The sequence below is a fragment of the Mesorhizobium sp. P2_F7 genome (assembly GCF_056403695.1).
Genome location: NZ_JBFUFA010000019.1, coordinates 1 through 54,870 on the forward strand (window position 1 = coordinate 1; position 54,870 = coordinate 54,870).

At 63.5% G+C, this 54,870-nt stretch carries 59 protein-coding genes and 1 pseudogene (1 of these 60 only partly in view); 22 read left to right on the forward strand and 38 right to left on the reverse strand.

The window, feature by feature from the left end; translation table 11 throughout:
* Window positions 1-719 (reverse strand): annotated as a pseudogene (locus tag AC1DZ8_RS31560) (peptigoglycan-binding protein LysM); the annotation flags it as partial.
* A 125-nt stretch (window positions 720-844) separates the two neighbouring features.
* Here AC1DZ8_RS31560 and AC1DZ8_RS31565 point away from each other — a divergent pair.
* Entirely contained in the window at window positions 845-1,456 is a 612-nt protein-coding gene (locus AC1DZ8_RS31565) for an LOG family protein (protein WP_477311135.1), read from the forward strand.
* Between the two features lie 201 nt (window positions 1,457-1,657).
* Here the strand turns inward: AC1DZ8_RS31565 and AC1DZ8_RS31570 are convergent, their stop codons facing one another.
* Window positions 1,658-2,542 (reverse strand): LysR substrate-binding domain-containing protein, encoded by an 885-nt coding sequence (locus AC1DZ8_RS31570; RefSeq protein WP_477308610.1) that lies wholly within the window; start codon window positions 2,540-2,542, stop codon window positions 1,658-1,660.
* Between the two features lie 111 nt (window positions 2,543-2,653).
* Between AC1DZ8_RS31570 and AC1DZ8_RS31575 the strand changes: the two genes are divergently transcribed.
* The 4 genes from AC1DZ8_RS31575 (at window position 2,654) to AC1DZ8_RS31590 (ending at window position 7,130) form a co-directional block, all read left to right on the forward strand.
* Complete coding sequence (locus AC1DZ8_RS31575; RefSeq protein ID WP_112624347.1) at window positions 2,654-2,944, forward strand: muconolactone Delta-isomerase family protein; 291 nt, start codon at window positions 2,654-2,656, stop codon at window positions 2,942-2,944.
* Between the two features lie 234 nt (window positions 2,945-3,178).
* Complete coding sequence (locus AC1DZ8_RS31580) at window positions 3,179-4,855, forward strand: c-type cytochrome (protein ID WP_477308608.1); 1,677 nt, start codon at window positions 3,179-3,181, stop codon at window positions 4,853-4,855.
* A 40-nt stretch (window positions 4,856-4,895) separates the two neighbouring features.
* A complete protein-coding gene (locus AC1DZ8_RS31585) occupies window positions 4,896-6,002 on the forward strand; it encodes a GNAT family N-acetyltransferase (RefSeq protein ID WP_477308606.1) in 1,107 nt (368 codons plus the stop codon).
* A gap of 129 nt (window positions 6,003-6,131) precedes the next feature.
* Window positions 6,132-7,130, forward strand: a complete 999-nt coding sequence (locus AC1DZ8_RS31590) for a transporter (RefSeq protein WP_477308604.1) — start codon at window positions 6,132-6,134, stop codon at window positions 7,128-7,130.
* A 74-nt stretch (window positions 7,131-7,204) separates the two neighbouring features.
* On the opposite strand, the gene AC1DZ8_RS31595 is transcribed toward AC1DZ8_RS31590, so the two are convergent.
* From AC1DZ8_RS31595 to cysS, 8 genes are all read right to left on the reverse strand, one after another.
* The gene (locus AC1DZ8_RS31595) at window positions 7,205-7,891 is read right to left on the reverse strand and encodes a glutathione S-transferase family protein (protein WP_477308602.1); all 687 of its coding nucleotides are present in this window, start codon (window positions 7,889-7,891) and stop codon (window positions 7,205-7,207) included.
* Window positions 7,892-7,901: 10 nt separating this feature from the next.
* A complete protein-coding gene (gene rarD, locus AC1DZ8_RS31600; protein ID WP_477308600.1) occupies window positions 7,902-8,831 on the reverse strand; it encodes an EamA family transporter RarD in 930 nt (309 codons plus the stop codon).
* 318 nt (window positions 8,832-9,149) lie between these two features.
* Window positions 9,150-10,766 (reverse strand): citramalate synthase, encoded by a 1,617-nt coding sequence (gene cimA / locus AC1DZ8_RS31605; protein WP_477308598.1) that lies wholly within the window; start codon window positions 10,764-10,766, stop codon window positions 9,150-9,152.
* 46 nt (window positions 10,767-10,812) lie between these two features.
* A complete protein-coding gene (gene pip, locus AC1DZ8_RS31610) occupies window positions 10,813-11,772 on the reverse strand; it encodes a prolyl aminopeptidase (RefSeq protein ID WP_477308596.1) in 960 nt (319 codons plus the stop codon).
* Between the two features lie 8 nt (window positions 11,773-11,780).
* The gene (locus tag AC1DZ8_RS31615; RefSeq protein WP_477285889.1) at window positions 11,781-12,257 is read right to left on the reverse strand and encodes a GFA family protein; all 477 of its coding nucleotides are present in this window, start codon (window positions 12,255-12,257) and stop codon (window positions 11,781-11,783) included.
* Entirely contained in the window at window positions 12,254-12,745 is a 492-nt protein-coding gene (locus AC1DZ8_RS31620; RefSeq protein ID WP_477308594.1) for a GFA family protein, read from the reverse strand. The genes AC1DZ8_RS31615 and AC1DZ8_RS31620 overlap by 4 nt, the downstream gene beginning before the upstream one ends.
* Window positions 12,746-12,767: 22 nt before the next feature.
* Window positions 12,768-13,154, reverse strand: a complete 387-nt coding sequence (locus AC1DZ8_RS31625; protein WP_477308592.1) for a VOC family protein — start codon at window positions 13,152-13,154, stop codon at window positions 12,768-12,770.
* Window positions 13,151-14,584: a cysteine--tRNA ligase gene (cysS, locus tag AC1DZ8_RS31630; protein ID WP_477402258.1), complete on the reverse strand. Its 1,434-nt coding sequence runs from the start codon at window positions 14,582-14,584 to the stop codon at window positions 13,151-13,153. The genes AC1DZ8_RS31625 and cysS overlap by 4 nt, the downstream gene beginning before the upstream one ends.
* Before the next feature lie 392 nt (window positions 14,585-14,976).
* Here cysS and AC1DZ8_RS31635 point away from each other — a divergent pair, with 392 nt between their 5' ends.
* On the forward strand, window positions 14,977-15,132 hold the full coding sequence (locus AC1DZ8_RS31635) for a hypothetical protein (protein ID WP_477308588.1): 156 nt from the start codon (window positions 14,977-14,979) through the stop codon (window positions 15,130-15,132).
* 131 nt (window positions 15,133-15,263) lie between these two features.
* On the opposite strand, the gene AC1DZ8_RS31640 is transcribed toward AC1DZ8_RS31635, so the two are convergent.
* Entirely contained in the window at window positions 15,264-16,028 is a 765-nt protein-coding gene (locus AC1DZ8_RS31640) for an SOS response-associated peptidase (RefSeq protein WP_477308586.1), read from the reverse strand.
* A gap of 126 nt (window positions 16,029-16,154) precedes the next feature.
* Between AC1DZ8_RS31640 and AC1DZ8_RS31645 the strand changes: the two genes are divergently transcribed.
* The 4 genes from AC1DZ8_RS31645 (at window position 16,155) to AC1DZ8_RS31660 (ending at window position 18,578) form a co-directional block, all read left to right on the forward strand.
* Window positions 16,155-16,580 (forward strand): NUDIX hydrolase, encoded by a 426-nt coding sequence (locus AC1DZ8_RS31645; RefSeq protein WP_477308584.1) that lies wholly within the window; start codon window positions 16,155-16,157, stop codon window positions 16,578-16,580.
* A gap of 49 nt (window positions 16,581-16,629) precedes the next feature.
* On the forward strand, window positions 16,630-17,001 hold the full coding sequence (locus AC1DZ8_RS31650; RefSeq protein ID WP_477308582.1) for a TIGR02301 family protein: 372 nt from the start codon (window positions 16,630-16,632) through the stop codon (window positions 16,999-17,001).
* A 332-nt stretch (window positions 17,002-17,333) separates the two neighbouring features.
* The gene (locus tag AC1DZ8_RS31655) at window positions 17,334-17,591 is read left to right on the forward strand and encodes a hypothetical protein (RefSeq protein ID WP_023673564.1); all 258 of its coding nucleotides are present in this window, start codon (window positions 17,334-17,336) and stop codon (window positions 17,589-17,591) included.
* Window positions 17,592-17,774: 183 nt separating this feature from the next.
* A complete protein-coding gene (locus AC1DZ8_RS31660) occupies window positions 17,775-18,578 on the forward strand; it encodes a hypothetical protein (protein WP_477308580.1) in 804 nt (267 codons plus the stop codon).
* 10 nt (window positions 18,579-18,588) lie between these two features.
* Here the strand turns inward: AC1DZ8_RS31660 and AC1DZ8_RS31665 are convergent, their stop codons facing one another.
* Together AC1DZ8_RS31665 and AC1DZ8_RS31670 are read right to left on the reverse strand one after the other, a co-directional pair.
* On the reverse strand, window positions 18,589-19,185 hold the full coding sequence (locus AC1DZ8_RS31665) for a hypothetical protein (protein WP_477308578.1): 597 nt from the start codon (window positions 19,183-19,185) through the stop codon (window positions 18,589-18,591).
* A gap of 284 nt (window positions 19,186-19,469) precedes the next feature.
* On the reverse strand, window positions 19,470-20,801 hold the full coding sequence (locus AC1DZ8_RS31670) for a dihydroorotase (protein ID WP_477308576.1): 1,332 nt from the start codon (window positions 20,799-20,801) through the stop codon (window positions 19,470-19,472).
* Between the two features lie 82 nt (window positions 20,802-20,883).
* Here AC1DZ8_RS31670 and ygfZ point away from each other — a divergent pair, with 82 nt between their 5' ends.
* The 3 genes from ygfZ to AC1DZ8_RS31685 all read left to right on the forward strand — a co-directional run bounded on the left by ygfZ (window position 20,884) and on the right by AC1DZ8_RS31685 (window position 24,581).
* Window positions 20,884-21,738, forward strand: a complete 855-nt coding sequence (gene ygfZ, locus AC1DZ8_RS31675) for a CAF17-like 4Fe-4S cluster assembly/insertion protein YgfZ (protein WP_477308574.1) — start codon at window positions 20,884-20,886, stop codon at window positions 21,736-21,738.
* Window positions 21,738-22,376, forward strand: coding sequence for a YfbR-like 5'-deoxynucleotidase (locus AC1DZ8_RS31680; protein ID WP_477308572.1), 639 nt, complete (start codon window positions 21,738-21,740; stop codon window positions 22,374-22,376). The genes ygfZ and AC1DZ8_RS31680 overlap by 1 nt, the downstream gene beginning before the upstream one ends.
* A gap of 66 nt (window positions 22,377-22,442) precedes the next feature.
* Window positions 22,443-24,581 (forward strand): putative bifunctional diguanylate cyclase/phosphodiesterase, encoded by a 2,139-nt coding sequence (locus AC1DZ8_RS31685; protein ID WP_477402262.1) that lies wholly within the window; start codon window positions 22,443-22,445, stop codon window positions 24,579-24,581.
* Here AC1DZ8_RS31685 and AC1DZ8_RS31690 read toward each other — a convergent pair.
* The gene (locus AC1DZ8_RS31690) at window positions 24,550-25,398 is read right to left on the reverse strand and encodes an AraC family transcriptional regulator (protein WP_477308568.1); all 849 of its coding nucleotides are present in this window, start codon (window positions 25,396-25,398) and stop codon (window positions 24,550-24,552) included. The genes AC1DZ8_RS31685 and AC1DZ8_RS31690 overlap by 32 nt on opposite strands.
* A 91-nt stretch (window positions 25,399-25,489) precedes the next feature.
* On the opposite strand from AC1DZ8_RS31690, the gene AC1DZ8_RS31695 reads away from it, so the two are divergent.
* A complete protein-coding gene (locus tag AC1DZ8_RS31695) occupies window positions 25,490-26,665 on the forward strand; it encodes an amidohydrolase (protein WP_477402264.1) in 1,176 nt (391 codons plus the stop codon).
* A 6-nt stretch (window positions 26,666-26,671) separates the two neighbouring features.
* On the opposite strand, the gene AC1DZ8_RS31700 is transcribed toward AC1DZ8_RS31695, so the two are convergent.
* Window positions 26,672-27,589 carry a fatty acid desaturase family protein gene (locus AC1DZ8_RS31700; protein WP_477308564.1) on the reverse strand — a complete coding sequence of 306 codons (918 nt, stop codon included), beginning with the start codon at window positions 27,587-27,589 and terminating at the stop codon, window positions 26,672-26,674.
* Window positions 27,590-27,674: 85 nt separating this feature from the next.
* On the opposite strand from AC1DZ8_RS31700, the gene AC1DZ8_RS31705 reads away from it, so the two are divergent.
* Window positions 27,675-28,574: a LysR substrate-binding domain-containing protein gene (locus AC1DZ8_RS31705; RefSeq protein WP_477308562.1), complete on the forward strand. Its 900-nt coding sequence runs from the start codon at window positions 27,675-27,677 to the stop codon at window positions 28,572-28,574.
* Window positions 28,575-28,616: 42 nt separating this feature from the next.
* Here AC1DZ8_RS31705 and AC1DZ8_RS31710 read toward each other — a convergent pair whose 3' ends face one another.
* From AC1DZ8_RS31710 to AC1DZ8_RS31735, 6 genes are all read right to left on the reverse strand, one after another.
* Entirely contained in the window at window positions 28,617-28,889 is a 273-nt protein-coding gene (locus AC1DZ8_RS31710; protein ID WP_477308560.1) for a DUF3303 domain-containing protein, read from the reverse strand.
* 19 nt (window positions 28,890-28,908) lie between these two features.
* Entirely contained in the window at window positions 28,909-30,372 is a 1,464-nt protein-coding gene (locus AC1DZ8_RS31715) for a RimK family protein (protein WP_477285849.1), read from the reverse strand.
* Window positions 30,373-30,377: 5 nt separating this feature from the next.
* Window positions 30,378-31,475, reverse strand: a complete 1,098-nt coding sequence (locus AC1DZ8_RS31720) for a peptidase C39 family protein (RefSeq protein ID WP_477308558.1) — start codon at window positions 31,473-31,475, stop codon at window positions 30,378-30,380.
* 207 nt (window positions 31,476-31,682) lie between these two features.
* The gene (locus AC1DZ8_RS31725; protein ID WP_477308556.1) at window positions 31,683-32,474 is read right to left on the reverse strand and encodes an anti-sigma factor family protein; all 792 of its coding nucleotides are present in this window, start codon (window positions 32,472-32,474) and stop codon (window positions 31,683-31,685) included.
* On the reverse strand, window positions 32,471-32,989 hold the full coding sequence (locus AC1DZ8_RS31730) for an RNA polymerase sigma factor (RefSeq protein ID WP_112560736.1): 519 nt from the start codon (window positions 32,987-32,989) through the stop codon (window positions 32,471-32,473). Before AC1DZ8_RS31730 ends, AC1DZ8_RS31725 begins: the two co-directional genes overlap by 4 nt.
* A 155-nt stretch (window positions 32,990-33,144) precedes the next feature.
* On the reverse strand, window positions 33,145-35,925 hold the full coding sequence (locus AC1DZ8_RS31735) for a DUF2339 domain-containing protein (protein WP_477308554.1): 2,781 nt from the start codon (window positions 35,923-35,925) through the stop codon (window positions 33,145-33,147).
* Between the two features lie 245 nt (window positions 35,926-36,170).
* Here AC1DZ8_RS31735 and AC1DZ8_RS31740 point away from each other — a divergent pair, with 245 nt between their 5' ends.
* On the forward strand, window positions 36,171-36,635 hold the full coding sequence (locus AC1DZ8_RS31740) for an NUDIX hydrolase (RefSeq protein WP_477308552.1): 465 nt from the start codon (window positions 36,171-36,173) through the stop codon (window positions 36,633-36,635).
* Window positions 36,636-36,661: 26 nt separating this feature from the next.
* Here AC1DZ8_RS31740 and AC1DZ8_RS31745 read toward each other — a convergent pair whose 3' ends face one another.
* The 9 genes from AC1DZ8_RS31745 to AC1DZ8_RS31785 all read right to left on the reverse strand — a co-directional run bounded on the left by AC1DZ8_RS31745 (window position 36,662) and on the right by AC1DZ8_RS31785 (window position 43,135).
* Window positions 36,662-37,180: a PaaI family thioesterase gene (locus AC1DZ8_RS31745; protein ID WP_477308550.1), complete on the reverse strand. Its 519-nt coding sequence runs from the start codon at window positions 37,178-37,180 to the stop codon at window positions 36,662-36,664.
* A 7-nt stretch (window positions 37,181-37,187) separates the two neighbouring features.
* Window positions 37,188-37,964, reverse strand: coding sequence for a DNA repair protein RecO (gene recO / locus AC1DZ8_RS31750; protein ID WP_477308548.1), 777 nt, complete (start codon window positions 37,962-37,964; stop codon window positions 37,188-37,190).
* A 103-nt stretch (window positions 37,965-38,067) separates the two neighbouring features.
* The gene (locus tag AC1DZ8_RS31755; protein ID WP_477308546.1) at window positions 38,068-38,961 is read right to left on the reverse strand and encodes an aminoglycoside phosphotransferase family protein; all 894 of its coding nucleotides are present in this window, start codon (window positions 38,959-38,961) and stop codon (window positions 38,068-38,070) included.
* Between the two features lie 45 nt (window positions 38,962-39,006).
* Window positions 39,007-39,939, reverse strand: a complete 933-nt coding sequence (era, locus tag AC1DZ8_RS31760; RefSeq protein ID WP_477402269.1) for a GTPase Era — start codon at window positions 39,937-39,939, stop codon at window positions 39,007-39,009.
* Window positions 39,936-40,652 (reverse strand): ribonuclease III, encoded by a 717-nt coding sequence (gene rnc / locus AC1DZ8_RS31765; RefSeq protein WP_477308542.1) that lies wholly within the window; start codon window positions 40,650-40,652, stop codon window positions 39,936-39,938. Before rnc ends, era begins: the two co-directional genes overlap by 4 nt.
* Window positions 40,652-41,401: a signal peptidase I gene (gene lepB / locus AC1DZ8_RS31770; RefSeq protein WP_477308540.1), complete on the reverse strand. Its 750-nt coding sequence runs from the start codon at window positions 41,399-41,401 to the stop codon at window positions 40,652-40,654. The genes rnc and lepB overlap by 1 nt, the downstream gene beginning before the upstream one ends.
* A 95-nt stretch (window positions 41,402-41,496) precedes the next feature.
* Window positions 41,497-41,910, reverse strand: coding sequence for a holo-ACP synthase (gene acpS, locus AC1DZ8_RS31775; protein WP_477308538.1), 414 nt, complete (start codon window positions 41,908-41,910; stop codon window positions 41,497-41,499).
* On the reverse strand, window positions 41,907-42,491 hold the full coding sequence (locus AC1DZ8_RS31780; protein WP_477308536.1) for a DUF2062 domain-containing protein: 585 nt from the start codon (window positions 42,489-42,491) through the stop codon (window positions 41,907-41,909). Before AC1DZ8_RS31780 ends, acpS begins: the two co-directional genes overlap by 4 nt.
* A gap of 263 nt (window positions 42,492-42,754) precedes the next feature.
* On the reverse strand, window positions 42,755-43,135 hold the full coding sequence (locus tag AC1DZ8_RS31785; protein ID WP_477402272.1) for a VOC family protein: 381 nt from the start codon (window positions 43,133-43,135) through the stop codon (window positions 42,755-42,757).
* Window positions 43,136-43,295: 160 nt separating this feature from the next.
* On the opposite strand from AC1DZ8_RS31785, the gene AC1DZ8_RS31790 reads away from it, so the two are divergent.
* The gene (locus tag AC1DZ8_RS31790; RefSeq protein WP_477308532.1) at window positions 43,296-43,697 is read left to right on the forward strand and encodes a type II toxin-antitoxin system HicB family antitoxin; all 402 of its coding nucleotides are present in this window, start codon (window positions 43,296-43,298) and stop codon (window positions 43,695-43,697) included.
* Between the two features lie 47 nt (window positions 43,698-43,744).
* Here the strand turns inward: AC1DZ8_RS31790 and pyrE are convergent, their stop codons facing one another.
* The 3 genes from pyrE to rpoZ all read right to left on the reverse strand — a co-directional run bounded on the left by pyrE (window position 43,745) and on the right by rpoZ (window position 47,109).
* A complete protein-coding gene (pyrE, locus tag AC1DZ8_RS31795) occupies window positions 43,745-44,323 on the reverse strand; it encodes an orotate phosphoribosyltransferase (RefSeq protein WP_142867697.1) in 579 nt (192 codons plus the stop codon).
* Window positions 44,324-44,347: 24 nt separating this feature from the next.
* A complete protein-coding gene (locus AC1DZ8_RS31800) occupies window positions 44,348-46,579 on the reverse strand; it encodes a RelA/SpoT family protein (protein WP_477402274.1) in 2,232 nt (743 codons plus the stop codon).
* Window positions 46,580-46,707: 128 nt separating this feature from the next.
* Window positions 46,708-47,109, reverse strand: coding sequence for a DNA-directed RNA polymerase subunit omega (rpoZ, locus tag AC1DZ8_RS31805; RefSeq protein WP_477308528.1), 402 nt, complete (start codon window positions 47,107-47,109; stop codon window positions 46,708-46,710).
* 331 nt (window positions 47,110-47,440) lie between these two features.
* On the opposite strand from rpoZ, the gene AC1DZ8_RS31810 reads away from it, so the two are divergent.
* Both AC1DZ8_RS31810 and AC1DZ8_RS31815 read left to right on the forward strand, forming a co-directional pair.
* A complete protein-coding gene (locus AC1DZ8_RS31810) occupies window positions 47,441-48,022 on the forward strand; it encodes a LabA-like NYN domain-containing protein (RefSeq protein WP_454577027.1) in 582 nt (193 codons plus the stop codon).
* Window positions 48,023-48,034: 12 nt separating this feature from the next.
* Complete coding sequence (locus AC1DZ8_RS31815) at window positions 48,035-48,685, forward strand: uracil-DNA glycosylase (RefSeq protein WP_477308526.1); 651 nt, start codon at window positions 48,035-48,037, stop codon at window positions 48,683-48,685.
* Between the two features lie 7 nt (window positions 48,686-48,692).
* On the opposite strand, the gene AC1DZ8_RS31820 is transcribed toward AC1DZ8_RS31815, so the two are convergent.
* Window positions 48,693-49,706, reverse strand: coding sequence for a zinc-binding alcohol dehydrogenase family protein (locus AC1DZ8_RS31820; protein ID WP_477308524.1), 1,014 nt, complete (start codon window positions 49,704-49,706; stop codon window positions 48,693-48,695).
* Window positions 49,707-49,816: 110 nt separating this feature from the next.
* Here AC1DZ8_RS31820 and AC1DZ8_RS31825 point away from each other — a divergent pair, with 110 nt between their 5' ends.
* Window positions 49,817-50,176 (forward strand): winged helix-turn-helix transcriptional regulator, encoded by a 360-nt coding sequence (locus AC1DZ8_RS31825; RefSeq protein WP_477402277.1) that lies wholly within the window; start codon window positions 49,817-49,819, stop codon window positions 50,174-50,176.
* A gap of 16 nt (window positions 50,177-50,192) precedes the next feature.
* On the opposite strand, the gene AC1DZ8_RS31830 is transcribed toward AC1DZ8_RS31825, so the two are convergent.
* A complete protein-coding gene (locus AC1DZ8_RS31830; RefSeq protein ID WP_142867694.1) occupies window positions 50,193-50,666 on the reverse strand; it encodes an Lrp/AsnC family transcriptional regulator in 474 nt (157 codons plus the stop codon).
* 151 nt (window positions 50,667-50,817) lie between these two features.
* On the opposite strand from AC1DZ8_RS31830, the gene AC1DZ8_RS31835 reads away from it, so the two are divergent.
* Window positions 50,818-51,717 carry a DMT family transporter gene (locus tag AC1DZ8_RS31835; protein ID WP_477308520.1) on the forward strand — a complete coding sequence of 300 codons (900 nt, stop codon included), beginning with the start codon at window positions 50,818-50,820 and terminating at the stop codon, window positions 51,715-51,717.
* Between the two features lies 1 nt (window position 51,718).
* Here AC1DZ8_RS31835 and AC1DZ8_RS31840 read toward each other — a convergent pair whose 3' ends face one another.
* From AC1DZ8_RS31840 to dapA, 3 genes are all read right to left on the reverse strand, one after another.
* On the reverse strand, window positions 51,719-52,447 hold the full coding sequence (locus AC1DZ8_RS31840) for a glycoside hydrolase family 25 protein (RefSeq protein ID WP_477308518.1): 729 nt from the start codon (window positions 52,445-52,447) through the stop codon (window positions 51,719-51,721).
* An 83-nt stretch (window positions 52,448-52,530) separates the two neighbouring features.
* Complete coding sequence (smpB, locus tag AC1DZ8_RS31845; protein ID WP_025583626.1) at window positions 52,531-53,010, reverse strand: SsrA-binding protein SmpB; 480 nt, start codon at window positions 53,008-53,010, stop codon at window positions 52,531-52,533.
* Window positions 53,011-53,035: 25 nt separating this feature from the next.
* Window positions 53,036-53,917: a 4-hydroxy-tetrahydrodipicolinate synthase gene (dapA, locus tag AC1DZ8_RS31850; protein ID WP_025583624.1), complete on the reverse strand. Its 882-nt coding sequence runs from the start codon at window positions 53,915-53,917 to the stop codon at window positions 53,036-53,038.
* 247 nt (window positions 53,918-54,164) lie between these two features.
* Here dapA and AC1DZ8_RS31855 point away from each other — a divergent pair, with 247 nt between their 5' ends.
* Window positions 54,165-54,870: the start of a lytic transglycosylase domain-containing protein gene (locus AC1DZ8_RS31855; protein WP_477308515.1), read on the forward strand. Its footprint extends 1,343 nt past the window's final position; 706 of the gene's 2,049 nt are visible here — the first part of the coding sequence; the start codon lies at window positions 54,165-54,167; its stop codon lies beyond the right edge, outside the window.

Here is a 54,870-nt window from a genome sequence, read left to right on the forward strand (position 1 = left end):
GCGGCAGGAGCCGCGGCCTGATCGCCGGTGGCCGGCGCCGCAGGCTTGGTCTCGGGCGCCGGAACGGTCAGCAGTTCAGCCGGCTTGCCCGGCTCCTCGACCATCGCCAGCACCTGGCCGGCGGCATCCTTGGGAACCGAAACGACGGCGGTCTGCACCGAAGGCGTAACGACATCGCCAGTCGTCGAGCGCAGCGCAATTGTATAGTCGCCGGGCTTCAGCGGATCGTCGAGAACGATGACAAAGGCACCGTCCGGACCGGCGACCGTCGAGCCGAGCACTGTCGAGCCGTTGAGGATCTCGACCTTGGCATTGGGCGCGGCATTGCCGGCAACGACGATCGAGCCGTTGCTTTCGACGCGCACAACATCGAAGCTCGGCACAACCGGGCCGGCCGCGGCCGGTGCTGGAGTTGCCGGGGCAGCAGCGGGCGCGGCAGGTGTTGCCGGAGCGGCTGCTTCTGTAGCGGGAGCCGTCGCGTCGGCGGGCGCCGGTGCCGGCACAGCCTTGGCATCGGTGGGTGCAGCAGGCGCTGGCGGCAGCCTTCCCTCGGTCCCCGAATCGGCTGGCTTGTCAGCCGGCGGTGTCAGCGACGCAATCTCCGCCGGCGGCGTGGGATTGAGATACGGGTCGAGTGCGCCCGATATATAAGCGGTTCCGATGACCGCGACGGTGCCACCCGCCGCGAACAGAAACGCCTTCAATGGATTAACAGCCATATTTCCCCTGCCCCTTAGCCACCTAACGCCGGTCTAGCGTGTTTTGCCGGAACCGACAAGAAAAAGCCCGGGCTTGTCAGCCTCTGGGGCTTGACCCCGCATTCAGACCCAATCACCAATCACGCATGAACACGATTCGATCCGTCTGCGTCTACTGCGGCTCGTCTCCGGGCCGCGATGAAATCTACGCCAAGGCCGGACACCTGCTTGGCCGCTCGCTCGCCAAATCCGGCCTGCGGCTGGTCTATGGCGGCGGCACCAAAGGCATTATGGGCGCCGTCGCCGAAGGCGCGCTCAAGGCCGGCGGCAAGGTGACGGGCATCATTCCGCGCTTCCTTATCAACAAGGAGGCGACCGAAACCGCGCTTGACCGGCTCGACGAGTTGCTGATCACCGACAACATGCACGAGCGCAAGCACAAGATGTTCGAAAAATCCGACGCCTTTGTGGCGCTGCCGGGCGGCATCGGCACGGTCGAGGAGATCGTCGAGGTCATGACCTGGGGCCAGCTCGGCCATCACCGCAAGCCGATCGTCTTCGCCAACGTCAAAGGGTTCTGGAATCCGATGCTGGCGCTGCTCGACCATATGGGAAACGAAGGCTTCATTCATACCGCGCAGCGGGTCAAGCCGCTGGTGGTCGAAGACCCCGAGGCAATCGTCGCCGCGATCATGGTGGCGGGCTCGTCGGTCGATGCGCCGACCGAGGGTGTGCAGTCGGTGATTGATAAGATGTGAGGGCAGTAAGGGAGTAGGGGAGTAGGGCAGTAAGGCAGTAAGGCAGTAAGGCAGTATGTTTAAGCGCGCTCGAGCCTCTACCTACTGCCCTACTGCCCTACTGCCCTACTGCCCTACTGCCCTACTGCCCTACTGCCCTACTGCCCTACTGCCCTACTGCCCTACTGCCCTACTGCCCTACTGCCCTACTGCCCTACTGCCTTACTGCCCTACTGCCCCCCTCAACTCCGCAACCACCGCCCGCTTGTCCTGCCGCCGCCACGCCAGATGGATCGAGACGGTGCGTTTGAACCACGGCAGGTCGCGGAACACGATCCCTGACGGTGCCGCACTCCGGAGACTTGCCTGCACCGTCGCCAGGCCGAGCCCGGCGCTGACCAGGCCGAGCGATGTCAGGGGATCCGCCGTCTCGTAGGCGATGTCGGGCATGAAACCGGCCTCGATGCAGGCGGCGAGGAACTGGCCGCGGTTGGAGTCGGCGGGCTGGCGCACCACGGTGATCCAGGTGCGGCCGTCGAGATGATGCGGGCGGATGTCGGCAACGGCGGTAAGCGCATCGCCCTCGGGTATCGCCAAAACCAGCGGCTCCCGCCGGACCAGCGTCGAGGCAATTTCAGGATAGTTGGCCGGCGGCGGCGAATAGACCAAGCCGAGATCGAGCGTACGTTGGCGCAGCCCCTCGAGCTGGGCGGCCGAGCGCAGGCTCATCAGGCTAAGATGCAGCCGCGGCCGGTCGCTGCGGAATTGCCGCAGCATCCTGCCGACCAGCCCGGCATGCACCGCGCCCTCGACGTATCCTATGGCAAGGCGGCCAGCGGTGCCGGCTGCAAGGTCACGGCCGAGCGCCTCCAGTCGACCGGCGCCCGCTAGAAGTGCCCTCGCCTCGGCAAGAAAGGCCTGCCCCTCGGCATTGAGATGAACCCGCTGCTTCGCCCGTTCGAACAGGGTGACGCCAAGCTGCGCCTCGAGTTGCATGATCTGGCGGCTGAGCGGCGACTGCGAGATATGCAGGAGTTCGGCGGCACGGCCGACAGTGCCTGCATCGGCCACAGTGACGAAATAGCGGAGCTGGCGCAGGTCGAACATTCTCTCTCCAAGGATTTAAGTCCTATTGGGTCTCAACTTTAGCCTACTCAGTCTTGGACAGTCTGGCCAGCGGCAGCAATAATTTGGGCATCGCAACCACAGGAGACCGCCATGCAGTTCTTTGCCCTTCTCACCCGCAACACCGAAAAGTTCAGCGACGCCGACTTCGCGCCCCTTTTGCCCGGCGAGGCCGAACAGCGCCGTACGCTCTATGCCGAGGGTGCGGTGCGCCAGGTGTGGAACCGCGGCGACATTCCGGGCAGCGGCATGATGTTCGAAGCCGGCAGCGACGCCGACGTGCGCGGCCATCTCGCCACTCTGCCGCTGGTCAAGGCCGGCATGATGGACATTGCCGCAGTGGTGCCGCTCGCACCCTACCCCGGGTTTGGGCCGAAGCGCTGATCCAACGACGCAGCCGGCGGCAATCCGTGCCGCCGGCTGCGTGCCCGACGCCAAATGGATCGCAAGAATCAGACATTCGCATCCACTCATCGATCTGACCGACACTGCATCGTTGTGCGCTCTTCTGCGGCTATTAACCTCGATGCTCCAGCGCCTGTTAAGGAATGACGGGCAATAATGCTTCCGGGATATTGTACGCGTCTGGCGTGCGATGCGACTTCGAGCGGTTGATCTTTGCGACGCACTCGTTTCCTGCTGATTGCTGCAGCACTGCTTGCCGTTACGGCTGGAGCCGTCGTGGTGGCGCTGCCCGCGCTCACCTCGTTTGCCGCGACATCCGATCGCTATGAAGCGCTTGTGCCGTCACTGAAGAGCGAGACGGACCGCGGCGTTGCCTACTTTGCCTTCGGAGATTTCTCGGCACTGACGTCGGACACGCTGAAAGTGTCGGCGTCGCCCTGGAAGCTGGCGACGGCGGCGCTGGCGCTCAAATCCGTCGACGGCAAGCTCGATCGTCTCGGCGAGGTGGACCTCGCAGCGCTCTATCGTCAGTTCGGCTTCCACACCCCCAAAACCATCGGCAACTGGCCGTCGGATTTGCCGTCGCCGAGCTTCGAGACGCCGCTTGGGCAGAATGTCGGCTTTGGGGGGCGTGCCTTGCCGCCGATCGGCGCGACGATCGGCAATGTCGGCTGTCCGGCCTGCCACTCCAGCGTCATGTACGATGCCTCCGGCAATCCCGACACCGGCCGGGTCTGGCTCGGCGCGCCGAACAGCTCGATCAACCTGGAGGCCTATACGCAGGCGCTCTACACCGCATTCAGCGCCTTCGGAAACAAGCCGGACCTGCTGATGAATGCCGTGCAGCGTCTTTATCCCGAGACGCAGTGGCGTGAGCGGATGACGCTGCGCTATTTCGTCGTTCCGCAGCTGGCCAAGACCCTTGCCGAACGCCAGGCTTCGATCGGCCGGCTGCTGCCGTTTCGCGCGTCGCTGGCCGGCGCCACCAATGGGCTGGATTCGCTCAGGAGCCGGCTTGGCTTGATCCCTGAAGGCAAGCTCGTGCCCGAGAGCGTTTTCAATTCGGTGCCCGATCTCGGCTCGCGGCTGTGGCGCAGCAAATTCCTCAATTGCGGCAACTACGCCATCCCCGGCGTCGACCATAACAGGACAATCCACGCCGAGGACATCACGCCTGAACATCGTCGGGAACTGGCGGCGATCATTTCCTATTTCACCGTTCCCAGCATGGGCGTCACCCCCGAAGTTGCGGAGACCTCGATCGGCCACGCTTTCGACATTACCGGCTGGATGAGCCAGTACACACCGCAGCCATTTCCCGGCCGCATCGACAGATCGCTGCTGCCGCGCGGCCAGGCTGTCTTTGCCCAGCACTGCGCCTCGTGTCACGGCGCCTACGGCCAGGACATTGAGCGCCCGCATCTGATCAGCTTCCCGAACTGGGAAGGCGAGATCGGCACCGATCCGCAACGGCACAAACTCTTGGGCAAAGCGGTCGCCGATGCGGTGAACGGGTCGCTCTATGGCCGCTACATCGACGCCCGCACCGTGACCACCTACACGGCGCCGCCGCTGACCGGGCTGTGGTCCAGCGCGCCCTATTTCCACAATGGCAGCGTGCCGACGCTCTGGCACCTGATGCACCCGGGCCAGCGGCCCAAGCGCTTCAGCGTCGGCGGCCACCGGCTCGATCTCGACAAGGTTGGCATCGCCGGCGTCGAAGACGGCACAGGCGGCTGGTCTCAGCCCGCAGACTACACGCCCTGGTCCATTCCCGCCGAGATCGACACGACGGCGTTCGGCCTCGGCAATGGCGGCCATGAGACCGAGTTCGCGCCGCTTGGGGAAGACGACAAGGCGGCGCTGCTCGAATATTTGAAGCTGCTGTGAGGCGCGCGATGCGCGCATACCGGCCAGGGAGACAAATGCCATGCCGGTGACACTCAAGGAGCGCGATTTCGAATCCTTCTTCGCAGCCCCGTTCGAGGCCTATGGCGCGAACTCGCTCTATGTCTCGCCGATGAAGGGCGACCTGAAGCGGTTCCTGTCAGCGGCTGAAAATCCGCTGTTCAGCACGGACGACGAAATCACCTATTTCACTGCGTTTCGCGACCGACACCCGATCGGCCGGATCACCGCGCATGTGCATGGCGCGTCCAACACCCAGTATGGCTGGAACCGCTGCTATTTCGGCTATTTCGACTGCGCCGACGACGCAGAGGCCGCCGGGCTTCTGCTCAAGGCGGCCGAGGATTGGGGACGGCGGCGCGGCCACGCCGAGATCATGGGCAATTTCAACCTGACGGCCATGCAGCAGATCGGCGTCCAGACCAGCGCCTTCGACAAGGCGCCTTATACCGACCTGATCTACAGCCCGCCGCACATCGCGCGGCTGCTGGAGGAAAACGGCTATCGCCCGGAATTTCCGATGACGACATTCGAACTCGATCTCAAGACGGCCGCACCGCCGGAGATCGGCCCGAAGCAGCAAGCGATCCTCGACAATCCCGACTTCGCCTTTGCGCCACTGACGCGCGCCCTGGTGCCGCAGCGCATGGAGGATGCGCGGGTGATCCTCAACGCCTCCTTCGCCCAAAACCCGATGTTCGTGCCGGTCAGCCACGAAGAGTTCCATTTCCAGGCGCGCGACATGAAATGGGTGATGGACCCGCGCATTTCGGCCGTGCTCAATTATCGCGGCGAGCCGGCCGCCTGCATCATCTGCATCCCGGACCTCAACCCGTTCCTGCGCAAGACGCGGTCGAGGATCGGGCTGACGACGCCCTGGCATTTCCTGATGCACAAATTCACCTGCAAACGCGCCGTGCTGATCTTTTCCGGCGTCAGGCCCGATCTGCAGGGCCAGGGCGTCAACCCGGTGGTGCTGCGCCGCGTCGTGCTGGCGCTCAAGGCCGCCGGCTATGAGACGCTGGGAAACACCTGGATAGGCGACAGCAACAAGGCCAGCATCGCCCAGAAGCAGAAGTCCAATGCCAGGCCGCTGCATCGCCTGCATCTGTTCCGCAAGGCTTTGTAGCGTCGCTGATCGACAGACTGTGATCGGCTGTCAAGAAACTGTCACACGAAACCCGGCGCGCCCATGTTAGGAATAGCTGCCGGCATCCGCGCGCGGCGTGGTCGAAATCTGTATCTGGCGAGGCGAGCCGTGAACATCGCTCTCAACGCGGAAGGCACTCCCCTGTCGCCTTACCTGCCCGACGAGCACGGGCTGTTCTTCATCTACCATTTCACCGCTGACGGCCTGCGCACCAAGGACGCGGCTGAGGCGCAATGGACGTGGCGCAGCTACCAGCTGTCCGACCTGCGCGCCCGACGCGAGATCGCCGCCGACCAGGCTTTGCCTGCGCCGGTTCGCGAAGCCTTCCTCGGCGCCAGCCAGGGCTGCCATATCGATCTTGAAGACGATTGGCTCTATGGCGACCTGCCGGACCTGCGCCACGATTATTCGGCGGAGGCACGCGGGCTCGGCCATTTCCGCTTCGCCCTCAACGAAAAAATGCTGATCGGCGCGCGCAAGCAGCCGCTGGAATCGGTCGATCTCGTGCGCAAGGCGGTGGAGAGCGGTTCGCGCAAATTCCGCTCACCGGCCGACTTGATCGAGGCGGTCATGGGCCAGTCGCTCGACGGCATGGCGGCCGAGCTCCATGGCCTTGGCGATACGCTGGACGGCATCGAGGACCGTATCGTGCGCGATGCCTGGCACAGCGAGCGGCAGTCCCTGGTCGAGGCGCGCCGTCAGCTCGTGGTGATCCATCGGCAGATGGCAACGCTGACCAACCTGTTCCGCCATCTCGACCATTCACACCGCAACGAACTGCCTGACCCGATCAACGACATGGCGACAAGGCTGTCGCACCGCGCGCACACGCTCTACCACGACGGCGAACAGCTGCAGGCGCGCACAAGGCTGCTGCAGGACGAATTGATGGCCAAGCTGACGATGCAGTCGAACCAGCTGCTCTATGTGTTGTCGGTGATGACGGCGGTGCTGTTGCCGATGACCATCATCTCGGGCCTGTTCGGCATGAATGTCGGCGGCCTGCCGCTGGTCAACACGCCGATGGGTTTCTGGGTGGTGACGGCAGTTTCGGTGGTGATCGCGGCGGCGACCTATCTGTTCGTCAGGCGGCTCGGGCGGATGTAGCCGCCCGGCCAATCTCTTTGCTTTCACGCAATTCCGGACGGAAAACCGCTACACACTTTTCCTGGAATTGCTCATCACGCCGTGGCGCGAAGATCCTCGATGACGGTGCCGGCGGCAGCGACTTCCGCCTCATGGTCCGGTTCCCGCCAGGTTTCGGCAAGGCCCGCCGCATACCACTCCTGCATCGCCGGCAGGCCAAGCAATTGCGCGGGATAGGCGGCGGCCGCACCCTCGAAAGTGAGCCCATAGGACTGGACGCGGAATGCCACCGGGGCAAAGAAGGCGTCGACGGCGGTGAAATGGCCGCCGGCCAGAAACGGTCCGCCGAAGCGGGCAAGGCCATCGTTCCAGAGATCGCCCAAACGGAACAGATCCTGCCTGAGCGCAGCCGACATCGGCAACGGTTCTACGCTGATACCGCAATTCATCGGGCACGCGCCGCGCAAGGCGGTGAAGCCCGAATGCATTTCGGCGGCGGCCGAACGCGCCCAGGACCGTGCCCTGGCTTCGGCCGGCCACAAACCATGATGGCGCTCCGCCAGATATTCGGCGATGGCAAGCGAATCCCAGACAGCCCAGCCGTCATCGACCAGGCAAGGCACGCGGCCGCTCGGCGAAAACGACCGGAAGAGATCGAAGCTGGGCCCGGTCGGGAACGGCGTCAATCGCTCCTCGAACGGAATGTCGAGAGCGCGCATCAGCACCCATGGCCGCAACGACCATGACGAATAGTTCTTGTTGGCAATGTGCAGCACGTACATGGACGTCTTCCTATTTCGCGGCCGAAACCGCCGGGCGGACTTCACGGCCACGGAACATCGACCAGGAATACATCGCCAGCGCCGTCCAGATCAGCGCGAAGGCAATCGCTTGCGTGGTGCCGAAGGGCTCGTCGAAAATCAGCACGGCGATCAGGAAGACCATGGTCGGCGCGATATATTGCATGATGCCGATGGTGGAGAGGCGCAGAAGCTTTGCGCCGAAGGCGAACAGAAGCAGCGGCACCGCGGTGACCGGTCCACAGCCGATGAGCAGTGCCGTGTCGGTGGCGTTGCTGGAGATGAAATGGTCCTGGCCGTTGGCGATCAGGAAAATGATGTAGCCAAGTGCGGGCACCGACAGCAGAAGCACTTCGAGCAAAAAACCCTGGCTCGGGCCGATCGGCAGCGTCTTGCGGAAGAAGCCGTAGGCGGCGAAGGAAAAGGCCAGCGCCAAGGACACCCAGGGCAGTTTGCCGGCATCGACCGTCAGCACGGCAACGGCAATCGCCGCCAGCACTACCGCCGCGATCTGCAGCCGGTCGAGTTTGTCGCCGAGCACCAACGCCCCGACAACGATGACGACCAGCGGGTTGATGTAGTAGCCGAGCGCGGTCTCGACGGTGCGGTCGACCGAGATCGCCCAGACATAGATGGCCCAGTTGATTGAAATCAGCGTCGCCGTCAGCGCCGCCATGCCGATGCTGCGCGGCGAGCGGATCGCCGCCTTGAAATCGGCAGTCCGGCCGGCCCAGACCAGCACGCAAGCGGCGATCGGCACCGACCAGACGATGCGGTGGGCGATCACCTCGATCAGCGGCAGATGCCCGACCGCCTTCATGTAAAAGGGCAGCAGCCCCCACAACAGATAGGCGCCGAGCGCCAACAGGAAGCCGCTGCGGGCTTTGGCGTCGGCATCGGACTGGGTTGTTTCGCTGACCATGGGCCAAGGCTATGGCCCAGCGCGGTGCTCAAAACCATACCAAATTGCTGATGGATCAATGGATTTTTTCTGATGGGTGGAGGGTGAGGCGCAAGTTCCTCGCCCCACGAAGTGGGGAGAGGTGGCCCGGCGAAGCCGGGACGGAGAGGGGCAGCGCGGCGGCTGCGAGTTGATGCTAAGGTTGATGACAAGGGCCGTTTCCGCGCCCTGCCCTCGTCGGATTTTGGCTTCGCGGAGGTCGTCCCCCTCTCCGTCCCGGCTTCGCCGGGCCACCTCTCCCCCGCTTCCGCGGGGGCGAGGAACCCAAGTCCTGTAAGCCTACTCCGCTGCCACCAGCCCCGCCATCTCGCGGTTCTTCATCAGCTTGTAGACGATCGAATCCATCAGCGCCTGGAAGGAGGCGTCGATGATGTTTTCCGATACGCCGACCGTCCACCAGCGGGCGCCGGTGCCGTCATGCGACTCGATCAGCACACGGGTGATCGCCTCGGTGCCGCCATTGAGGATACGCACCTTGAAGTCGGCCAGCTCCATGTCGGCGATCTCGCCCTGGAACTTGCCTAGATCCTTGCGCAGCGCAATGTCGAGCGCGTTGACCGGGCCGTGGCCTTCGGCCACCGACATTTTCTCCTCGCCATCGACCATCACCTTGACGATGGCTTCCGATACCGTCTTCAGCTGGCCGTTGGCGTCGAAGCGGCGCTCGACCATGCAGCGGAACGAGGTGACGTTGAAGAACTCCGGCAGGCCATGCAGCATCTTGCGCGCCAAGAGCTCGAAGGAGGCATCGGCGCCCTCATAGGCGTAACCCTCGGCCTCGCGTTCCTTGACCACGGAGATCAGCGCATCGAGCCGACGATCGTCCTTCGGCACATCGATGCCGCGCCGCTTCAACTCGGCGAGGAAATTGGCCTTGCCGCCTTGGTCGGAGACCATGACACGGCGGCGGTTGCCGACCAATTCCGGCGGCACATGCTCGTAGGTCGCCGGCTCCTTGGCGAGTGCCGAGGCATGGATGCCGGCCTTGGTGGCGAAGGCGGAAGCGCCGACATAAGGCGCCTGCGCTTCCGGCGCGCGGTTCAAGAGTTCGTCGAAGGCGCGGGAAAGCCGCGATATGCCGGTCAGCGCCTCTGCCGAAATCCCCGTCTCAAAACGGTCGGCGAAGGCCGGCTTCAGCGCCAGTGTCGGCACAATCGAGACCAGATTGGCGTTGCCGCAGCGCTCGCCGATGCCGTTCAGCGTGCCCTGGATCTGGCGCACACCGGCCTCGACGGCGGCGAGCGAATTGGCCACTGCCTGGCCGGTATCGTCATGAGCATGGATGCCGAGATGATCGCCCGGAATGCCCGATGCGATGACTTTGCCGACGATGGTGCGCACTTCCGAGGGCTGCGTGCCGCCATTGGTGTCGCACAGCACCACCCAACGCGCCCCGGCATCGTAGGCCGTCCTGGCGCAGGCCAGTGCGTAGTCAGGATTGGCCTTGAAGCCGTCGAAGAAATGCTCGCAATCGACCATCGCCTCCTTGCCGGCGGTGGTCGCCGCTTCGACGGAAGCCTTGATGGACTCGAGGTTCTCCTCATTGGTGCAGCCGAGCGCGACGCGGACATGATAGTCCCAGCTCTTGGCGACAAAGCAGATGGCGTCGGACCTCGACTGCACCAGCGACGCCAGGCCTGGGTCGTTGGACGCCGACACCCCTGCCCGCTTGGTCATGCCGAAGGCGACGAACTTTGCCTTCGCCGTGCGCTTCTGCTGGAAGAAGGCGGTGTCGGTCGGATTGGCGCCGGGATAGCCGCCTTCGACATAGTCCATGCCGAACTCGTCGAGCAGTTTTGCAATCGCGATCTTGTCCTCGACGGAAAAGTCGATGCCCGGCGTCTGCTGGCCGTCGCGCAATGTGGTGTCGAAGAGATAGAGGCGTTGCTTTGTCATGGCTGCGCGGGTGCCTGCGCACCCTCCTCTGGCCCGAAGGCCGATGTCATTTCTTTCCCGCGAACTTGTCCGTTGCCCTGATCAGCTGATCGAGAATCCCCGGCTCCGAAAAGGAATGGCCGGCGCCTTCGATGAGGTGGAAATCCGCCTTCGGCCAGGCCTTGTGCAGCGCCCAGGCGTAGCGCGCCGGGCACGGCATGTCATAGCGGCCGTGGACGATGGTGCCAGGAATATCCGCAAGCTTATGCGCATCGCGCAGCAATTGCCCTTCCTCCAGCCAGCCGGCATGGACGAAATAGTGGTTCTCGATCCGGGCAAAGGCGATGGCGAAATCGTCCTCGCCGAACTTGTCGCTGGTTTCCGGCTCCGGCAGCAGCGTGATCGTCTCGCCTTCCCACAGGCTCCAGGCAAGGGCGGCTTCCATCTGCGCCTTGCGGTCGGAGCCGACCAGCCGCTTGCGGTAGGCGGCCATCATGTCGCCGCGCTCGGCTTGCGGGATCGGTGCCTGGAAACGCTCCCACTTCTCGGGGAACATTTCGGAGACGCCGAATTGATAGTACCATTCGAGTTCGGCACGGGTCAGCGTGTAGATACCGCGCACGACAAGCTCGCTGGCGCGGTTCGGATGCGTCTCGGCATAGGCGAGCGCCAAGGTCGAGCCCCAGGAGCCGCCGAACACCAGCCATTTGTCGAAGCCGCACATCTCGCGCAGGCGCTCGATATCGGCGACAAGATGCCAGGTGGTGTTGGCCTCGAGCGAAGCGTTGGGTGTCGATTTCCCGCAGCCGCGCTGGTCAAACAGGATGACGTCGTAAAGTTTCGGGTCGAACAGCCGCCGATGCTTTGGCGAGAAGCCGCCGCCGGGACCACCATGCAGGAATACGGCCGGCTTGGCGCCCTTGGTGCCGGAACGTTCCCAATAGATCTGGTGACCGTCGCCGACATCGAGCATGCCGGATGCGAAGGGTTCGATCTCGGGATAGAGGGGGCGAAGTTCACTGCTCATTTCATTGCTCATATCTGCAGGCCGTGTGCCGGCCAGTCCGTGGTTTCGTGGTCGGGATGCTGGAAAGAGATGATCTGCTCCTGGCGGGTGTAGAAGTCAGGATCCTGGTGGATGGGCTGGTCGAAGATGGTCTCGACCCAGGGCAGCCGTACCGCGTAGTTGACCTGGATCTGCGGCGCCAGATCGGAGCGGTCGTCGAAGGCGCCGATGGCGATCTCCAGCGCGCCGGGCTGGCGGTAGGTCAGCGGCGTGCCGCAGCGCGCGCAAAAGCCGCGATCGATGTTGACCGACGACTGGAAGTAAGTCGGCTCCTCACGCACCCATTCGACGCCATCCCTGGGCACCGTCACCAGCGCGCCGAAGAAAGAGCCGAACTGCTTCTGGCACATGCGGCAATGGCAGATCGACGGGCGGCCGAGCTTGCCCTTGATGCGGAAGCGCACGGCGCCGCACTGGCAGCCGCCGGTTCTGATATCATCGGTCATGATTTTTCCTCTGGCGGCCACTCTTCGGTGTCGTGGTCGGGATGCTGGTAGGAGACGAGTTCGGCGAGATAGGGAGCCGACGACATGTCGGCCATCGTGTCCTCGCCCGGCAATTGCGGAAGGGCGTCGACATAGGGCAGCTTTGCCTCGGTGCCCCACTGGGCTACCGGCACGATTTCTGCCGGATTATCGAACGCGCCGATGGCGAGGCCGACGCCGTCAGGCGCGCTAAAGGTCAGCGGCGTCCCGCAATTGGCGCAAAAGCCGCGATCGACATGGCTGGACGAGGCGAAATATTTCGGTTCGCCGCGCGTCCAGTCGAGCTTGGCGCCACGCACCGAAACCAGCGGCGCGTAGAACGAACCAAACGCCTTCTGGCACATGCGGCAATGGCAGATCGAAGCGTCGCCCAATGTACCTTCGACGCGGAAGCGCACCGCGCCGCATTGGCAGCCGCCGATGTAGATGGGCCGGTTATCGAGGCTCATCGCGTCTCACTCCGTTTCATGTTCATTCCGGGGCATGGCAGACGGCCTCGACATTGTTGCCGTCGGGATCGAAGACAAAGGCGCCGTAATAGTTCGGGTGATAGTGCGGGCGCAGGCCCGGCCCGCCATTGTCCTTGCCGCCGGCGGCAAGGGCGGCGGCATGAAAGGCATCGACCTCGGCGCGGCTGCGCGCGGTAAAGGCGACATGCTGATGGGTCCGTGGTTCATCGGTGCCGGCCTGCAGCCAGAACACCGGCCGGTCGCGGCCATAACCGCCGACCTTGGCGCCACCGGTGTATTCCAGCGGCACCATGTAGATCAGCGAAGCGCCAAGCGGCGCCATCGCCTGATCATAAAAGGCCTTCGAAGCGTCGAAATCGGCGACGTTGATGCCAAGATGGTCGATCATCTTTTCACCTCCCAGGTGGTGATTCTTTCGCCTGTCGCCGGATCCTTGCCGTCCTTCAGCTGCACGCCTTGCGCCAGCAGTTCGTCGCGCACGCGATCAGCCTCGGCCCAGTTCTTCGCGGCGATCAGTTCCAGGCGCCTGGCAATGGTTTTGGCGACCGCGGCCTCGTCCACGTCAGCCGCGCCGGTATCGAAGCCGAGGAACAGCAGCGATGCCTTCAGCGAGGTTGCGGCTTCGTTGCCTTCCGCTGCCTCGCCGGCAAGCTGCGTCAGTTGCTGGAAGGCGGCGTAGGTGGCGAGGTCGTCCGACAGCGCCGCCACGATTTCGGCCGGCACTTGCCCTGCGGCCGGCGCGAGATCGGCTGCGCGTTTCCATTTGCGAAGCGTGTTCTCAGCCTCTTCCAGCTTGCGCACGGAAAAGTCGATCGGCTCGCGGTAATGCGTCATCAGCATCGCCAGCCGCAGCACCTCGCCAGGCCATTTGCGGCCGCCGAAGGTCTCGGTCTCCAGCAACTCGGCAATGGCGTAGAAATTGCCGAGGCTCTTCGACATTTTCTGGCCTTCGACCTGCAGGAAGCCGTTGTGCATCCAGACATTGGCCATGACGTCGGTGCCGTGGGCGCAGCGCGACTGCGCGATCTCGTTTTCATGATGCGGGAAGATCAAATCGAGGCCGCCGCCATGGATGTCGAAGACGTCGCCGAGATAGGCGGCCGACATGGCCGAGCATTCGATGTGCCAGCCCGGACGGCCCCTGCCCCAGGGGCTCTCCCAGCCGGGCTCCTCCGGTGACGACAGTTTCCACAAAACGAAGTCGCCGGGGTTCTTCTTGTGCGCGTCGACGGCAACGCGGGCGCCTGCCTGCTGCTCGTCGAGATTGCGCTTCGACAGCTCGCCATAATCCGGCATCGAGGCGGTGTCGAACAAGACCTCGCCGGCCGCGACATAGGCATGGCCACGCTCGATCAGGCGCTCGATGAGGGTGATCATGTCGGCCTTGCCGTCGGCGCGGCGCGCAACGAACTCGGTGGCGCGCGGCTCAACCGTCGGCGGCAAGCAGCCGAGTGCCGCGACATCCCTATGGTACTGGTCGGCGGTCTTTTCGGTGACGCGGCGGATCGCCTCGTTGAGCGTCAGTTTTCCCGACGCAATCTCGGCGCCGAAGTCGCGCAGCGCGCGGGCGTTAATCTTGTCGTCGACATCTGTGATGTTACGCACATACGTGACACCGGCCTCGCCGTAGAGATGACGCAGCAAACGGAACAGCACGTCGAAGACGATCGCCGGCCGCGCATTGCCGATATGGGCAAAGTCGTAGACGGTCGGGCCGCAGACATACATGCGCACATTCCGCGGATCGATCGGGACGAACACGTCCTTCGTCCGCGTTAGCGTGTTGTAGAGGCTGAGACCCTTCGATGCGTCAGACATGCGTGCCCTTCCGGTCCGTTAAATTCTGGGTGGAGCCGTCCCTCGTGCCAAGGCACAAATCGGGCTCCAGCCTGCTGGCCGGGGCGTTTGTCCACTCTGGGGAAAGATGAGGCGAAAACGTCCGGACCAGCGCGAGGCTAGCCAATAATGCAAATGCCACAAATGGCGAAAAACGTTTTCATGGGCGGCTTTATCGCCTTGGCCGGTGTTGCCGTCAAGTCGCAACTTCCGGCAAAAGCGTCGCTGGATCACAGGTCATCGGCCAGTGAAACATTTTATTAAACATGTCGGCACAGTCATGAAACATTCGCCGGCTAGTCCACCACAGGTCACGATTCGGTCAGATTCGGCCGGCAAACGCAGACACGGAAATGTTACCAGGGAAGAGATCGATGTCACGAACCAAGCAGGAATCGAGCCGCGCCAAGCAACCGGCGCTCGCCAACCACTACCGCGCGATCGGCCCGGCCGCCATCGTCGCAGCCCTTCTGCATACCGCCAAGAAGAAGAAGCCGGCGCAGAAAATCACTTCGCCCCGCGCTGCCTGATTGGGCTGCCGGCCGCCGACAAGGCGCGTGCCGGCATGGAAGGCTGAGGCGCCCAAGCGCGCCTGAAAAAACAACAGCCCTTCCTAATTTGAGCAGGTTCTTCCCGAAGACTGGCTGCTCGGGATCGTGCTCTAGAACAACGTCATCTGACTGTCGTCCGCGCCGGGCTTCTGGCGCCTGACCTTCTCGGGCTCAGGCCCGACGACGCCCCTGTCCTGTATCTCTGGCCCGGTGTTGGCGACCTTGTTGACGAGGTCGGAGACCGGAATTGCCTCGAAGAAATCGGGCTGTGCGGGCCTGAGCAGATCGGCCACGTCGCGCGGCTCGAGCGTGCGGCAGTCCAGCCAGCGAGCGAAATCCTCCGGCGCGATCACCACCGGCATGCGGTCATGGATATGGGCGATGCCGGCATTGGCGTTGACGGTAAGGATAGCGCCAGTATCCATCTCCGAACCACCTGGCTCGGCATAGGTCTCGATCAGCCCGGCAAAGGCGACAAGCCCGCCATGCCTCGGCCTTATCCAGTAGGGCTGGCCCTTCTTGCCGCTGCCGGATTGCTGCCACTCATAGAAGCCGGAGGCCGGAACCAGCGCACGACGATGGCGCATGGCGGCTTTGAACGAGGCCTTTTCAGCAGCACCTTCCGAACGCGCATTGATGAGCAGCGGAAATTCCCTGGTGTCCTTGACCCAGGTGGGGATCAGACCCCAGCGCACCAGCATCGCCTGCCGATCCGGAAAATTCGAGCCCGGCATGCGCGGCGGTCCGGACAGCGCCATCAGCACCGGCTGCGTCGGCGCGATGTTGTAGCGAGCCGGAAAACCCTCCAACTCCGCCAGGCCGAGCAAGGCAGCGGTCTCGTCCGGCGTAGCCGTCAGGGCAAAGCGTCCGCACATAAAGCAAGCTCGATGAAATGATCCGATCGCGAAAGTGGCGATGGAACCGGTCTTGCGCAACCGCTAAAGCTCAATACCGTCAGGTGGTCCACAAGGGTCTGGCCTCGCACGGGCGAATCGAGATCGATGAACGAGCAGCGCAAGACACTTCCCGCAGTCTCCGTTGCCGTCGTGCGCGGCAGGACGGTGTTGTTGGTCAAGAGGGCGCGGCCGCCGTCGCAAGGGGTCTATGCCTTTCCCGGTGGCAAGGTCGAGCCCGGCGAAACGCTTGTGCAAGCAGCGGTGCGCGAATTGCTGGAGGAGACCGGGTTGCGGGCGATAGACTATCGTCCGCTTCGGGACATCCACATCGACGGCAGCGGCGAGAATCACCCGGTCGACTATCTCCTCACGGTGTTTGGCGCTGTCTATGCCGGCGGCGAGGCGACAGCCAGCGACGACGCCGAGACCGCCGCCTTCTATACGCTGGACGAAATGACCGACATGCCGCTCGCGGGCGACGTGTTTGAGGTCGCTGAGGAGCTTCTGGGCTCAAGCGGTCCCGGCATCTGAACCCAGAGAATCGCCTTGCAGGCGACAAATTGTTTCGCCAGATAGACTTATGAACCGCGCCGCGCTCTTCCTCGCCGCATGCCTCGCCGCCAGCACCGCCGTGCAGCCGGCGCTGGCCGCCGAGTCGCCGTTCGAACCCGGGCTGATGCGCCTGGCCGAAGTGCTGGGATCGCTGCATTTCCTGCGCAATCTGTGCGGCGAAAAGGGCGACCAGTGGCGCACCGAGATGGAAAAGCTGATCGATTCGGAAAATCCCGATCCCGAGCGGCGCGCCCGCTTCATCGCCAGCTTCAATCGCGGCTACCGTTCCTTCGGCGGCACCTACACGCAGTGCACGCCGTCGGCGACCGAAGCCATCAGCCGCTACATGAAGGAAGGCGAGACGCTGACGCGCGATATCGCCTCGCGCTACGGCAACTGACCGACGCCAGACCGCGTTATAGCCAACACCTTTTCGGGCACTCCGCCTTGTATCCACGGCACGTTGGTGCAATCTTGGTGTTGCACTTTCGCAACAGTGTTAACGAAACGTTAGCGCGCGGATGTGGAATTAACTCAAACTGAAGGTTTTCATCCCGCTCACCGGTCTAATCGGCTAAGTTTGAACCGGACCGAACGCAGGCGATGAAGTTTGTCAAAGACGATCAACAAAATGTCGTATTTACAAATACTTACTTAGCCTGCGTGGAGATAGGGACAGCCCAAGCCGGATTCGACCTGTCGGACCGCCGCTTGAAAAGGGTGGACATCGCAATGGAACATGGCGTCAACGACATCGACGCGCTGGTCAGGGAAGAAAAGCGCCTGACCGCGGTGGAAAGCCATAGCGAGGCCTGGGCGGAAGGTCTGTCGGCCGGCATCGAGCCGGAAATCATCGCCGAGGCAGCACTTGAAACGGCGTTCGGCGAGATGCTGCGCGCCAATGGCGAGACCTCGGCCCTTGCCCTGCTCGATCGCATGCGTGAGAAGGTGATCGCCGGCGCTTTCGAGCCGGAGCGGTTCCGGCACTAGAGCAATTCCAGGAAAAGTGCGAAACGGTTTTCCGTCCGGAATTGCGTCGACGCAACGAGTTGGAGCGGCGCGCGTCCCTTGGACGCATAGCAGAGCCAGGCGCCATTGTTCTTTGACGAGGACGCGCCGTTTGGGCATCATGCCAGCAACCTGAAGGGGTGCAGGCGCAAGGAGAGGCAAGCGGTGAATTTTTCGATGTCAGGCCAGCCTCGCGGACTGGTCCTCAGCATCTGGCTTGCCGCTTCCTGCGCCGCGGTTCCGCTGGTACTTGTCCTGACAAGCAGCCCTGCCTACGCGCTGAGCGAGATCAAGCGCGAGGAGCTTCCGGCCCCTGCTGCGCCGCCAGCCAATGGTGAGACGACGCCATCCGAAAATTCCGTGCCGATGCCCGATCTGCCCGGCACGACGCCGCCGGCGGCCAGCCAGCCGGAATCGCCCACAGAGCCTGAACAGAGCGAACCGGAAGGGCCAACCGACGATGGCGGCGTGGCCAACCCGCGCGCCGATCCCGAAGCGCCGATACCCGAAGTCGTCTACGACCTCGCCAAATTGCCCGAGCCGGTCAGGCGCATGCACGCCCTGATGGTCGAAGCCTGCGTCAGCGGCGACATCGAGAAGCTGCGGCCACTGATCGGCACGGGCGACACCATGACCCAATTGTCGCTGGGCGAGATCGAGGGCGACCCGATCGCCTTCCTCAAGGGGCTTTCAGGCGACAAGGAAGGCCAGGAAATCCTCGCCATCATGGAAGAGGTGCTCAATGCCGGCTATGTCCATGTCGACGTCGGCACGCCGCAGGAGCTCTATGTCTGGCCGTATTTCTTCGCTTTGCCGCTGGATAAGCTCGACGCCAAACAGCGGGTCGAGCTGTTCAAGATCGTCACTGCCGGCGACTATGACGACATGAAGCAGTTCGGCGCCTACATCTTCTACCGTGTCGGCATCACGCCCGCCGGGCAATGGACGTTTTTCGTCGCCGGGGATTGAACCGGGGCCTCTACTGCCGCGTCCCATTGCTTCCGCACTGCACCGTGGCAGCATTGTCCATTGCCTTGTCGGCATAGAAGTAGAAATTCATGAAATCGTCGGTTATGCCCATGGCTTCTGCGCTCTCAATGCATTCCTGCACGGCTTCTCCAGAGCCTTTAGAGGCGACCAGGCACGCTCCTACTTTCTTTCCCCCAGGCTGCCCAACCTCTGGTGACGACAAGCGATGCATCAAACGATCATCGCTTCCACGACTGCTGCGGCCAAAAATCTTCATTTGAAGCATCAAAGTTATTTTTGCTCGATCCATATCGTACTTATTCAAATTTGCTAGGACGATTGTCTCGTTCTCTATATACTCTTCAAGTATTTCTGTCGGATTTACCTCGCCGGTCGCCACTCTATGCCAAATTAAACGAAACGCTTCATCGCACTTACCTGTCGCCACCATGTTTTTGAACGCCATTTCGTCGAAATCCGAATAGTTCGCTTCGAGATTTCGTGCCAGACTTTGCGCTCCGAGACCACCACAGCCGAGCACTAGGGCCAATGTGGAGACATGCAAGACTTTCAAAAACGCATTTTTGTCGCTCATCGAACGCATCATCCGTCATCTCCATCTCCGGATCGAGCAGGAACTCCAGTACCCAACCGGTCGCCGTGGAAAGAGGAGGCCGGCAGTCAAAAGAATGCTATGATCGAGTTTCTTGGCCAGATTTTGAGTAAGCAATTTTTCGCGCGCCATAAGGCGCTTTTGATCGACGAAACGTCAATTGCGCCCACATAGCGCGAACGCCTCTTCAGCCGGAATTGGGCGCGCCGCGTCACGGTTCCACGCAGCACCCGGAGTTGCGGCATCCGGAGTTCCGGAAATTCGGCAGGCGGAAATAGCTACCTCGCCAGCGCCTCTGAGAACTCCACCGCTTTGCCCTGTCCCAGTGTGACGATCTCGCCCTCCCACATGATGCGGCTGCCGCGTACGACGGTGCCGACCGGCCAGCCGGTCACTTGCTTGCCGTCATAAGGTGTCCAGCCGGCCTTGGAGCCGGCCTGCGCGTTGGTGATGGTCTCGCGGCGCTTCATGTCGACAATGGTTAAATCGGCGTCATAGCCTGCGGCGATGCGACCTTTTCTCGCCATGCCGAAAATGCGCTGCGGGCCGTGGCTGGAGAGGTCGACAAAACGCTGCAGGGTCAGCCGGCCTGAATTGACGTGGTCGAGCATGATCGGCACCAGCGTCTGCACCCCGGTCATCCCCGACGGCGAGGCCGGATAGGGTTTCGCCTTCTCGGCCAGCGTGTGCGGGGCGTGGTCGGAGCCGAGCACGTCGACGATGCCTTGCGCAATGCCGTGCCAGACGCCGTCGCGATGGCGCGCGGCCCGCACCGGCGGGTTCATCTGGATCAGCGTGCCGAGCCGGGCATAGTCGTCGGCTGCGAGCGTCAGATGGTGCGGTGTCGCCTCGCAGGTGGCGACATCCTTGTGCTGTTCGAGGAATACGATCTCTTCCGCGGTGGAGATGTGCAGGACATGGATGCGGGCGCGGGTGTTTCGCGCGATGCGCACCAGCCGCTCGGTACAGCGCAAGGCAGCGATCTCGTCGCGCCAGACCGGGTGCGATGACGGATCGCCCTCGACACGCAGACCGAGGCGCTCACGCAGCCGGAACTCGTCCTCGGAGTGAAAGGCGGCGCGGCGGCGGGTGTTTCTCAGGATCGAAGCGACGCCCTCGTCGTCCTCGACCAGCAGGTCGCCGGTGGACGAGCCCATGAACACTTTTATGCCGGCCGCACCGGGGAGCCGCTCAAGTTCGCCGACATCTCCGGCGTTCTCGCGGGTGCCGCCAACCCAGAAGGCGAAGTCGCAGTGCATGCGGCCGGTGGCGCGCCGTACCTTGTCGGCAAGGGCCGCCTCGCTGGTGGTCAGCGGGTTGGTGTTGGGCATTTCGAAGACGGCGGTGACGCCACCCAGAACGGCGGCACGTGACCCTGTCTCCAGATCTTCCTTGTGCTCCAGCCCCGGCTCGCGGAAATGCACCTGGCTGTCGACAACGCCTGGCAGGATGTGAAGGCCGCGACAGTCGATCGTTTCGCCGGCCGAAGCCTGGCGGAGATCGCCTATCGCGGCGATGCGACCGTCCTTGACGCCGACATCGCGTGCGCCCTCGCCGTCATGGTTGACCACCGTGCCGCTTGTCAGGATGAGATCGTAGGTGGTTGCCATGGGCGTTCGGTCTCTTGCGGGGGGAGTGTCGTCGGCTTACGTAATGACCGTCTGTTTTGCAAGATCAGGTTCTTTGCCGCCCATGCCCTTTGCCCTTCTCGACAACCGCGCCCTCATTTCCGTGTCAGGCCCGGATGCCGAGCATTTTTTGCAGAATATCCTTACCACCGACCTCGACACGCTGGCCGCCGGCGAGGCAAAGCCCGGCGCACTGCTTTCGCCGCAGGGCAAGATCCTGTTCGATTTTCTGATCTCGCGCAACGGCGAAAGCCGCTTCCAGCTGGAATGCCGGGCCGACGTCGCAGACGATTTCCTGCGCCGGCTGATGCTTTACAAGCTGCGCGCCAAGGCCGAGATTGCCAAGCAGGATCAATCGCTTGTGACGGTTGCATGGGGACCTGATTCAACCGCCTCACAAACTGATTCAACTTTGGATACACGCTTCGGCCAGGTGAGTGTCAACCGCAGCTATGGCATTGCGCCCGAAGGCGGCGATCCGGCTGCGTGGCACACCCTGCGCATCGCCAACGGCATTGCCGAAAGCGGTTCCGATTATCAGCTCGGCGACGCTTTCCCACATGACGTGCTGCTCGACGAGACCGGCGGCGTCGGCTTCAAGAAGGGCTGCTATGTCGGCCAGGAGGTGGTCTCGCGCATGCAACATCGCGGCACGGCCAGGCGGCGCGTGCTGATCGTCTCGGCCGACCATGCCTTGCCCGCGCCGGGCACGGAGCTGACAGTTGCGGGGCGGCCGGTCGGCACGCTCGGCTCCAGCGAAGGCACGAGCGGTCTCGCCATTGCCCGCATCGACCGGGTCAAGGCGGCGCTCGATGCCGGGCAGCCGATCCTGGCGGGTGACGTCGCTGTTTCGCTCGCTATTCCCTCCTGGGCAAAGTTCAGCTTTCCCAGGGAAGCCGTCGGCGCGGAGGACGCCTGATGGCTGCCGACCGGGTCGGGGCGCCGCCGCGCGCCTGGCAGCGCATGCTGTCGGGCCGCCGGCTCGATCTGCTCGACCCCTCGCCGCTCGATATCGAGATTTCCGACATCGCCCACGGGCTTGCCCGCGTCGCCCGCTGGAACGGCCAGACGCGCGGCGATCACGCCTTTTCGGTTGCCCAGCATTCGCTGCTGGTCGAGGCGCTTTTTGGCGAATTGCAGCCGGACGCGTCTGCCAATGCGCGGCTGGCGGCGCTGCTGCACGACGCGCCGGAATATGTCATCGGCGACATGATCTCGCCGTTCAAATCGGTGATGGGCGGCTCCTACAAGGACTGCGAAACGCGCCTGCAGCGCGCCATCCACCAGCGCTTTTCGCTGCCGCCGGAGCTCGGCGCCGGTTTGCGCAAGGAGATCAAGCGCGCCGACCAGATCGCTGCCTACTATGAGGCGACGCTGCTTGCCGGCTTTTCGACCGCGGAGGCAACCGAGTTCTTCGGCCGGCCGCGCGGCTTCAATGCGGACCGTTTCGATTTCACGCCGCGCTCGGTGACCTCGGCGCAGGCTGCCTTCCTCAAGCGTTATGCGACGCTCGAAAAGCAGCGCCAGGCAACGGTTGCTGTGCATTCGGCGCAGTGAACATACGCTAAATTAACCAGCGGTAACCACAGTACCGGGTTCGATCACGGCCAGCAGGTACGCCTCATGTCCGTTGCGCACGTCAAGGGTGGTTCGCCCGTCCGCAGACGGGGAGCCGGAGGCGTCGCCGCGCCACGGCAGATCGCGGACGAATTGCGCCACCAGAATGAGCGCTTTTCGGCGGCCGTCGAGAACATGTCGCATGGGCTGTGCATGTTCGATGCCGACGAGCGGATGATCATCTGCAACGGCAACTATCTCAGCATCTTCTCCCTCGATGCGAAGATCGTGCGGCCCGGCATCCCGTTCCTGGACATTCTCCAACACAGCGTCGACATCGGCGTCGCCTCGCAGAGCGCCGCAGACCTCTATGCCATCCGCAAGCCCTATATCGAGCGCGCGCAAGCCTCGACCTATGAGGAAGTCCTGTCGGACGGCCGTATCATCTCCATCACGCACCGGCCGCTGGCCTTGGGCGGCTGGGTGTCGATCTATGAGGACATCACCGAGCAAAGACGGGCCGAGCAGGAACTTAAGGAGCAGCACCGTCGCTTCGATGCGGCCTTGGCCAACATGTCGCAAGGCCTGCTGATGTATGACGCCGACGGCACGCTGATCGTGCGCAACCAGCGCTTCTTCGACCTCTACAACGTCACGCCCAGCGACTTCCCGCTCGGCATGAGCCATCGCGCCCTGCTCGAACAGATGGTGCGCCTGCGCATCTATCCGTCGATCGACATAGACGGCGAGATCTCCAAGACCAGGGCCAGCCTGCAGGCCGGCGAAACGCGTTCGACAAACCGTAGCCTTGCCGACGGCCGGACGCTGCTGATTGCGCGCCGGCCGCTTGCCGGCGGCGGTTGGGTGGCGACCTTCGAAGACATCACCGAGCGCCGGCGCGCCGAAGAGCGCATGAGCCACCTTGCCCACTACGACACGTTGACCGACCTGCCCAACCGGTCGATGTTCCGCGAACGGCTCGACCAGGCGCTTGGCGAAATCCCTGCTACTCCGCTGGCGATCTTCTCGCTCGACCTCGATCGCTTCAAGGCCGTCAACGACACCTGGGGACACCCGGCCGGCGACTGGCTGCTGAAATGCGTGGCCGAACGGCTGCGGCACAGCCTGCGCAGCGACACCGATGTGGTTGCCCGCCTCGGCGGCGACGAGTTCGCCATCCTGCAATTCAATCCCAAAGGTGCCACCGATGCGGAACAACTGGCAAAGCGTATCGTCGCTGTCGTCAGCCAGCCGTTTCGCGACAAGGGCCGCGACATGCATGTCGGCATCAGCCTTGGCATCGCGCTGTATCCCGGTGACGGCAAGGACGCCGACACGCTGTTGAAGAATGCCGACATGGCGCTCTACAGGGGCAAGAGCGAGGGCCGCAACGTCTACCGCTTTTTCGAACCCGGCATGGATGCCCTGGTGCGGGAGCGCCGGGCGCTCGAAACCGATCTCGAGACGGCGCTGAAGCGGCAGGAATTCGTCCTGGACTTCCAGCCGATCACCAACATCGCGTCGGGCGAAATCGTCGGCGCCGAAGCATTGATGCGGTGGAATTCGCCGACACGCGGCCTGGTGGCGCCCGACGATTTCATCGCCGCCGCCGAAGACAGCGGACTGATCGTTCCGCTGGGCGAATGGGCGCTGAAACAAGCCTGCAGCGTGGCCGCCGGCTGGCCGCCCGAAATGCGCATCGCCGTCAACGTCTCGGCCGTGCAGATCAGAAGCGCCGACTTTGCCCGCAGCGTGATTTCGGCGCTGGCCGTTTCCGGCGTGCCGGCCAGGCGGCTTGAGCTGGAGATCACCGAAACCGTGCTGATGGATGAGAGCAAGACGGTGCTGAAGACGCTGAGGCAGCTGCGCGAACTTGGCGTCCGCATTGCCCTCGACGATTTCGGCACCGGCTATTCGTCGCTTGGCTATCTCAGGCGGTTCCCCGTCGACAAGATCAAGATCGACCGCTCCTTCATCCATGACATCGACAACCGGGATACGGCGGCGATCGTGCGCACGATCATMGGGCTTGGCGCCGAACTTGGCATCACCGTCACCGCCGAAGGCGTCGAGACCGAAGCGCAGCTCGAAATATTKCGCAAGGCTGGCTGCGTCGAGGCGCAGGGCTTTCTGATCGGAGTGCCGTCAAAGGCGGCCGACATGGCTCGGCTGCTCAAGTCGAGGGCAGCGTCCCGGCCCGCCTGAACATCCCCGGCGACATCCCATGCGCCGCGCGGAAGGTGCGTGACAGATGGCTCTGGTCTGAGAAGCCGGCCGCAAAAGCTGCATCGGCGAGATCCGAACCGCTCTGGATCAAGACATTGGCGCGGCGCAGCCGGCGGTCGCGGATGAAGGCGGCGGGGGTAAGACCCAGCACCTTCCTGAAATCCCGGATAACCTGAAAGCGTGTCACGCCTGCGGCTTCGGCCAGCCGCCGCAAATCGAGGTCCGAACTCAGATGGTCTTCGATGACCTGTTCATAGACCCGGAGCCGGCTTTTCGATCCGAAGCTTTCGACCGCCTCGCGCCGCCGGCCGCCCCAATCGCCATGGCGCAGGATGAGCTTGCGCAAGGCGATCAGCATGGATGTCTCGGCACTCGTCGCATCGCCTGATGTCGAGGCCTTGTGTGCGGCGGCCACCGCCTGGACGAGATCGGCATCATCGACGATCGATTGCGAAAACAGTGGCGCGCGATCCTGCCCGAGTTCTCCCGCGATCGCGCCCATGAGTGTGGTCGAGGGATAGAAGGTGCGATAGGCCCAGCCCTGCTCGGCACCAGCTTCGCCGTCGTGCCACACCTCGGGATTGACGAGGAGGACCGTGCCCGCCGGCGCGACAACGGTCTCGTTGCCGATGCGGACACGCTCGCAGCCTTGCGTGATCAGGGCGACGACATAGGTCGGGTGCGTGTGCAACTGGTAGCGATGCCGCGTGAAACGCGCCTTCAGCATGCCAAGATCGCGAAAGCGCGGATGACGCCAGAACTGCGTTGTCTCCTGCGGCTCTTGAATTCCCGACACGGTCAATCCTGTTCAAGACGCTGCCGGCGCAAACCCTTTAGGTGCTGGCATCGACAAGGCCGAATTTACGACGGCCGGCAAGGAGAGCGCAATGCTGCACAACGACCCCGTCGCCGCCCTCACCCCGCAGGTGGTGGAATGGCGGCACCACATCCATGCCAATCCCGAGCTCGGCTTCGGCGAGTACGAGACCGCGCGCTTTGTTGCCGACAGACTGCGCGCCTTCGGGCTGGACGAAATCCATGAAGGCATAGGCGGCACCGGCGTTGTCGGCGTCCTCAGGGGACGGCCGGGGACACGCGCCATCGGGCTCAGGGCCGAACTCGATGCCTTGCCTGTGCTGGAGAAGGCCGGACTGCCCTACGCCTCGAAAAGGGACGGTGTGATGCATGCCTGCGGCCATGACGGCCACACTACCATGCTGCTCGGGGCCGCCAGCCTGCTCGCCGACAGCAGAGCCTTCGACGGCACCGTCTATTTCATCTTCCAGCCGGCGGAGGAGAATGAAGGCGGCAGCATGCGGATGATCGAGGACGGGCTTTTCGAGCGCTTCCCGGTGGAAGCCGTCTACGCCGTCCACAACTGGCCAGGGCTGCCGCTTGGAATGATCGCGGCCCGCGCCGGTGCGATGATGGCGGCCGTCGACACTTTCGAACTGAGTTTCGAGGGAACCGGCGCGCATGCCGCCATGCCGCAGCTTGGCGACGACCCCATCCTTGCAGCCGGCGCCTTCGTTCAGGCCGTGCAGCGCATCGTCAGCCGCTCGGTCGACCCGCAGACGGCGCTGGTCGTCTCGATCACGCAGATCCATGGCGGCAATGTCGGCAACATCGTGCCGGGCAAGGTTTGGCTGCAAGGCACCTGCCGCTTCTTCGAGTCCGCTTTGTCGGATCATTGCGAAAGACTGATCGGCGACATAGCGCAAGGGGTTGCGTCGGCGCATGCCCTGACCGCCAAGCTCGTCTACAAGAAGGGTTACCCACCGCTGGTGAATACACCAGCCGCGACAGCCCAAGCCGTCCAGGCGGCCACCGCTGTCGTCGGGAGCGAGCAGGTCGAGACCGCATTCAACCCGAGCCTCGGCTGCGAGGATTTCGCCTACATGGTCCGCGAGGCCGGCGGCTGCTATGCGTGGATCGGCACCGGCGCGGTCGGACCGGGCGAAGGGCTGCATGGCGATCGCTATGTCTTCAACGACGCCATCGTTCCCACCGTGCTTCGCTATTTCGTCACCCTCGTCGAGCAGACGCTGGCGAATAAAGGCTGAACGCCCTCAGCGCAGGGTCTCGATGTATTTTTCGTGAAAGCTGACATAGCCGGGCTCGACCACTTTGAGATGCCGCTCGATCAGTTGGTGGAATGCCGGCAACTGATGGAACGGCACGCCGGGATAGGCGTGGTGCTCGGCGTGGTAAGGCATGTTCCAGGCCACCTTGCGCACCAGCCAGTTGGTCAGCGTGGTGCGGGTGTTTTCCAGCATGTTGGCGACGAGCGGGCAGCGGCCATGTTCGGCCAGCAGATAGAGCCTGAGGAATGGTTGGCCGAGCAGTGCCGGCACGATCCAGACATAGAGCAGCACACTTGCCTTGAACCAGAGGGCGAGCGCCGCCACCACGACATAGAAGGCGATCATGGCGCGGGCCTCGGCCTTCACCTTGGGTAGGCCCTTTGGCGGCACGTAGGTGTCTCGGCAGCCGCCCGTCGCATTGGTGTAGAGCGTCTGCAAATGCCCCCGCCACACCGGCAGGCCGGAGACGTGGACGATGTATTGCCGCATCGTCTCCGGTTTCGGAAAGGCGAGTTCGGGATCGTTCTCAGGATCCTGGGTGAAGCGATGATGGGCGAAATGGAAATAGCGGAACCAGTCGGCCGGCAGCGCGATCGCCAGGCTGCAGAAGCGGGCGACAGCATCGTTGAGCCACTGCGTCTCGAAGGCCGTCCTGTGCACCGTCTCATGCAGCAGCGTGAACAGGAAGACGATGAGGATGCCTTGCGGCAGCATCAGCGCCGGCCAGTACGGCACTTTGGCCGCGATCAGCGCGCCGAGAAGGAAGATCCCGCCAAGATGGACGGTGAGCTGGGCCAGTCCCGGCCCGTCCGATTTGCCGGTCAGCCGGCTGCGCTCTTCATTGGTCAGCGAGGCGATGACGTCGCGATGGTCTCTGGGTTCGGTCTGGGCGGATATGTTCATGGCCCCACGCTACTCCAACAAGAAACCTTTCTAAAAACGAGGATTTCTGCAAAATAGATAAGCTCAACTTATCCATTGGATTATCATGGCATCGCTTCCGTCCCTGAGAGGACTTCAGGCATTCGAGGCGGCGGCGCGCTCGGGCAGCTTTGCCGCGGCGGCGGAAGAACTGTCGATCTCGGCGGCAGCCGTCAGCCAGCTCATCCGCACAGTCGAGGAGCAGATGGGCCGCAAGCTGTTCCATCGCGTCAACCGCCGCGTGGTGCTGACCGAAGCCGGCGTCGAGATGCTGCCGAGGCTGACCTTGGCCTTCCAGGAGATCGGGAGCATCGCGCGCGGCAGCGATGCCTTTCGCCCCCGCCTTGTCATATCGGTGCCGCCGTCGATGGCGATGGGCTGGCTTTCGGAGCGGCTCGCCGGCTTTGTCGCCAGCCACGGCGCCGTCGACATCTCACTGCGCGGCGATGACGACCCGGTGCCGTTCGACCGTGAACTGATCGACATCAGGCTGTCCTTCGGTCCGCACTATCGCGAGCACCCGACCGAGGACATCGTCAGGGACGCCGTCTACCCCGTCTGCGCACCTGGACTTGCCGCCGGATCGGAAAACCTCGCCGGCCTGCCGCTGATCCACACCGACTGGGGACCGACCGGCGCGTCGTTTCCATCGTGGCGCAACTGGTTCGAGGCGGCCGGCATCGAGCCCGGCAGGGCCGTCCAGCGCGGCCTGTCGGCGAACTCGTCGCGGGCAGCGCTCGACCTTGCCATTTCAGGGTTGGGCGTGACGCTTGCACAAGGCATCTATTGCGCCAAGGCGCTGGAAGACGGCCGGCTGGTCCGGCCGAACGCTTTATCGATCGGGCTGCGCCAGCCCTATTGCCTGACGGTGCCGGAGCGCAGCGCAAGGCGCGACGTGGTGGCGGCGTTTCGCGCCTGGCTGATCGAGGAGTGCGTGCGCACGGTCAAATCGCCGGCGCTTCAATGATGGTTTGCCCTCGCTCAGAAATCGGCGGCGAATGCTCCGCGCTCAGAGATGGCTGGCCAATGCGGCGACCATGTCCTTGTTCGTCGCCACGGGGATGATCTCGAACTCCACCAGGTCAGCCCATTCGATGACCCAGCGCTGCAGCAGCGTGACGTCGTCGGCCTCGACCAGAAGGAAGCAGCGGCTCATATCCGCGGCGATCCAGGAGTGGTGCACGATAAGCTCGTCCGGCTTCAGGCGGCCGCGCTCGCCGAAGCGGCGATAGATTTCCTTGCGGTCGCAGCCGGTGAAATCCTCGATGACGATGAACTGCATACGTCCCCCTCGCCTTGAACTACCGCCCGGGGCGGTCGAGCCGCTCCAGGAACCATTGCGTCAGCCGCACCCAGACCTCGTCCTTTTCGCCGGAATCCTCCCAGCCATGGTCGAGATTGGGGTTGTCGTTGACCTCGATGACGAAGACGCCATCCTTGGTTTCCTTGAGGTCGACGCCATAAAGCCCGTCGCCGATGCAGCGAGCCGCCTTCACCGCCGTCTCGACGACATGCGGCGGCGTCTCTTTCAGCGTGAAGGTCTTGATGCCGCCCTGGTCGGGCTTGCCGCTGGCCTTGTGGTTGACGATCTGCCAGTGCTTCTTGGCCATCAGATAGTGCACGGCAAACAGCGGCTGGCCGCCGAGCACACCGACGCGCCAGTCATATTCGGTCGGGATGAATTTCTGCGCGATCAGAAGATCGGAATCCTCCAGCCACTCGGTGGCGAGTGTCTTCAGCTCCTCGAAGTTGCCGCATTTCTTGACGCCGCGCGAAAACGATGAATCCGGGATCTTCAGCACCAACGGGAAGCCCAGCGTCTGCGCCGCCAGTTCAAGGTCCGAGGTGCCGGCAATCATCACTGTCGGCGGCACCGGCACCTTGTTGTAGGCCATCAGCTCGTTGAGATAGACCTTGTTGGTGCAGCGGATCATCGACAGCGGGTCGTCGATGACAGGCATGCCTTCCTGCTGGGCACGGCGGGCGAAGCGGTAGGTATGGTTGGAGATCGAAGTGGTCTCGCGAATGAACAGCGCGTCGTAGTTGGCGAGCTTGGCCAAGTCCTTCCTGGTGATCGGCTCGATTTCGACGCCCATCTTTTCGGCGATCTTGGCCCAGTAGCGCAGCGAGGAAATCTCCGACGGCGGCAGTTCCTCATGCGGATCGACCAGCGTGGCGAAGGTGTAGCGCGCCGGCGTGCGGCCCTTGGTGTCACGCCATTCGCGGTTGGTGTAGGTCTCCAGCGCCTGCACGAAGAAGGCTTCTTCCTCCTCGGTCATCCTGGCCAGCGGCAGGAAACCGATCTTGCGGATCGAGGCCCATTCGGCACTGTCCTTGATGTGGACCTCAAGCGCCGGGGCGCGGAACCAGTCGAACAACAGCTTGGCGAAACGGTCCCATATCTTCGACGGGCCGATGCCGAAGAAGATGCAGACTTTTTGCGGAAAGACGCCGCCGAGATCCTTGCGGCATTTGTTGAGCGCCAGTTCCAGTTCCGGCAGCGCGTGCTCGTAGAGCTTGCGCTCCGACAGGTCGATCATCGTCTCGACCGTCGGGATGACCTTGTGGCCGCGCGACCCGGCGAGCAGGGAGGCATAGTAGCCGCGGCTCTGGTAGGCGTAATTGTTCGACAGGTTGATGACCTTCGGCTGCTGGCCGCGAAACAGCGCCGGATGCGCAAGATAATCACGGTTGGTGATGATCTTGTGCGGCGTCGCGGCCTGGTCGAGATCGTTTTGCCGGCCGGTGAGGATGACCCAGGTCATTGTTATCAGCGTTTCCCAAGAGTGATGGCAGCACGCAGTCCGTCGCGGCCGAATTGCGCCATGTTCATGAAGATGCCGTGGGGGACGGGAATGTTGGCGGCATCGAGGATGGTCTCCTGTCTTTCGTCCTCGACCCAGGGATCGTGGATGAGGATATGATCGCCGTCATCGCCGATGGCCAGCACCCAATGCGGCACCTTCTTGCCGAACATCAGGAAGCCGCTGATCAGCACCAGCACCAGTTTTCCCTGAGCCAGGGCGCCACGGATGTCGTCGATGGCGAATGGACGGTAATTCACCGGGATGCCGTATTGTTCCGCGCGGCGGCGAAAGTCGACCTGGGCGAGTTCCATCACCCGGCGCTTGTCCTCGCTGCGCACCGACTGCAGGAACAGCGCGCCATAGAAGGACACGAAGATTTCCGCGGCCAGCCCGTTTTCGTGGCCGGCCACCGCAAGGCCGAACGGCTCGCAGCCGCCCGGGCCGGACATCATGAAAACCGTCGTCGCCTCGCGCCAGAGGCGGATTTCCATGACCGGATCGGGCACGAAGGCGGAATCGTAATTGGCCATCGCCATCATCAGGCAGCACGGGCCGCAGGTGAATTCGCAGGTCTGCTGATAGAACGGCACTTTGGTGGCGACCGGAATGTCGCCGCGCAAGGTCTTTTCGTAGCGCAGCGCGGTTGCGCCATCCTCGTAATAGCCGGGTTCGCGGCCGATCTTGCGGTAGCCGCTCTGCTCATAGATGCCGATGGCGCGAAGGTTGTCCTCGCGCACTTCGAGGCGCAGCATCATGCGGTCGTGCTCGAAGGCGGCCTCTTCAGCCGCTGCAAGCAGCATGCGACCAACGCCGCGGCCGCCGAAAAATGGGCCGGTGGCAAGCGAATAGAGCCGGGCGACGCCGCTGCCCTTGCGAAACAGCACCACGGCGTAGCCGGCGACACGGCCGTCGCTTTCGGCGACCAGCATCTCGGCGGTCTCGCGTTCGATCAACAGGCGGAAGGAGCGCCGGGAAATGCGGTCACTGGAAAAAACCGCCTTCTCGATGGCGGCGAGGTCATCGACGTCGGACGCGCGGGCCTTGCGAATCTCGGCAGGCATGCGGGTTCAGAAAACCTCGATTGGGTGGAGGAAAAGGCCCCGGTCAAAAACGTCGCAAACATCAGCCGAAACGCCGATATCAGCCAAGCGCTATCGCACCTTGAATAGGGCCGAATTGTGACAGGTTGCGCCGCGGGCGGCGGGCGGTGGCGGCGGCACAGCGAAGTGTGGCGCCACCCCGGTGCATGACCCGAAAACGGAATGCGCTCAACTGGCGAGACCCGCCAGAAGCTGACCGTAGGCGCGTTTCGCGACCGCAGCCAGCTGCTCACGCGGCAGCGAGCCGACGACGGCGCAGGCATAGCCCTTGTCCAGCCAGTAGACCGCCTCGGGGCCGTCGGCGTCGGCCATGTAGGTGCCCTTGGACTTGGCTGCCGAATCGGCGGTCACGAACAGGGAGATGCGCTGGCCCTTGGCGTCCTCGTAAAGTAGCATGGCGGCCTTGCCCTGGCCGGCGGGCAGCAACCGGCCGCCAACCAGCTGGAAGCCCTCCGCCATCAGGTCCGGCGCCACGAGTTTCAGGCCGACGCGGTTGGACAGCCAGGTCTGCAAATGATCCTTGTCGCTGGCCGGCACTTCCACCGCATGGCGTTGTTCGGCGGCATAGATGACATGGGCGGCGATCGCCTCTTCGGCCAGTTGGTCTTCGGCGCCGTCTTGCCTGCCAAGACCGTCGATGCCGGCAAAATAGCCGCCAAGACCGCCAACGACGAGCACTGCGGCGGCCGCGGCTGCAAGCCACCAGCGCGAGTGCCGCGCCGCCACTTTGGTCGCGCCTTCGCCGAGTACGATCTGCTTGAACAGCGCCGGCACCGGCTCGTCAAGCACGCTAGCAAAGGCGGCGCGCAGTGCGGCGCGGTCGGCGGTGTAGCGCGCGCTTTTCGCCTTCATTTCGGGATTGGCGTCGATCCAGGCCTCATAGGCGGCGCGCTCGTCGCCCGGCAGCTCGCCGTCGAGCGCCATGTGGATATCGCGTTCGGAAAAATCGCGGCGGGTCATTTCTCGACGATCCTTATCGAGCGGCGGCGCGCCGTGTCGTCGAGCAGGCTGCGCAGCTCCTCTCGCCCGCGCGCTATGCGCGACATCAGCGTGCCGGCGGGCACGCCGAGAATGTTGGCGGCCTCGGCATAGGAAAATCCTTCGATGGCGACCATGACGAGAGCGGCGCGGCGGTCGGGGCTGATCGCCTGCAAAGCGTCGATGATCTCGCGTGAGGCGGCATTCTCCGCCTGCTCGGCGGGCACTGCCTGCGCCTCGTTTGCGTCGAGCGGCAGGATCGCCGCCTCACCGCGCCGGTTCACCTTGCGCATCTGATCGATGAACAAATGATGCATGATCGTAAACAGCCACCTCCGGGGGCTTTCTCCTGTCTGCCAGCTCTCGAGCCGCAAGAGCGCCCGTTCGAGGCAATCCTGGACGAGATCGTCGGCGGAATCGCGGTCGCGCAGAAGCGAGCGTGCGTAGCGGCGCAGGCGCGGTATTTCACCAAGGATTGCTGCCTTCTTTTCGTCCATGACCGCTGGTTCTGAGGTCGCCCTTGTTTAACCCGATTGAACGCGCCTTCCCGGCGCGGCGCAAGCGGCCAGCGCGAAGCGGTCCGCCGCCCCGGTCACCCAAGCAATGAGATAACGACACCGGTAGCCAATTTATTCCTGGCTAAATGGAAATCTTATTGTTCTTGCTTGTCTTTATCCACTTCCCTCGCCGCCCGCGTCAGCAGCCGCTGGTAGAACAGGCCGATGCCGATCAGCACCGCACCCAGGCCGATGAAGGACAGCGCCCTGAGCACGCCTTCCAGCTCCGACATGTCGAACAGGAAGACTTTCACCACGGCAATCGCGATCAGGGCCGCCGAGGCAATGCGCAGCACCTGCGATTTCAGCCAGACGCCGGCGGTGAGCAGGACGACGCCGATAACAAGCCAGAGCGCCGAATAGGTGTAGGTCTCGAGCTGGCCGAGACCGCTCCACAGGCCGATGAACTCGCCCTTGAACACGCGCCTGACCGACAGTGTGGCATAGGCGAAGACAAGCAGTGCCGCGACCACCGCCAGCATCTGCGCATACCATGGCGGCCGCTTATACCTGGCATAGAGCGCCAGCCCGCCAGCGGCGATGGCCGGCAGGAGGTAGGCCAGGAACAAGAGGTTGAACACCGGGATCTGGCCGGTCGACTCGTCGGTGAACAGCGGGTTCAGCACCAGGAAATGCTGGAGGACGATGAAAGCGACCGAGACCACGCCGGCGGCCATCGAACCATAGCGCAGCACCGAGCTTGGCGAACGCATGTCGATGGCGACCAGTATGGCACCGGCGCCGATGGCGATCAGCGTGTAGATCGCCTGTTCGGCGAGCGTCACGGGGCCGGTGTCGATGACGCCGCCATGCATGGCGTGGCGCACCAGCATGGCGACGGTGAGCAGCGCGAAAAGGGCTGCACCCGCCTCCATGGCCTGGCGTGGCCGGCCACTGCCAATTGGTAGTGCGGGGGTGGTGCGGGCGAGTTGCCAGGCGGCGAAGCCGAAGGCCAGCGCCGGCACGCCGTAGCCCGGCAGCAGCCAGTTGAACACCGGCGTCGTCGACAGGAATTCGGCGCCGACGATGGTCGGGTCGAAGGCGACGCGGCCAAGCACCGCGATAACCGCGCCGACCGAAATCCAGCCGAGCACAGGATAGGAACGCCAGCGCGTCGCCAGCGCCGGCACGATGGCGGCAACGCCGGCGAGAATGGTCGTCCAGCCGGAACCGAAAGCCATATGCAGCATCAGGAGGCCGGCCAGAGCCGAGCCGCAAAGCGCGAAGGAGACGGCAATGTCGCCCTTGAGCGGCGGCTGTTCGGTGCGCGCGATCCACTCGCCGCCGCTAGCGAAGACGACGACCAGAAGGGCAGCGACCGCGGCATAGGCAAGGTCGCGGTCGAGATTGCCATAGGAGAGCCACAGCGTCGAAAGGATGACCAGCGGTGCGGCGACGCCCCATGCCGCCCAGCATGCCGCGCGAACCCGCGCGGTGGCGGCGAAGCGGCGTGCGGCCCAGAAGCCGGCGCCGATGAAGACCAGGCCAAGGCCAAGGCCGATGTGCAGCGTCCAGGGGTTTCCGGCCGCCACCGGCATGCCGTCAAAGCCTATGTTTCCCTGGGATATGTCCGAGCCGATGGTGGCGGGCGGAATGATGCCGAGATAGATCATTACGCTCACCACCCCGGCGGCATGAAGCAGCGGCAAAGCGCGCGGCCGGTAGAGTGCGGTGGCGACAAGGGCAACGAGGACGGCTGCGCCCGGCAAGGCGCCGCCGGCGGCGACCAGTGTCGTGTCGACGGACAGGCCGAGCGCCGAAAACGCGACGAAAACGCCAGGCACGATCGAAGGCCAGTCGAAGCCGTTGCTTGCGGTTTCCGTTTCGCCGCCACGACTGCCCAGCCAGACAAAGGCAAGCACGGCCAGCGTGACCGCGTCGATGAACAGGATGACGGGAAGGTCGGTGCCGGGCGCAGCCATCATGTAGGCGATGGTCCAGGCGCCGGTGCCGAAGAAGGCTGCCGCGATCAGGAATTTCCAGTCGCGAATGCGGGCGATCACCGCGGTGGCGGCAAGCACGATGGCGAGATAGACGAACAGCGCCCATGGGTTGGGCGCCTGCGATGACACAAGGGCGGGCGTCGCCATGGAGCCGACGAGGCCGATGCCGGCCAGGGCCTGGCCATGGACGAGAGCGGCGACGATGGTCGCCACGCCGATGGCGCCGAGCACGGTGAAGGCGAAGGCCGGACCGACGAATCCGTAAACGGCATGGGCGGCATAGACCGTGCCGAACAGGATGAAGGCGCCTGCGGCCGTCAGGATCGCCGGGATATAGGCGCCGGCCACCCCTTCCACCGGAACCTTGAAGCCGGTGCGGCGGATGAACTCGCCGCCACCGATCAGCACCAGACCGAGCAATGCCGCCAGGGCCAGCCGCACTTCGGGGCCGAAAATGCCGGCCTCGATGGTGTAGCGGATCAGGAACAGTCCGCCCAAGGCCAGTGCGATGCCGCCGACCCAGACTGCCCAGCGTGTGCCGAGCGCGGTTTCGACCTCGGACTGGCGGGCGGCTTTCGCTGCGGCGGCCGGCGCGGACCCGGTCAACGCCGCCTTGGCCGCTGCTGACAGTTCCGGCACGGGCTCGCTGGCGGCCGCTTCGGGCGCCGCGGCCGGTGCCTGCGCTGCTTCGGCTACTGTTGGCGAAGCTATGTCGGCCACTGCTGCGGGGACCTGAGCGGCATCCGCCGGCAGGCTGTCAGTTGCGACTGCCTCAACCGCCTTGGCCACGGGCGCGGCAACATTCACACCGGACAGAACCAGGCTGCGCAGCGCGCCGAGTTCGCGCTCGATCAGGCCGATGCGGCCCTGCTGACGCAAGACGATGACGAAAAGCACGACAACGACGACAGCGCCAATCAGGCTCTCAAACATGGCGGTTCCCCCAAACCAGGCCAGTTTTCACTGACAATTGCGGCGGCCACACGGCCAGCCCGGACAGCCAATCAAGTCATGCCACCGCAACGGTGACCGGAGATAAATCATCGAGCATGTTTCGCCGGCAAATTCCAGCGGTCTACAGTCGTTATCCTCACCCATCGTCCCGGATGGTCAGGGATGGCGCCACCGCTACTTGCCAGGAAGCCATGCTATCCTCAGATGAGCTACGAGGAAATCCAATGCCGAAGAGAAGCGCGGGACTGCTGATCCACCGGACAAAGGCCGGCATTCTCGAGTTTCTGCTCGTCCATCCCGGCGGTCCGTTCTGGGCAAGGAAGGATGAAGGCGCGTGGTCTATCCCCAAGGGTCTCGTCGAAGAGAACGAGGATGAGCTGGCGGCAGCCCGGCGCGAGGCCGGAGAGGAGCTCGGCATTGCCATAGAAGGCGATTTCGAGCCTGTCGGCAGCTATCGGCAAGCCGGCGGCAAGATCGTCATCGCCTGGAGTGTCGAAGCCGACCTCGACGCCGATGCCGTCAAAAGCAACATGTTCAGCATGGAGTGGCCGCCACGGTCGGGCGCGATGAAGGAATTTCCCGAAGTCGACAGAGCCCGCTGGTTTTCATTGCCTGAAGCCAGCCTCAAGATCCTCAACGGCCAGCGCGCCATCCTCGATGATTTCATGGCGCGGCGCAAAACCGGCTGAGCGCTACGTCGTCCGGATGACGAGCCTCAGCGCGCCGCCGAGTTGGCGGCTGGAAAGATCGAGCATGTCTCGGTGCCAAAGGCGAGCAATTTGCCCTGCGCATCCTTCAGCGTCGCTTCGGACACCGCCAGCGTGCGGCCCTTGTGGACGGTCTTGCCCTCGCAGACCACTTCGCCGGTCTTCGGCGTGATCGGCCGCGTGAAATTCACCTTGAACTCGGCCGTCGTGTAGGCCTCGCCCTTGTCGAGCAGCGTCTGCACCGCGCATGCCAGTGCCGAGTCCAGCAGCGTTGCCGCCCAGCCGCCATGCACGCCGCCCAACGGATTGAGATGGCGCTCGCTCGGCACGCCGCGAAACACCGCGCGCCCCTCCGACACTTCGGTCAGGGTAAAATTCAGCTGGAAGGAGATCGGCGGGGCCGGATATTTGCCATCGACGATACGCTGCAAAAGGTCGATGCCGCTGTATTCGAGGAGATCGCCAAGCGGAATGGTGCCAAGGCCAAGCGGCGACACCCGGCCGGGGTAGAGTTCGACTTCGCTCATATGATTCTCACGTCGTGATTTCTGGGAGGGCGCCTGCCGTTGCGGCGGCCTTGCCGCCCGAATGATGTTTGCGCAGGGCAGCGAGGAAACCGGCACGGGCGTCGGGCTGTTCGATGCCGCGCGGCTCGTAGACATGGCGGGTGAAGAAGAAGCCGGTCAGCCGGTAGGCTTCCTCGAGTGCCGCCTGGTCGGCGCGCAGGCCGGAGCCGCGCTGCAGGAAGGCCGGCAGCGCCAGCATCTTGTCGCGCCACGGCGCGCCGGCCTGGCGCGACACGGCGCGGCCGGATTTAGGCGAGACATAGGCCAGATCCTGCCGGACGCCGGTCGCCGCGCACTGGCTGAGATCGAGGCCGAAGCCGAGTTCGTCGAGGATGAGGAGCTCGAAGCGCGCCACCAGTTCACCGGCGGCATCCGCATCGTCGAGATGGGCGATCATCACGGCCAGCGTCTCGTAGAGGCCGCCATGGGCGTCGCGCTCCGGCAGGAGCCTCAGATGCGCGGCCATGGTCTGCAGGCCGTAGACGGCCACCGCGCTGTCCATCAGCCGGGCCGCGTTCATCTCGATCGCCTCGGCCTGGAAGGTGCCGAGATGCTCGTCGAGGCGGGCCCGCCACAACAGGTCGACGCGGTTGCCGGGCTGCAGCACCGGCTGCTGCTTGCGCGAGCGGCCGCCGCGCACCAGGCCGAGATGTCGGCCATGCGCGCGCGTCATCACCTCGAGGATGGCGCTGGTTTCGCCATGCTTGCGGGTGCCGAGAATGATTCCCTCGTCGCGCCATTCCATGGCGCGAGCTTGTCACCGGTTGCGTGGCGAAATCAAGATTTTGGCTCGCGGCGCGCGATCTGTGCTGACATTAGGCGGCCGACGCATAGTCGAAATACCACCGTCATGCGAATTTCCTGTAATCGGCCAGCACGTCATCGATGACGCGCCGAGATCGTTCCGCCTCGGCCTGGTTGGCGTCGTGTCCGGCAACGGTGATCAGCGCCTTCCAGAGCGTCCAGCCGCGACCGCGCGCCCAGGTCGCGTCGTCGACGTCGATGGCGGCGCGAAACGCTTCCCTGCTTTCGCCGTCGAAGAACGTCCAGGTAATCGCCAGGTCACAGGACGGATCGCCGACACCTGACGTGCCGAAGTCGATGACGGCGCTCAAGCGGCCGTTTTGGACAAGAAGGTTGCCCCAGGCGACGTCGCCGTGGAACCAGATGGGCGGACCGTGCCAGGTGGCGGCGAGGGCCGCGTCCCAGACGGCGGTGGCCGCCTCGGTGTCGATCTGCCCTTGCAGCGCCTTCAGTGCTTCCCTTGTCTGGTTGTCATACACGCTCGGCGGTCCACCACGGAAGAAATTGTGCTGGCCGGGAGCCGGCTCGCCCGCCGAATCGATTCGCCTGAGCGCAATGAGGAAATCGGCGAGATCGACCGCGAACTGCCTGATATCGGCGATTTCGGCGGTCTTGGCGGTTTCACCTTCGATCCAGCGGTACACGGACCAATGCCAGGGATAACCTTCCGCCGGCTCGCCCATCGCCAGTGGAACCGGGATCGGCAGCGGCAGAAGCGGCGCCAACCTCGGCAACCAGCGCTGCTCTTTTTCGACCTGCAGCGCATAGGGTGCCGCACTTGGCAGGCGCACGGTCATGTCATCGCCGAGATGGAAGGTGCGGTTGTCCCAGCCGCCTGATGCCACCGGGCTCACCGGCAGATGCCGCCATTGCGGGAACTGCGTGATGATCAACCGACGCACGAGATTGGTATCGATGGTCGGTTTTGGGTCACTCATATCGTCATCTCAAACTGCCGGGGCGGCAGTTCTAGACGACGAAACTCAATGGGGAAACTCCAGCCCCATCTCGCGGTAGCGCTCAGGGTCGTCGCCCCAGTTCTCGCGCACCTTGACGAACAGGAACAGGTGCACCTTCTGCTCCAAAATGCCGGCGATCTCCATGCGCGCCGACTGGCCAATGGCGCGGATCGTCTCGCCCTTGTGGCCGAGCACGATCTTCTTCTGGCTGTCGCGCTCGACATAGATGGTCTGGTCGATGCGCACCGAACCGTCCGGCTTCTCTTCCCATTTCTCGGTCTCGATATGGGAGGAGTAAGGCAGTTCCTGATGCAGCCTCAGATACAGCTTTTCGCGGGTGATCTCAGCCGCCAGCTGGCGCATCGGCAGATCGGAAATCTGGTCTTCCGGGTAGTACCACGGGCCGGCCGGCAGGGCTTGCGCGAGGTAGTCGAGCAGATCCTTGCAGCCGGAGCCGGTCAGCGCCGAAACCATGAAAGTGCGCTTGAACGGCACTTTTTCGTTCGCTGCCGCGGCCAGGGCCAGCAGCGCTTCGTGCTTGACCCGGTCGACCTTGTTGAGGATCAGCACCATCGGCTGGCGGACATCCTTCAGCCGCTCAAGGATGGCGTCGGCGTCCCCCCTGATGCCGCGCTCGGCATCGATCAGCAAAAGCACGATATCGGCGTCCTTGGCGCCGCCCCAGGCGGTGGTCACCATCGCGGTATCGAGCCGCCGCTTCGGCTTGAAGATACCTGGCGTGTCGACGAAGACGATCTGCGCATTGTCATGCGTGGCGATGCCGCGCACGATGGCGCGGGTGGTCTGCACCTTGTGGGTGACGATCGACACTTTGGCGCCGACGAGTTGGTTGACCAAAGTCGACTTGCCGGCATTGGGCGCGCCGATCAAGGCGACGAAGCCGGAATGGGTGACGGGAGCTTCCGCTGCCGAGGGCAAGTCTTCGCTGGCGGTCATGCCGCACTCCCTTGATTGGCCCAGATGCCTTCGCGCACCAGAAATGCCGATGCCGCCGCTTCTTCGGCGGCGCGGCGAGAGCCGCCCATGCCGCTTGCCGGGGCAAAGCCGCTGACCTTCACTGACACCGTAAAGACCGGTTGATGCTCGGGTCCTTCGCGTTTTTCGATCGCGTATTCGGGCCTGACATCGCTCGTCTTGGCGATCCATTCCTGCAGGTCGGATTTCGGGTTGGGCGGCTTTGCCACCACCTTTTGCGAGCGCGGCTCCCAATAGCGCAGGACGAATTGCCTGGCCGCATCGAGGCCGCCATCGACGTAGACCGCCGCGATCAGCGCTTCGACGGCATCGGCCAGATAGTTTCCGCCCGAGCCGCGCGAGCGCGCCTTCAAGGCGGCGTCGGCCCGGACCAGATCTTCCAGCTGCATTTCAATGCCGATTTCGGAGCATGTCCGCGCATCGACCAGGGCATTGAAGCGAGGGGCGATTTCCCCTTCCGGCGCTTCGGGAAATTTTTCGAACAGCAGGTCGGCAACGATCAGGCCGAGCACGCGGTCGCCGAGGAATTCGAGGCGCTGATTGTTGCTGCTTGCCTTGACCGCACTGGAATGGGTCAGCGCGGTCTCAAGCAAACGGACATCCCGGAAGGAATGGCCGGTCTTGGCTTTCACCAGATCGGCCAGAGTTTCACCGGTCGGGCGCTTCAAAGCCATCAATTTACGAAATGGAACATGCGCGACAGACGCACCAGCGACGGCCATTTCCAGATCTCGAGCGGGCTCGCCTTGCCGCCGATCGAGAAGAAGACGACGCTGGCGCGGCCGACCAGGTTCTCGGCCGGTACATAGCCGACGTCAAAGCGGCTGTCGGAAGAATTGTCTCTGTTATCGCCCATCATGAAATAGTCGCCGGGCGGCACGACGAATTCGTTGGTGTTGTCGCCGATCGAATTCGGGTTCAGGTCGAGCGTGTCGTAGCTGACACCGTTGGGCAGCGTTTCGCGGTAGACATCGATCGGATAATCCTTTTCCGTGATGTCCGGATTGTCGATCTGGCCGGTCTTCACGCGCGGGACACCCTGGCCATTGATGAACAGCTGACCATCCTTCATCTGGATACGGTCACCGGGGAGGCCGACGACGCGCTTGATGTAGTCGAGCGACGGATTCGGCGGGAACTTGAACACCACCACGTCGCCGCGCTTCGGTTCAGAACCCCAGATGCGGCCCGAAAAGATATCGGGGCCGAACGGCAGCGAATAGCGCGAGAAGCCATAGGACCATTTGGTGACGAACAGATAGTCGCCTTCGAGCAAGGTCGGGCGCATGGATCCCGACGGGATCGAGAAGGGCTGGAACAGCAGCGTGCGGATGACCATGGCCAGCAGCAAAGCCTGGATGATGACGCTGACGATTTCGCCAAGCCCGCCGGATTTCTTCTCGGATTTTTCAGCCACGCTCATGTCGTCCTCGATTGTGCTCGGATGGTATAGAGTCTCGGCGCGCGCTGGGCAACGTCACGCCGGCGTTAGATATAATCGCCGGTCGTCAGATGCAATCAATGTGGCGCTTGTTCGGCGGGCAACGCTTCGATGATCACAAAGGCTTGAGCAAGCGGGAAATCATCGGTGATTGTGAGGTGGATCGCCGCTTTGTGTCCTTGCGGCAGGATTTTGGCCAGCCGGACGGCCGCCCCGCCGGTCAGCGCCATGGTCGGCGCGCCGCTGGGCAGGTTGACGACGCCCATGTCGCGCCAGAACACGCCTTGCGCCAGGCCGGTGCCGAGCGCCTTGGCGCAGGCCTCCTTGGCGGCGAAGCGCTTGGCATAAGAGGCGACACGCCCGGCACGGCCCTCGGAGCGGGCTTGTTCGACCTCGGTGTAGATGCGCTGAATGAAACGCTGGCCATGCCGCTCCAGCGACTTTTCGATGCGTCTGATGTCGATCAGGTCGCTGCCGATGCCGATGATCATTCCGCCGGAACTTCCCGCCCGCCGTGTCCGGCCTTGCGCGCCCGTTCGGCCATGCGCTTGCGGCGCTGCTCGCGAAAGGCGGTCATGCCCCAGCGGGTGATGCCGTAGAAGATGAGGCCGAAGACAAGCCCGAGCGGCACGGCGCCGATCAGCATCGGCTCGAGCACCGGGTGCCACAGTTTTGCAAACGACAGCGTGTGCATCATTTCGCCGAGATGCGCGGGCGGTCCGTTCTTGGGCAGGCGTTCATGCAGGATCAGCTTGCCGACCTCCCAGGATGCCCCCCACAGCAGCGGGAAAGTCAGCGGATTGCCGAAGAATACCGCGCCGAGGGCGGCGGCCACCAGATTGCCGGCGATTACCCAGCAGAGCACGGCGGCGACGGCGAAATGGAAGCCAAGCGGGAAGAAGGAGGCGAACACGCCGGCCGCAACGCCTGCGGCCACCGCGTGTGGCGTGGCCTTCAGCCGCAGGATGCGCTTGGAGAAATACTGCAACGAACGAGAAAACGAGCGGCGCGGCCACAGATAGGTACGCACCCGCTCCAACAGGCCATCCGGCTTGCGGCGTCGAAAAAGCACTCTGTTTCAATTCCCGTTCAGCAACGCCCCAACCATCCCAGGCCGGACGTGATAGGTCTATCTTGCGCTTCGAGGGCGCAGAAAGGCAACAACGACTTTGATATAGCGACTGCCCTGCCGCGGAACAACGAAACGCCGCCGCGATGGTCTGCCGCAGACGCGTAACAAGAGCGCTATTGGGGCAAAACTGAGGACAACGTCAGGTGAGCGTTTCGATGACGACGACACGGCCTGCCCGTGAAGACGACGCCGAGGCAGATAAACTACTCCCGATATTCGCTGACTTCGACCAGATTGCTGTCCGGGTCGCGGAAATAAACCGACATCATCGGGCCGCGGGCGCCGGTGCGTTCGACCGGACCGACCTCTATCGCCACGCCATTGGCTTCGAGACTTGCACAGATCTCGGCAAGCGGCCTTGCGGCGACCAGACAGAAATCGCCGGACCCCGGCGTCGGCGTCCTGGCTTTCGGCTCAAAAGTGCGGCCGACTTCATGCAGGTTGATCTTCTGCGACCCGAACAACAGCGCCGTCGGCCGCGCCGGCTCGTTGAGGCGTTTCAGGCCAAGCACGCGTTGGTAGAAGGCGCAGCTATCCTCCACCGAGCGGACCGTCAGCACGAAATGATCGATGCCGGCGATCATGGTGTTTTTCCCTTATGCATGTCGTTGCTCCAAAAACCACCGCACACTTTCGAAGGACCTTCATCTTCTACCAGACCGGTTTTCATTGACACCGTGCGGCACCCATCGGCACCCTGCGCAGCATCGAAAAACAATCCGGACTGAAACTGAGGTGAGAACCATGCAGCAGTATATCGGACTTATCCATAAGGATGCCGAAAGCGACTTTGGCGTCTTTTTTCCTGATTTTCCCGGCCTGGTTGCGGCGGGTGAAGACTTGGACGACGCCCGAGGCATGGCCGAAGAAGCCCTTGCCTTCCATATCGAAGGGCTCATTGAGGACGGAGAGGCTATTCCGGAGCCCTCGTCTCTGGCTGAGATTATGGCATCAGCGATCAATCGCGATGGCGTAGCTATTCTGGTTGGGGTGAAAACCGACGCTAAAAAGGTGGTGCGAGTAAGCGTCACCCTACCGGCTGATGTTCTTCAACGGATCGATGCGTTTGCTGAGGCTCACGGCTATACGCGATCTGGTTTTCTCGCCAAGGCGGCGGAGAAGGCAATGCAGCAAGAGGCTGCCTGACTTTCATTGCGGAACGCCCAGCGCACTGTTGGGCGAGATGCATTCCCTCAGATGTTGCGGCTGCCGGGCTTGATCGCAGGTATGGCGGCAAGTTCCGGCGGCAGCCGATCGGCGGGATAGGCCGGCACCTCATATTCGGCGAGCGCGATCAGCGGCACGCCGACATTGGTCTTGCCGGCCGAGCGGTCGATGATGCAAGCGGCGGCCACCACTTCGGCGCCAAGCGCGCGCAGGCAATCGATGGTCTCGCGGATCGACAGGCCGGTGGTGACGATGTCCTCGACGATGACGACGCGCGATCCCGGCGCGATCTCGAAGCGGCGCAGCCGGAACTCGCCGCCTTCGCGCTCGACCCAGATTGCCGGCACGCCGAGATGACGCGAGGTCTCATAGGCCGGGATCAGCCCGCCGATCGCCGGGCCGACGACATAGTCGATCTTGCCCGGCACCGCCTTGCGGATCTTTTCGGCCAGCGCCTTGCACAGGCGCTCGGTCTTGTCGGCATGCATGAACACGCGCGCCTTTTGCAGGAAGACCGGACTGCGCAGGCCCGACGTCAAGATGAAATGCCCCTCGAGGACGGCTCCCGCCTCGCGAAAAATGCCCAGCACTTCGTCCGTGTTCATCCTGCCCTGCCCCAAAACCAGTGGTTAGCCGTTGACGCGCCGCGCATCGCTGACGCTCGAATTGTCCTTGAGCTGCGACAGCAGCCGGTTGAGGTGCTTCAGATCCCAGACTTCGAGATCGATCAGCATTTCGGTGAAGTCGGGCGCGGTGCGCACCATCGACAGCGTATGGATGTTGGCATCGTTCGAGGCAACCACCTGGGCGATGTCGGCCAACGACCCCGGCGCGTTGATGGCGGTGACTGAAACACGCGCCGGGAAACGCTCCTTGGTCTGCTCGTCAATGTCCCAGCGCACATCGATCCAGCGTTCCGGCTGGTCGTCGAAGGCCTGCAACGCCGGCGACTGGATGGGATAGATGGTGATGCCGGTGCCCGGCTGGACGATGCCGACGATGCGGTCGCCGGGAACGGCCCCTTCCGGCGCGAAGCGCACCGGCAGGTCGCCGCGCACGCCGCGGATCGGCACAGCGCCGTCGCGCGGCTGGTCCTTGTCCTTGCGCGCGGCGCGCGTACCGGGCATCTGGAACAGCATGCCGGCAGCGTTGCGGATCTTCGACCAGCCCTCCTCACGCTGCTTGGGCGCGCTGACGGTGACGCGCTCGTCCTTGTAGTCAGGGAAGACCGCCTTCATCACGTCGGTCGAGGCGAGTTCGCCGCGCCCGACCGAGGCCAGCACATCCTCGATGTCCTTGCGCGCCAGCCTGTGCAGCACCGGCTTCAGGTTTTCCTTGGTGAAGGTCTTGCCGGCGCGTTCGAAAGCGCGCTCGAGGATGCGGGCGCCGAGACCCGAATATTGCTTGCGGATGGCGTTCTTGGTGGCGCGGCGGATGGCCGAGCGCGCCTTTCCGGTGACGACGACCGACTCCCACGCCGCCGGCGGCACCTGCGCCTTGGAGCGGATGATCTCGACCTCGTCGCCGTTCTTGAGCTCCGTCATCAGCGGCATGATGCGGCCATTGACCTTGGCGCCGACGCAGGTATCGCCGACATCGGTGTGCACGGCATAGGCGAAGTCGATGGGGGTGGCGCCGCGCGGCAGTGCGATCAACATGCCTTTCGGCGTGAAGCAGAACACCTGGTCCTGGAACAGTTCCAGCTTGGTGTTTTCGAGGAAGTCTTCCGGGTTGTCGCCTTCGGCCAGTTGCTCGATGGTGCGCCGCAGCCATGCATAGGCATTGGTTTCCTTCGAGATCGCATGGCCGGCGCCATTCGTCTTGCCGCCGGTGTCCTTGTAGATCGAATGCGCGGCAACGCCATATTCGGCGATCTTGTTCATCTCGCGGGTGCGGATCTGCAGTTCGACGCGCTGGCGCGACGGGCCGACGATGGTGGTGTGGATCGAGCGGTAGTCGTTCTGCTTGGGCGTCGAGATGTAATCCTTGAAGCGGCCGGGCACCATCGACCATGTCGTGTGAATGGCGCCGAGCGCGCGGTAACAATCCTCGACGCTGTCGACGACGACGCGGAAGCCGAAGATGTCGGAGAGCTGCTCGAAGGACAGCGCCTTGGCCTCCATCTTGCGGAACACCGACCACGGCTTCTTCTGCCGGCTTTTCACGCCGGCGTTGATGGCATGCTTTTCAAACAGCGCCGACAGCGCCTTCTCAATGTCGGTCAGCACGCCCTTGTTGCGCTCAAAGATCTCGGCAAGCCTTGCGGTGACGGCGCGATACGCTTCCGGATTGATGAAGCGAAAGGCGATCTCTTCCAGCTCCTCGCGCATGCCTTGCATGCCCATGCGCCCGGCCAGCGGCGCGTAGATGTCCATCGTCTCCTCGGCGATGCGCAGCCGCTTGGCCTCGGGCATGTGGTCGAGGGTGCGCATATTGTGCAAACGGTCGGCGAGCTTGACCAGCAGCACGCGGACATCCTCCGAGATGGCCAGCAAGAGCTTGCGCAGGTTTTCCGCCTGCTCGGCCTTCTTGGAGACGAGATCGAGCTTCTTCAGCTTGGTCAGGCCTTCGACCAGCTTGCCCATTTCGGGGCCGAACAGATCGTCGATCTCTGCCCGCGTCGCGGTCGTGTCCTCGATCGTGTCGTGCAGCAAAGCGACGGCGATCGTCGCCTCGTCCATGTGCATTTCGGTGAGAATGGCGGCGACTTCGAGCGGATGCGAAAAATAGGGATCGCCGGAGGCGCGCTTCTGGTGGCCATGCTTCTGCATGGCGTAGACATAGGCCTTGTTGAGCAACGCCTCGTTGACGTCAGGCTTGTAGCGCGCGACGCGCTCGACAAGCTCATACTGACGCATCATGGGCGGGTTCTCTCGGTCCTGAAATGATTGATGCGCCGCACTGATGTACGGCGCATCTCATAGATAGCCACGAAACTGACGGGACGGAAGTGCCGGAACCATATTCCCGGCAGATCCAGAGCGTCCGCTTAGTAGTCGTCGCTCTTTTCCGGGGGTACCAGACCCTCGATGCCGGCCAGCAGGTCTTCCTCGGTCATGCGATCGAAGGTGACGTTGTCTTCGGTGTCGTCGGCATCGGTTGCCGCCACCGCATTGCCGGTCTGGTCGGCGATCGCCTCGCCATCGGCTTCCGGCTCGTCGACCTCGACATGCTTCTGCAGCGAGTGGATCAGATCTTCCTTGAGGTCGTCGGGCGACAGCGTCTCGTCGGCGATCTCGCGCAGCGCCACGACCGGGTTCTTGTCGTTGTCGCGCGGCACGGTGATCGGCGCGCCCTGGCTGATCTGGCGGGCGCGATGGCCGGCGAGCAGCACGAGCTCGAAGCGGTTGTCGACCTTGTCGATGCAGTCTTCAACGGTTACGCGGGCCATTGAGTGCCCCTTTCATGCCTGGATTTGATGGAAAGCAGGCGCGGTCCATAACCCGAACGCCGCCAAAATACAAGCATTATGGCGCCAGGGTCTCCGGGCCGGGCCGATGCCGGTTTCGGGCGCCGACGAATGCCTTGTCGGCGAAGCCCGCCCGCCGGCTTAGATACGGCCCCGATCACAATTGCTTGCAGTCGCCCCTGGAACCCTTGGATTGCCGTAAAACTGGCGTTATCTCGGTTGACGAAAGGTCAGCCGGTTTATTTACGAGCCGACCGATATATCAGACCCATTTCGATTAGTCCGCCACCTATTTCGAAAAAGGAATATTGCCATGTTCGACCCCCGTGAAAAAATCGCTCTTTTCATCGACGGCGCCAATCTTTACGCCACCTCGCGCGCACTTGGCTTCGACATAGACTACCGCAAACTGCTGTCCAGCTTTCAAAAGCGCGGCTATCTGCTGCGCGCTTACTACTACACCGCATTGGTCGAGGATCAGGAATACTCGTCGATACGTCCCTTGATCGACTGGCTCGACTATAATGGCTTCAAGGTGGTGACCAAGCCGGCCAAGGAATTTACCGACTCGACCGGCCGCCGCAAGATCAAGGGCAACATGGACATCGAATTGACCGTCGATGCGCTCGAACTTGCCGATGTCGTCGACCATTATGTCATCTTCTCCGGCGATGGCGATTTTCGCACACTGGTCGAAGCGCTGCAGCGGCGCGGGCGCAAGGTCTCGATCGTCTCCACCATGGCCTCGCAGCCACCGATGATTTCGGACGATCTGCGCCGCCAGGCCGACCATTTCATCGACCTGACATCGCTGAAGAACGAGGTCGGCCGCGATCCTTCCGAGCGGCCGGTGCGCCGGCCCGAGCCGGCGGAAGTCGAAGAGGACGATTATTGAGAAGCGGCCGCCTTGAACGCCGCTTCCGAACCCGACCGCGACTGCCCGCTCTGCCCCCGCCTGCATGATTTCATCGCAGGCTGGCGGCAGCGCGAACCGTCCTGGTTCAATGCGCCGGTGCCGACTTTCCTGCCGCCTGCGGGCGACGAGGCCGTCGAGTTGCTGATCGTCGGGCTGGCGCCCGGCCTGCGCGGCGCCAACCGCACCGGCCGGCCGTTCACCGGCGACTATGCCGGCGACCTGCTCTATTCGACACTGATCGCCCACGGCTTTGCCCGCGGCGAGTTCAAGGCGCGGCCGGATGACGGGCTGCAGCTCGTCGGAACTGCGATCACCAATGCCGTGCGCTGCGTGCCGCCGGAGAACAAGCCGGTCGGCGCCGAGATCGCCACCTGCCGCGGTTTTTTGGTGCCGACGATCGCGCGCTTTCCCAGGCTGCGCGCCGTGCTGGCGCTGGGTTCGATCGCGCATCAGTCGACGGTCAGGGCGCTGGGCGGGCGCTTGGCCGCCCATCCGTTCAAGCATGGCGGCCGGCTCGAGGCCGGCACCGTTACGCTGTTTTCCAGCTACCACTGCTCGCGCTACAACACCAACACCGGTGTCTTGACCGAAGCCATGTTCGTCAGGGTCTTCAGCGACATCGCGGAATTCCTTCGAACATAGTTGCCCCTTAAAATCCCGCCAGCACGATCTTGCCCTTGGCCTTGCCGGTCTCGATCAGCGCATGGGCGCGCTTCAGGTTGGCGGCATTGATCGTGCCCAACGTCTCGCCCAAAGTGGTGCGGATCGTGCCGGCATCGACAAGGCGTGCCAGTTCGTTGAGATGCTCGCCCTGCGCGGCCATGTCAGGCGTTTCATAGAGCGAACGGGTGAACATCAGCTCCCAATGAACCGAAACGCTCTTGCGCTTGAAGGGATTGATGTCGAGCGTCTGGGGGTCGTCGATCAAGCCGAAACGGCCCTGTGGCGCGATCAGTTCGACGATCTCGGCCAAGTGCTTGTCGGTGTTGGTGGTCGAGAACACGAAGGCCGGGGCACCGATGCCGAGGGCTGCAACCTGCGCGGCGAGCGGCTTGGAATGGTCGATGACATGGTGGGCGCCAAGGCCGAGCACCCAGTCGCTTGTTTCGGGCCGGGATGCGGTGGCGATCACCGTCAGGCCGGTTAGCTGGCGGGCAAGCTGGACCGCGATCGAACCGACACCGCCGGCGCCGCCGATGATCAGGATGGCATTTGCGGCGCCGACGACAGGCTTCTTCACATCGAGGCGGTCGAACAGGGCCTCGAAGGCGGTGATCGCCGTCAGCGGCAGCGCCGCCGCTGGCGCGTAGTCGAGCGAACTCGGCTTGCGGCCGACAAGGCGCTCGTCGACGAGGTGGAACTCGGCGTTGGTGCCTTGCAGCGGCAGTGCACCGGAATAGAAGACGTCGTCGCCGGGCTTGAACAGGCTGGCATCTGGACCCGTGGCGACGACCCGGCCGGCAGCGTCCCAACCGAGCACGCGCCAGCTTCCGGCTTCGGGCTTGACGCCTTTGCGGATCTTGGTGTCGACCGGGTTGACCGAGATCGCCTTCACCTCGACCAGCAAGTGGCGGGCTTTCGGCTCCGGCTTTGGCAGGTCGATGTCGACGAGGGAGGCCTCATCGGTGATGGAGGCTGGGATTTGATAGCCGACGGCGCGCATTCTGATCTCCACGATTTCTGTTGGGTGTTGTCCGGGGCAGAGATGCGGCTTATGTTCGCCAAGCGCAAGAATGCACATATAGAGCACATAGTGTCGAAAAGGATACCGTCATGCCGCGCATCCGCCATGAGCGATTCGATTGCAGCCCCGGCTGTGCCGTGGAAGGAACGCTGCGCTATATCGACGGCAAATGGAAAGGCGTCGTGCTCTACCATCTGTTGGAAGGCACAATGCGCTTCAACGAGATACGCCGGCGCATTCCCAACTGCACCCAGCGCATGCTGACCAACCAGTTGCGTGAACTGGAGATGGACGGGCTCATCGCCCGCAAGGTCTATGCGCAGGTGCCGCCGAAGGTCGAGTACAGCCTGACGCCGCGCGGCCGAAGCCTGGAACCGGTGATCACGGCCCTGAAAGTCTGGGGCGATGCGAATGTGACGCTGGCGCCGGAAGTGCCTCAAGCCGCCTGACTTCAGGCAGCCCGTTTCATACCGGCAGCAGCGCGTCCGGCTTCACGTCCGATATCGACGCATAGGTGTGGGTCTCCCTGACGCCCGGCAGCGGCAGGATCACGCGTTTGAGAAAATCCTGATAGGCGGCCATTTCCGAAATACGCGCCTTGACCAGATAGTCGAAGCCGCCGACGACCATGTGGCACTCCAGCACTTCGGGGGCTTTCGCCACCGCTTCGGCGAAACGGTCGAACACATGCGGCGCCGCCTGGTCGAGCCTGACTTCGATGAAGACGAGCGTGCCGCGGCCGATTTTTTGCGGATTGAGCACAGCCCGGACCGCGGTGATGAACCCGTCACGAAACAGGCGCTTCACCCGCTGGCTGGCGCCGGTCGGCGACAGGCCGACGCGGGCAGCGAGATCGAGCGTGGTGCGGCGCCCGTCCTCCTGCAGCAGCCGCAGCAGGCTGCGGTCAATGGCGTCGAGTTGATCGGATTCATGATTCACGCTTGTGGCACCCCTTATGTGTGACTTTCACTTCCCAATCGCAAAAACAGCATATTTTGTCGCACCATTTTCAACAATAGGCTGCGCTTTCAACGATAGCCGCTGGGGGGAGAAGCCTCCGCCGGCAGGATCGAGCGGGATGAGACTGCGCGTGGCAGAGGACCGAAACACGAAGCCGGCAATTCTTGCCGGCCTGGCGATGATCGGCATTTACGCCGTGCAGTTCGTCGCTGCCCGCTTCAGCCTGCGGGAGCATCTGACGGCAACCGATCTCGCGACCTTGCGCTTTGTCGGCGCCGGCATGGTCATGCTGCCGGTCGTCTGGCGCAGCGGCCTGGCGACTATCAAGACATTGGGCCGGAGGCGTGCGTTGGCGCTGGCGGCGCTCGCCGGACTGCCCTACCCGATCATCATCAATTGGGGCCTGACCTATGCACCGGCCGCGCATGGCGCGGCACTCTGCCCCGCCTCGATTGTGTTTTTCTCATTCGTGCTGTCGCACATCGCCACCACGGACAAGGCCTCACGCCGGCGGACCATCGGCGTCGCCGCCATCATTGCCGGGTTGATCCTATTCATTGCGCCGGCGCGTAGCGACAGCGGCATGAAGGATGTCCTCTTCGGCGATCTTCTGTTCATCGCATCGGGCGCGATGTTTGCCGCCTATGCCATTCTGGTGCGGCGCTGGCGCGTCGATCCGGTTGCGGCGACCGCAACGGTCGTGCTGCTGTCATGCGTGCCGCTGCCGCTGCTTTATTTGTTTGCTCCAAGCGGCCTGCGCGCCGCATCAGTGGGCGAGATCGCCAGCCAGATCGTCATTCAAGGGTTTTTGGCAGGTGCGGCCGCCATGTTCCTCTACACCTATGTCGTCAGACAGCTGGGGTCGCAAACGGCATCGCTGTTCATGCCATGCGTGCCGATCGCAACGGTCTTGATCGCCATGACGGTGCTCGGCGAAACGCCGACCGGCACCCAGTTCGCCGCCATCCTGATCATGGCTGCGGGGATGGCCTTTTCGGCCATCGCCAGACCTGTGGCCAAGACTGCCTGATTCAGGGCGATGGCGACGGTTGTGCGGATGGCGCAAACAACTCGGCCAGCGTTTGCTGTCCGCCCTGCAGCACATTGAGGTCGACATCGCCCTCGATGCCGGCGACCCGGCCCATATTGTGGTACTGCCAGTAGATCCAGCCGTCCTCGCTCGGTTTGATCGCCAGCGAGCGCAGCCAGCGCCGACGCACAGCTATCTGTCCATTATAGGCCTCCGCGGCCTCGTCGGTCAGGTAGATGATGGCCGGCTTGCCGAACGCAGCTTCAACCGGCCCGAGGAACGCCTGGAGTTCCGCGCTCAGCTGCTGCGGCGACGGGCGTTGCGGGCAGTTGCCGCCGAATTCGATGTCGACGACCGGCGGCAGCAGCGGCTGGTCGTGCGGCACGACCGAGATAAAGTTCTTCGCCTGGTCGGCGCCCGGCCTGCAGAAAGTGAAGAAGTGATAGGCGCCGACCGCAAGACCGGCCGCGCGCGCCTCGCGCAGATTCTTGGCAAAGGCATCGTCGACATGGTCGCCGCCCTCGGTCGCCTTGATGACGGCGAAGGCAACATCGTCGGCGGCGACGCGCCGCCAGTCGATCTCACCCTGATGATGGGAAACGTCGATGCCCCTGACCGGATAGCTGTCGCGATCCGGCGAGAAGGTCTGGAAATAGAAGAAGCCGCCTGCCGCGATGAGGCCCACAACGACCAGACTGGCCGCACCCCAGAGGATGATCCGGTTCTTCAAGCCTCTCCCCGTCGTCTATAGCTGCTGTGGCTGTTCGAGACTTGAAAGCCGATGTCCGGCTTTTCTGGGGCTGACCGAAGTTCTTAGCCCCGTTCCTTGAGCAATCGGCCCTTCTCGCGCGACCAGTCGCGCTGCTTTTCGGTCTCGCGCTTGTCGTGCAGTTTCTTGCCGCGGCCGACAGCGAGCAGAAGCTTGGCGCGGCCCTGATCGTTGAAATAAATCTTCAGCGGCACCAGCGTCATACCTTCGCGCTCGATGCTCTGCGACAGCTTTGCCATCTCGCGCTTGTTGAGCAGCAGCTTGCGCCGCCGCCTAGGCTCGTGGTTGAAGCGGTTGGCCTGCAGATATTCCGGCAGGTAGGAATTGATCAGCCAGATCTCGCCACCCTCGACCGAGGCATAGCTGTCCTGGATGTTGGCCTGGCCCTGGCGCAGCGACTTGACCTCGGTTCCGGTCAGCACAAGGCCGGCCTCGACCGTGTCGAGCACCTCATAGGAAAACCGCGCCTTGCGGTTTTCCGCAACGGTCTTGTTGTTGGGATCAGCTTTTCTGACTTGATTCATGATGTGGAGAGGTGGCGCCTCATCCTCAATTTATCAAGCCGGCGTGCTTCATCGCCGCATCGATCTTCTCGGCGGTCGATGCCTCGATCGTCACCAGCGGCGAGCGCACCACATTCTCGACCTTGCCAATCTTCGACAGCGCGTATTTGACGCCGCACAGGCCGGGTTCGAGGAAGATCGCCTTGTGCAGCGGCAACAGACGGTCCTGCAACTCCAGCGCCTTGGCACTGTCACCGGACAGTGTGGCTTCCTGGAACTCGGCGCACAGCCGCGGCGCGACATTCGACGTCACCGAGATGCAGCCGACGCCGCCATGGGCGTTGAAGCCGAGGGCGGAGGCGTCCTCACCCGAAAGCTGGATGAAATCCTTGCCGCAGGTGGCGCGCTGTTCGGACACGCGTTCGACCTTGCCGGTGGCATCCTTGACGCCGACGATGTTCTTGAAGTCGTGCGCCAGCCGGCCCATCGTGTCGGGCATCATGTCGATGACCGAGCGCGGCGGGATGTTGTAGATGATGATCGGCAGGCTGGTCGCCCTGGCGACGGCAGCAAAATGCTCATAGAGGCCGCGCTGCGTCGGCTTGTTGTAATAGGGCGTGACGACCAATGCCGCGTCGGCGCCAGCCTGTTCGGCATATTGCACCAGACCGACCGCTTCCGCGGTGTTGTTGGAGCCGGCGCCGGCGACGACGGGAGCGCGGCCCTTGGCAACCTCGATGCAGACCTTGACGACATGGCGATGCTCGTCATGCGACAGCGTCGGCGACTCACCGGTGGTGCCGACCGGGACGAGGCCCGTAGTGCCCTCTGCGAGCTGCCATTCGACGAAAGCGCGAAAGGCTTTCTCGTCGAAACGCCCGCTCTTTTCGAACGGTGTCACGAGCGCAGTAAGCGAGCCTCTCAGCATGTCGTCCAACTCCTTGGGACTTCTAGGGTTTCTTGACGTGTTTTAGCGTCGGCGCCTTCTAGCCGAAAGCGAAGCCGCGCACCATAGTCTCGACACTGTTCAGCGGCAAGCATGGCGATGGTGCCAGCGAGCGCAATTCGAACAGCCTCGATAACCCTTTGTTTACGGGCTCTTCACGACCTAAGTCTAGGCTCTCAGGCACCTGGGCTTGCCATTTAAAGTGCCGCAACAGGGAAAGATCAGGACCATGCCGGCCAGTCGGCCCCTCCGCTTCGCATTGCTTGGCGCCGTTGCCCTGCTGATAGCGGGGACGGCGGCAAACGAGAGCGTCGATGAGCTGACGACCTCATCGATCCCGATGCCCAGTCTACAGGATAAGGGCCTGCAGGACGAAACGCAGACTGATGCGCCTTCCGCCAGTATCGTCGTGTTGAAAGGCGGTCTCGACGCATTGGCGACCGGCGATATTGCCGCGGCACGCGCCGTGCGCGAAACATTGCCGGCCAACTCGCTGGACCGCCATATCCTTGCTTGGGCGATCGCGCTCTATGGCGGCGACCGGGTGCCGAGCAGCGAGATTGCCGATACCGCAAAGATGCTGCCGACCTGGCCCGGCACCATCGCCTTGCGCAAGAACAGCGAGCGCGCGCTCTACCGCGAAAGCCCGTCGCCGCAGACCGTGGTGAAAGCCTTTGACGGCAGCCAGCCATTGACCTTCGAAGGTGTGGTGATCCTTGCTCGCTCCTATGTGGCGCTTGGCAACACCAAGGCGGCGCTCTCGGTTTTGTCGCCGTTCTGGCGCACCGAAAAGCTGGAAGCCAGGGACGAGGCGGCCGTCATCAGGGAGTTTGGCGCCATCGTCCCGACTGCCGACCATCGTTTCCGCATGGAACGGATGTTTTATGCCGACCGGGAGAATTCGGCGCTGCGGGTCGCAGCCCTTGCCGGCGCGC

Coding starts and splice junctions, on each gene's coding strand:
- AC1DZ8_RS31740 (WP_477308552.1), top strand. CDS start 36,171: ATGCCGAAGAGAAGCGCGGGACTGCTGATCCACCGGACAAAGGCCGGC.
- AC1DZ8_RS31790 (WP_477308532.1), top strand. CDS start 43,296: ATGCAGCAGTATATCGGACTTATCCATAAGGATGCCGAAAGCGACTTT.
- AC1DZ8_RS31635 (WP_477308588.1), top strand. CDS start 14,977: ATGTCACGAACCAAGCAGGAATCGAGCCGCGCCAAGCAACCGGCGCTC.
- rpoZ (WP_477308528.1), bottom strand. CDS start 47,109: ATGGCCCGCGTAACCGTTGAAGACTGCATCGACAAGGTCGACAACCGC.
- rarD (WP_477308600.1), bottom strand. CDS start 8,831: ATGGTCAGCGAAACAACCCAGTCCGATGCCGACGCCAAAGCCCGCAGC.
- AC1DZ8_RS31680 (WP_477308572.1), top strand. CDS start 21,738: ATGGCTGCCGACCGGGTCGGGGCGCCGCCGCGCGCCTGGCAGCGCATG.
- AC1DZ8_RS31650 (WP_477308582.1), top strand. CDS start 16,630: ATGAACCGCGCCGCGCTCTTCCTCGCCGCATGCCTCGCCGCCAGCACC.
- AC1DZ8_RS31705 (WP_477308562.1), top strand. CDS start 27,675: ATGGCATCGCTTCCGTCCCTGAGAGGACTTCAGGCATTCGAGGCGGCG.
- AC1DZ8_RS31620 (WP_477308594.1), bottom strand. CDS start 12,745: ATGAGCCTCGATAACCGGCCCATCTACATCGGCGGCTGCCAATGCGGC.
- AC1DZ8_RS31595 (WP_477308602.1), bottom strand. CDS start 7,891: ATGTACGTGCTGCACATTGCCAACAAGAACTATTCGTCATGGTCGTTG.
- smpB (WP_025583626.1), bottom strand. CDS start 53,010: ATGAATCAAGTCAGAAAAGCTGATCCCAACAACAAGACCGTTGCGGAA.
- AC1DZ8_RS31720 (WP_477308558.1), bottom strand. CDS start 31,475: ATGCCTGCCGAGATTCGCAAGGCCCGCGCGTCCGACGTCGATGACCTC.
- recO (WP_477308548.1), bottom strand. CDS start 37,964: ATGGAATGGCGCGACGAGGGAATCATTCTCGGCACCCGCAAGCATGGC.
- AC1DZ8_RS31800 (WP_477402274.1), bottom strand. CDS start 46,579: ATGATGCGTCAGTATGAGCTTGTCGAGCGCGTCGCGCGCTACAAGCCT.
- AC1DZ8_RS31665 (WP_477308578.1), bottom strand. CDS start 19,185: ATGATGCGTTCGATGAGCGACAAAAATGCGTTTTTGAAAGTCTTGCAT.
- AC1DZ8_RS31625 (WP_477308592.1), bottom strand. CDS start 13,154: ATGATCGACCATCTTGGCATCAACGTCGCCGATTTCGACGCTTCGAAG.
- AC1DZ8_RS31565 (WP_477311135.1), top strand. CDS start 845: ATGAACACGATTCGATCCGTCTGCGTCTACTGCGGCTCGTCTCCGGGC.
- AC1DZ8_RS31730 (WP_112560736.1), bottom strand. CDS start 32,989: ATGGACGAAAAGAAGGCAGCAATCCTTGGTGAAATACCGCGCCTGCGC.
- lepB (WP_477308540.1), bottom strand. CDS start 41,401: ATGAGCGTGGCTGAAAAATCCGAGAAGAAATCCGGCGGGCTTGGCGAA.
- pyrE (WP_142867697.1), bottom strand. CDS start 44,323: ATGAACACGGACGAAGTGCTGGGCATTTTTCGCGAGGCGGGAGCCGTC.
- AC1DZ8_RS31745 (WP_477308550.1), bottom strand. CDS start 37,180: ATGAGCGAAGTCGAACTCTACCCCGGCCGGGTGTCGCCGCTTGGCCTT.
- AC1DZ8_RS31785 (WP_477402272.1), bottom strand. CDS start 43,135: ATGATCGCCGGCATCGATCATTTCGTGCTGACGGTCCGCTCGGTGGAG.
- AC1DZ8_RS31755 (WP_477308546.1), bottom strand. CDS start 38,961: ATGAGTGACCCAAAACCGACCATCGATACCAATCTCGTGCGTCGGTTG.
- AC1DZ8_RS31585 (WP_477308606.1), top strand. CDS start 4,896: ATGCCGGTGACACTCAAGGAGCGCGATTTCGAATCCTTCTTCGCAGCC.
- AC1DZ8_RS31710 (WP_477308560.1), bottom strand. CDS start 28,889: ATGCAGTTCATCGTCATCGAGGATTTCACCGGCTGCGACCGCAAGGAA.
- AC1DZ8_RS31715 (WP_477285849.1), bottom strand. CDS start 30,372: ATGACCTGGGTCATCCTCACCGGCCGGCAAAACGATCTCGACCAGGCC.
- cimA (WP_477308598.1), bottom strand. CDS start 10,766: ATGACAAAGCAACGCCTCTATCTCTTCGACACCACATTGCGCGACGGC.
- cysS (WP_477402258.1), bottom strand. CDS start 14,584: ATGTCTGACGCATCGAAGGGTCTCAGCCTCTACAACACGCTAACGCGG.
- AC1DZ8_RS31575 (WP_112624347.1), top strand. CDS start 2,654: ATGCAGTTCTTTGCCCTTCTCACCCGCAACACCGAAAAGTTCAGCGAC.
- AC1DZ8_RS31655 (WP_023673564.1), top strand. CDS start 17,334: ATGGAACATGGCGTCAACGACATCGACGCGCTGGTCAGGGAAGAAAAG.
- AC1DZ8_RS31735 (WP_477308554.1), bottom strand. CDS start 35,925: ATGTTTGAGAGCCTGATTGGCGCTGTCGTCGTTGTCGTGCTTTTCGTC.
- AC1DZ8_RS31670 (WP_477308576.1), bottom strand. CDS start 20,801: ATGGCAACCACCTACGATCTCATCCTGACAAGCGGCACGGTGGTCAAC.
- rnc (WP_477308542.1), bottom strand. CDS start 40,652: ATGGCTTTGAAGCGCCCGACCGGTGAAACTCTGGCCGATCTGGTGAAA.
- AC1DZ8_RS31695 (WP_477402264.1), top strand. CDS start 25,490: ATGCTGCACAACGACCCCGTCGCCGCCCTCACCCCGCAGGTGGTGGAA.
- ygfZ (WP_477308574.1), top strand. CDS start 20,884: ATGCCCTTTGCCCTTCTCGACAACCGCGCCCTCATTTCCGTGTCAGGC.
- dapA (WP_025583624.1), bottom strand. CDS start 53,917: ATGCTGAGAGGCTCGCTTACTGCGCTCGTGACACCGTTCGAAAAGAGC.
- AC1DZ8_RS31700 (WP_477308564.1), bottom strand. CDS start 27,589: ATGAACATATCCGCCCAGACCGAACCCAGAGACCATCGCGACGTCATC.
- pip (WP_477308596.1), bottom strand. CDS start 11,772: ATGAGCAGTGAACTTCGCCCCCTCTATCCCGAGATCGAACCCTTCGCA.
- AC1DZ8_RS31725 (WP_477308556.1), bottom strand. CDS start 32,474: ATGACCCGCCGCGATTTTTCCGAACGCGATATCCACATGGCGCTCGAC.
- AC1DZ8_RS31615 (WP_477285889.1), bottom strand. CDS start 12,257: ATGACCGATGATATCAGAACCGGCGGCTGCCAGTGCGGCGCCGTGCGC.
- AC1DZ8_RS31825 (WP_477402277.1), top strand. CDS start 49,817: ATGCCGCGCATCCGCCATGAGCGATTCGATTGCAGCCCCGGCTGTGCC.
- AC1DZ8_RS31810 (WP_454577027.1), top strand. CDS start 47,441: ATGTTCGACCCCCGTGAAAAAATCGCTCTTTTCATCGACGGCGCCAAT.
- AC1DZ8_RS31640 (WP_477308586.1), bottom strand. CDS start 16,028: ATGTGCGGACGCTTTGCCCTGACGGCTACGCCGGACGAGACCGCTGCC.
- acpS (WP_477308538.1), bottom strand. CDS start 41,910: ATGATCATCGGCATCGGCAGCGACCTGATCGACATCAGACGCATCGAA.
- AC1DZ8_RS31820 (WP_477308524.1), bottom strand. CDS start 49,706: ATGCGCGCCGTCGGCTATCAAATCCCAGCCTCCATCACCGATGAGGCC.
- AC1DZ8_RS31570 (WP_477308610.1), bottom strand. CDS start 2,542: ATGTTCGACCTGCGCCAGCTCCGCTATTTCGTCACTGTGGCCGATGCA.
- era (WP_477402269.1), bottom strand. CDS start 39,939: ATGACCGCCAGCGAAGACTTGCCCTCGGCAGCGGAAGCTCCCGTCACC.
- AC1DZ8_RS31645 (WP_477308584.1), top strand. CDS start 16,155: ATGAACGAGCAGCGCAAGACACTTCCCGCAGTCTCCGTTGCCGTCGTG.